This is a genomic window from Telluria sp. LT1R51-2 (assembly GCF_059685775.1).
The window spans coordinates 3,725,475-3,780,867 of sequence record NZ_JCASIM010000001.1; the positions used below are offsets into that span (position 1 = coordinate 3,725,475).

At 65.4% G+C, this 55,393-nt stretch carries 55 protein-coding genes (1 of these 55 running past the window's edge); 21 read left to right on the forward strand and 34 right to left on the reverse strand.

All coding sequences use genetic code 11. From position 1 onward, the window contains the following. Positions 1 to 112, forward strand: partial view of a YbdK family carboxylate-amine ligase gene (locus tag AC56LH_RS16385; RefSeq protein ID WP_499647746.1) — the 3' end only. 1,016 nt of this gene lie to the left of the window's left edge; only the last 112 of its 1,128 coding nucleotides appear in the window; its start codon lies beyond the left edge, outside the window; its stop codon occupies positions 110 to 112. 10 nt (positions 113 to 122) lie between these two features. Here AC56LH_RS16385 and AC56LH_RS16390 read toward each other — a convergent pair whose 3' ends face one another. Together AC56LH_RS16390 and AC56LH_RS16395 are read right to left on the reverse strand one after the other, a co-directional pair. Then, positions 123 to 467, reverse strand: coding sequence for an antibiotic biosynthesis monooxygenase family protein (locus AC56LH_RS16390; protein WP_499647748.1), 345 nt, complete (start codon positions 465 to 467; stop codon positions 123 to 125). Beyond that, positions 464 to 790 (reverse strand): NIPSNAP family protein, encoded by a 327-nt coding sequence (locus tag AC56LH_RS16395; RefSeq protein ID WP_499647750.1) that lies wholly within the window; start codon positions 788 to 790, stop codon positions 464 to 466. Before AC56LH_RS16395 ends, AC56LH_RS16390 begins: the two co-directional genes overlap by 4 nt. A 72-nt stretch (positions 791 to 862) precedes the next feature. On the opposite strand from AC56LH_RS16395, the gene AC56LH_RS16400 reads away from it, so the two are divergent. Next, positions 863 to 1,594, forward strand: a complete 732-nt coding sequence (locus tag AC56LH_RS16400; RefSeq protein WP_499647752.1) for an ArsR/SmtB family transcription factor — start codon at positions 863 to 865, stop codon at positions 1,592 to 1,594. Here the strand turns inward: AC56LH_RS16400 and AC56LH_RS16405 are convergent. From AC56LH_RS16405 to AC56LH_RS16415, 3 genes are all read right to left on the reverse strand, one after another. Further along, the gene (locus tag AC56LH_RS16405) at positions 1,548 to 1,895 is read right to left on the reverse strand and encodes a hypothetical protein (RefSeq protein WP_499647754.1); all 348 of its coding nucleotides are present in this window, start codon (positions 1,893 to 1,895) and stop codon (positions 1,548 to 1,550) included. The two genes, AC56LH_RS16400 and AC56LH_RS16405, sit on opposite strands and share 47 nt — an antisense overlap. Positions 1,896 to 1,989: 94 nt before the next feature. Beyond that, positions 1,990 to 3,000: a gamma-glutamyl-gamma-aminobutyrate hydrolase family protein gene (locus tag AC56LH_RS16410; protein ID WP_499647756.1), complete on the reverse strand. Its 1,011-nt coding sequence runs from the start codon at positions 2,998 to 3,000 to the stop codon at positions 1,990 to 1,992. Positions 3,001 to 3,065: 65 nt separating this feature from the next. Then, complete coding sequence (locus tag AC56LH_RS16415; RefSeq protein ID WP_499647758.1) at positions 3,066 to 3,890, reverse strand: response regulator; 825 nt, start codon at positions 3,888 to 3,890, stop codon at positions 3,066 to 3,068. Positions 3,891 to 4,063: 173 nt separating this feature from the next. Between AC56LH_RS16415 and AC56LH_RS16420 the strand changes: the two genes are divergently transcribed. Beyond that, positions 4,064 to 6,058: a DNA topoisomerase IV subunit B gene (locus AC56LH_RS16420; RefSeq protein WP_499647760.1), complete on the forward strand. Its 1,995-nt coding sequence runs from the start codon at positions 4,064 to 4,066 to the stop codon at positions 6,056 to 6,058. A 45-nt stretch (positions 6,059 to 6,103) separates the two neighbouring features. After that, the gene (gene parC / locus AC56LH_RS16425; protein WP_499647762.1) at positions 6,104 to 8,461 is read left to right on the forward strand and encodes a DNA topoisomerase IV subunit A; all 2,358 of its coding nucleotides are present in this window, start codon (positions 6,104 to 6,106) and stop codon (positions 8,459 to 8,461) included. Positions 8,462 to 8,778: 317 nt separating this feature from the next. Here parC and AC56LH_RS16430 read toward each other — a convergent pair whose 3' ends face one another. Further along, entirely contained in the window at positions 8,779 to 9,273 is a 495-nt protein-coding gene (locus AC56LH_RS16430; RefSeq protein ID WP_258835694.1) for a hypothetical protein, read from the reverse strand. Between the two features lie 144 nt (positions 9,274 to 9,417). Beyond that, positions 9,418 to 10,830: an IgA Peptidase M64 gene (locus AC56LH_RS16435; RefSeq protein ID WP_499647764.1), complete on the reverse strand. Its 1,413-nt coding sequence runs from the start codon at positions 10,828 to 10,830 to the stop codon at positions 9,418 to 9,420. Between the two features lie 153 nt (positions 10,831 to 10,983). Here AC56LH_RS16435 and AC56LH_RS16440 point away from each other — a divergent pair, with 153 nt between their 5' ends. Next, entirely contained in the window at positions 10,984 to 12,015 is a 1,032-nt protein-coding gene (locus tag AC56LH_RS16440; RefSeq protein WP_499647766.1) for an alpha/beta fold hydrolase, read from the forward strand. Between the two features lie 4 nt (positions 12,016 to 12,019). On the opposite strand, the gene AC56LH_RS16445 is transcribed toward AC56LH_RS16440, so the two are convergent. Continuing rightward, the gene (locus AC56LH_RS16445; protein WP_499647768.1) at positions 12,020 to 13,270 is read right to left on the reverse strand and encodes a cyanophycinase; all 1,251 of its coding nucleotides are present in this window, start codon (positions 13,268 to 13,270) and stop codon (positions 12,020 to 12,022) included. Positions 13,271 to 13,337: 67 nt separating this feature from the next. Beyond that, on the reverse strand, positions 13,338 to 13,775 hold the full coding sequence (locus tag AC56LH_RS16450) for a GNAT family N-acetyltransferase (RefSeq protein ID WP_499648499.1): 438 nt from the start codon (positions 13,773 to 13,775) through the stop codon (positions 13,338 to 13,340). Positions 13,776 to 13,974: 199 nt separating this feature from the next. On the opposite strand from AC56LH_RS16450, the gene argH reads away from it, so the two are divergent. Next, the gene (argH, locus tag AC56LH_RS16455; RefSeq protein WP_499647770.1) at positions 13,975 to 15,372 is read left to right on the forward strand and encodes an argininosuccinate lyase; all 1,398 of its coding nucleotides are present in this window, start codon (positions 13,975 to 13,977) and stop codon (positions 15,370 to 15,372) included. Between the two features lie 76 nt (positions 15,373 to 15,448). Next, the gene (locus AC56LH_RS16460; RefSeq protein ID WP_499647772.1) at positions 15,449 to 16,114 is read left to right on the forward strand and encodes an HAD-IA family hydrolase; all 666 of its coding nucleotides are present in this window, start codon (positions 15,449 to 15,451) and stop codon (positions 16,112 to 16,114) included. Between the two features lie 7 nt (positions 16,115 to 16,121). On the opposite strand, the gene paaZ is transcribed toward AC56LH_RS16460, so the two are convergent. From paaZ to paaA, 12 genes are all read right to left on the reverse strand, one after another. Next, positions 16,122 to 18,173: a phenylacetic acid degradation bifunctional protein PaaZ gene (paaZ, locus tag AC56LH_RS16465; protein WP_499647774.1), complete on the reverse strand. Its 2,052-nt coding sequence runs from the start codon at positions 18,171 to 18,173 to the stop codon at positions 16,122 to 16,124. Positions 18,174 to 18,189: 16 nt separating this feature from the next. Beyond that, positions 18,190 to 18,789: a phenylacetic acid degradation protein PaaY gene (locus AC56LH_RS16470; RefSeq protein ID WP_183556256.1), complete on the reverse strand. Its 600-nt coding sequence runs from the start codon at positions 18,787 to 18,789 to the stop codon at positions 18,190 to 18,192. 4 nt (positions 18,790 to 18,793) lie between these two features. Then, on the reverse strand, positions 18,794 to 19,996 hold the full coding sequence (gene pcaF, locus AC56LH_RS16475; RefSeq protein ID WP_499647776.1) for a 3-oxoadipyl-CoA thiolase: 1,203 nt from the start codon (positions 19,994 to 19,996) through the stop codon (positions 18,794 to 18,796). Positions 19,997 to 20,010: 14 nt separating this feature from the next. Continuing rightward, positions 20,011 to 21,324, reverse strand: a complete 1,314-nt coding sequence (gene paaK / locus AC56LH_RS16480; protein ID WP_499647778.1) for a phenylacetate--CoA ligase PaaK — start codon at positions 21,322 to 21,324, stop codon at positions 20,011 to 20,013. 18 nt (positions 21,325 to 21,342) lie between these two features. Beyond that, positions 21,343 to 21,792 carry a hydroxyphenylacetyl-CoA thioesterase PaaI gene (gene paaI, locus AC56LH_RS16485; protein WP_499647780.1) on the reverse strand — a complete coding sequence of 150 codons (450 nt, stop codon included), beginning with the start codon at positions 21,790 to 21,792 and terminating at the stop codon, positions 21,343 to 21,345. After that, the gene (gene paaH / locus AC56LH_RS16490; RefSeq protein WP_499647782.1) at positions 21,785 to 23,311 is read right to left on the reverse strand and encodes a 3-hydroxyacyl-CoA dehydrogenase PaaH; all 1,527 of its coding nucleotides are present in this window, start codon (positions 23,309 to 23,311) and stop codon (positions 21,785 to 21,787) included. The genes paaI and paaH overlap by 8 nt, the downstream gene beginning before the upstream one ends. 2 nt (positions 23,312 to 23,313) lie before the next feature. Next, entirely contained in the window at positions 23,314 to 24,105 is a 792-nt protein-coding gene (gene paaG, locus AC56LH_RS16495) for a 2-(1,2-epoxy-1,2-dihydrophenyl)acetyl-CoA isomerase PaaG (protein WP_499647784.1), read from the reverse strand. A 33-nt stretch (positions 24,106 to 24,138) separates the two neighbouring features. Beyond that, complete coding sequence (gene paaE, locus AC56LH_RS16500) at positions 24,139 to 25,215, reverse strand: 1,2-phenylacetyl-CoA epoxidase subunit PaaE (protein WP_499647786.1); 1,077 nt, start codon at positions 25,213 to 25,215, stop codon at positions 24,139 to 24,141. 8 nt (positions 25,216 to 25,223) lie between these two features. Further along, positions 25,224 to 25,736, reverse strand: a complete 513-nt coding sequence (gene paaD, locus AC56LH_RS16505) for a 1,2-phenylacetyl-CoA epoxidase subunit PaaD (protein WP_499648501.1) — start codon at positions 25,734 to 25,736, stop codon at positions 25,224 to 25,226. After that, entirely contained in the window at positions 25,736 to 26,488 is a 753-nt protein-coding gene (paaC, locus tag AC56LH_RS16510; protein WP_499647788.1) for a 1,2-phenylacetyl-CoA epoxidase subunit PaaC, read from the reverse strand. The genes paaD and paaC overlap by 1 nt, the downstream gene beginning before the upstream one ends. Positions 26,489 to 26,508: 20 nt before the next feature. Next, entirely contained in the window at positions 26,509 to 26,793 is a 285-nt protein-coding gene (paaB, locus tag AC56LH_RS16515) for a 1,2-phenylacetyl-CoA epoxidase subunit PaaB (protein ID WP_332532214.1), read from the reverse strand. Between the two features lie 61 nt (positions 26,794 to 26,854). Next, positions 26,855 to 27,844, reverse strand: a complete 990-nt coding sequence (paaA, locus tag AC56LH_RS16520) for a 1,2-phenylacetyl-CoA epoxidase subunit PaaA (protein ID WP_499647790.1) — start codon at positions 27,842 to 27,844, stop codon at positions 26,855 to 26,857. 100 nt (positions 27,845 to 27,944) lie between these two features. Here paaA and paaX point away from each other — a divergent pair, with 100 nt between their 5' ends. After that, positions 27,945 to 28,880 carry a phenylacetic acid degradation operon negative regulatory protein PaaX gene (gene paaX, locus AC56LH_RS16525; RefSeq protein WP_499647792.1) on the forward strand — a complete coding sequence of 312 codons (936 nt, stop codon included), beginning with the start codon at positions 27,945 to 27,947 and terminating at the stop codon, positions 28,878 to 28,880. On the opposite strand, the gene AC56LH_RS16530 is transcribed toward paaX, so the two are convergent. Continuing rightward, positions 28,861 to 29,517, reverse strand: a complete 657-nt coding sequence (locus AC56LH_RS16530; RefSeq protein WP_499647794.1) for an NAD(P)-dependent oxidoreductase — start codon at positions 29,515 to 29,517, stop codon at positions 28,861 to 28,863. The two genes, paaX and AC56LH_RS16530, sit on opposite strands and share 20 nt — an antisense overlap. 100 nt (positions 29,518 to 29,617) lie before the next feature. On the opposite strand from AC56LH_RS16530, the gene AC56LH_RS16535 reads away from it, so the two are divergent. Both AC56LH_RS16535 and AC56LH_RS16540 read left to right on the forward strand, forming a co-directional pair. Then, positions 29,618 to 30,565: a LysR family transcriptional regulator gene (locus tag AC56LH_RS16535; protein ID WP_499647796.1), complete on the forward strand. Its 948-nt coding sequence runs from the start codon at positions 29,618 to 29,620 to the stop codon at positions 30,563 to 30,565. 64 nt (positions 30,566 to 30,629) lie between these two features. Next, the gene (locus AC56LH_RS16540; protein ID WP_332532210.1) at positions 30,630 to 31,763 is read left to right on the forward strand and encodes a M14 family metallopeptidase; all 1,134 of its coding nucleotides are present in this window, start codon (positions 30,630 to 30,632) and stop codon (positions 31,761 to 31,763) included. 312 nt (positions 31,764 to 32,075) lie between these two features. Here the strand turns inward: AC56LH_RS16540 and AC56LH_RS16545 are convergent, their stop codons facing one another. After that, positions 32,076 to 32,315: a hypothetical protein gene (locus tag AC56LH_RS16545; RefSeq protein ID WP_499581415.1), complete on the reverse strand. Its 240-nt coding sequence runs from the start codon at positions 32,313 to 32,315 to the stop codon at positions 32,076 to 32,078. A gap of 9 nt (positions 32,316 to 32,324) precedes the next feature. Then, a complete protein-coding gene (gene pmbA, locus AC56LH_RS16550; RefSeq protein ID WP_499647798.1) occupies positions 32,325 to 33,677 on the reverse strand; it encodes a metalloprotease PmbA in 1,353 nt (450 codons plus the stop codon). A gap of 93 nt (positions 33,678 to 33,770) precedes the next feature. Between pmbA and yjgA the strand changes: the two genes are divergently transcribed. From yjgA to AC56LH_RS16565, 3 genes are read left to right on the forward strand one after another with little or no spacing between them, the layout of a single operon-like run. Next, positions 33,771 to 34,376, forward strand: a complete 606-nt coding sequence (yjgA, locus tag AC56LH_RS16555) for a ribosome biogenesis factor YjgA (RefSeq protein ID WP_482896287.1) — start codon at positions 33,771 to 33,773, stop codon at positions 34,374 to 34,376. Beyond that, positions 34,354 to 34,974 (forward strand): molybdopterin adenylyltransferase, encoded by a 621-nt coding sequence (gene mog, locus AC56LH_RS16560; RefSeq protein ID WP_499647800.1) that lies wholly within the window; start codon positions 34,354 to 34,356, stop codon positions 34,972 to 34,974. The genes yjgA and mog overlap by 23 nt, the downstream gene beginning before the upstream one ends. Further along, positions 34,971 to 35,639, forward strand: coding sequence for an alpha/beta hydrolase (locus AC56LH_RS16565; protein ID WP_332532206.1), 669 nt, complete (start codon positions 34,971 to 34,973; stop codon positions 35,637 to 35,639). The genes mog and AC56LH_RS16565 overlap by 4 nt, the downstream gene beginning before the upstream one ends. An 18-nt stretch (positions 35,640 to 35,657) precedes the next feature. On the opposite strand, the gene AC56LH_RS16570 is transcribed toward AC56LH_RS16565, so the two are convergent. After that, positions 35,658 to 36,995, reverse strand: a complete 1,338-nt coding sequence (locus AC56LH_RS16570) for an aspartate aminotransferase family protein (protein WP_499647802.1) — start codon at positions 36,993 to 36,995, stop codon at positions 35,658 to 35,660. 131 nt (positions 36,996 to 37,126) lie between these two features. Between AC56LH_RS16570 and AC56LH_RS16575 the strand changes: the two genes are divergently transcribed. Beyond that, positions 37,127 to 37,696 (forward strand): carboxymuconolactone decarboxylase family protein, encoded by a 570-nt coding sequence (locus AC56LH_RS16575; protein ID WP_499647803.1) that lies wholly within the window; start codon positions 37,127 to 37,129, stop codon positions 37,694 to 37,696. Between the two features lie 7 nt (positions 37,697 to 37,703). Here AC56LH_RS16575 and AC56LH_RS16580 read toward each other — a convergent pair whose 3' ends face one another. From AC56LH_RS16580 to AC56LH_RS16590, 3 genes are read right to left on the reverse strand one after another with little or no spacing between them, the layout of a single operon-like run. After that, the gene (locus tag AC56LH_RS16580; protein WP_499647805.1) at positions 37,704 to 38,552 is read right to left on the reverse strand and encodes a fumarylacetoacetate hydrolase family protein; all 849 of its coding nucleotides are present in this window, start codon (positions 38,550 to 38,552) and stop codon (positions 37,704 to 37,706) included. A 57-nt stretch (positions 38,553 to 38,609) separates the two neighbouring features. After that, positions 38,610 to 38,966 (reverse strand): c-type cytochrome, encoded by a 357-nt coding sequence (locus AC56LH_RS16585; protein WP_499647807.1) that lies wholly within the window; start codon positions 38,964 to 38,966, stop codon positions 38,610 to 38,612. Continuing rightward, on the reverse strand, positions 38,963 to 39,565 hold the full coding sequence (locus AC56LH_RS16590) for a c-type cytochrome (RefSeq protein WP_499647809.1): 603 nt from the start codon (positions 39,563 to 39,565) through the stop codon (positions 38,963 to 38,965). Before AC56LH_RS16590 ends, AC56LH_RS16585 begins: the two co-directional genes overlap by 4 nt. Positions 39,566 to 39,685: 120 nt before the next feature. Here AC56LH_RS16590 and AC56LH_RS16595 point away from each other — a divergent pair, with 120 nt between their 5' ends. Genes AC56LH_RS16595 through AC56LH_RS16610 form a run of 4 tightly spaced genes read left to right on the forward strand, consistent with a single transcriptional unit; the run spans position 39,686 to position 43,886 of the window. Then, positions 39,686 to 40,084 carry a c-type cytochrome gene (locus AC56LH_RS16595; protein ID WP_499647811.1) on the forward strand — a complete coding sequence of 133 codons (399 nt, stop codon included), beginning with the start codon at positions 39,686 to 39,688 and terminating at the stop codon, positions 40,082 to 40,084. Between the two features lie 10 nt (positions 40,085 to 40,094). Continuing rightward, positions 40,095 to 41,054 carry a cytochrome c oxidase subunit II gene (coxB, locus tag AC56LH_RS16600; protein WP_499647813.1) on the forward strand — a complete coding sequence of 320 codons (960 nt, stop codon included), beginning with the start codon at positions 40,095 to 40,097 and terminating at the stop codon, positions 41,052 to 41,054. Next, on the forward strand, positions 41,051 to 43,555 hold the full coding sequence (gene ctaD, locus AC56LH_RS16605) for a cytochrome c oxidase subunit I (protein ID WP_499647815.1): 2,505 nt from the start codon (positions 41,051 to 41,053) through the stop codon (positions 43,553 to 43,555). The genes coxB and ctaD overlap by 4 nt, the downstream gene beginning before the upstream one ends. Before the next feature lie 4 nt (positions 43,556 to 43,559). After that, entirely contained in the window at positions 43,560 to 43,886 is a 327-nt protein-coding gene (locus AC56LH_RS16610) for a hypothetical protein (protein WP_499581439.1), read from the forward strand. A 65-nt stretch (positions 43,887 to 43,951) separates the two neighbouring features. Here AC56LH_RS16610 and AC56LH_RS16615 read toward each other — a convergent pair whose 3' ends face one another. The 3 genes from AC56LH_RS16615 to AC56LH_RS16625 all read right to left on the reverse strand — a co-directional run bounded on the left by AC56LH_RS16615 (position 43,952) and on the right by AC56LH_RS16625 (position 48,040). Continuing rightward, positions 43,952 to 45,265, reverse strand: coding sequence for a PQQ-dependent sugar dehydrogenase (locus tag AC56LH_RS16615; RefSeq protein ID WP_499647817.1), 1,314 nt, complete (start codon positions 45,263 to 45,265; stop codon positions 43,952 to 43,954). A gap of 76 nt (positions 45,266 to 45,341) precedes the next feature. Then, positions 45,342 to 46,616, reverse strand: coding sequence for an MFS transporter (locus AC56LH_RS16620; protein WP_499647819.1), 1,275 nt, complete (start codon positions 46,614 to 46,616; stop codon positions 45,342 to 45,344). Positions 46,617 to 46,645: 29 nt separating this feature from the next. Beyond that, positions 46,646 to 48,040, reverse strand: coding sequence for a KamA family radical SAM protein (locus AC56LH_RS16625; protein ID WP_499647821.1), 1,395 nt, complete (start codon positions 48,038 to 48,040; stop codon positions 46,646 to 46,648). A 285-nt stretch (positions 48,041 to 48,325) separates the two neighbouring features. Here AC56LH_RS16625 and AC56LH_RS16630 point away from each other — a divergent pair, with 285 nt between their 5' ends. After that, the gene (locus tag AC56LH_RS16630) at positions 48,326 to 48,781 is read left to right on the forward strand and encodes a cache domain-containing protein (protein ID WP_499647823.1); all 456 of its coding nucleotides are present in this window, start codon (positions 48,326 to 48,328) and stop codon (positions 48,779 to 48,781) included. Positions 48,782 to 48,861: 80 nt separating this feature from the next. Next, the gene (locus AC56LH_RS16635) at positions 48,862 to 50,577 is read left to right on the forward strand and encodes a methyl-accepting chemotaxis protein (RefSeq protein ID WP_499647825.1); all 1,716 of its coding nucleotides are present in this window, start codon (positions 48,862 to 48,864) and stop codon (positions 50,575 to 50,577) included. Here AC56LH_RS16635 and AC56LH_RS16640 read toward each other — a convergent pair. Then, positions 50,574 to 51,158, reverse strand: a complete 585-nt coding sequence (locus AC56LH_RS16640; RefSeq protein WP_499647827.1) for a DNA-3-methyladenine glycosylase — start codon at positions 51,156 to 51,158, stop codon at positions 50,574 to 50,576. The two genes, AC56LH_RS16635 and AC56LH_RS16640, sit on opposite strands and share 4 nt — an antisense overlap. A gap of 161 nt (positions 51,159 to 51,319) precedes the next feature. Here AC56LH_RS16640 and AC56LH_RS16645 point away from each other — a divergent pair, with 161 nt between their 5' ends. After that, positions 51,320 to 52,177 carry an HDOD domain-containing protein gene (locus AC56LH_RS16645; protein ID WP_499647829.1) on the forward strand — a complete coding sequence of 286 codons (858 nt, stop codon included), beginning with the start codon at positions 51,320 to 51,322 and terminating at the stop codon, positions 52,175 to 52,177. Positions 52,178 to 52,245: 68 nt separating this feature from the next. Here AC56LH_RS16645 and AC56LH_RS16650 read toward each other — a convergent pair whose 3' ends face one another. Next, positions 52,246 to 54,765, reverse strand: coding sequence for an IPT/TIG domain-containing protein (locus AC56LH_RS16650; RefSeq protein WP_499647830.1), 2,520 nt, complete (start codon positions 54,763 to 54,765; stop codon positions 52,246 to 52,248). Positions 54,766 to 54,900: 135 nt separating this feature from the next. Next, on the reverse strand, positions 54,901 to 55,386 hold the full coding sequence (locus tag AC56LH_RS16655) for a DNA-deoxyinosine glycosylase (protein WP_499648503.1): 486 nt from the start codon (positions 55,384 to 55,386) through the stop codon (positions 54,901 to 54,903). Between the last annotated feature and the right edge of the window lie 7 nt (positions 55,387 to 55,393).

A 55,393-nucleotide genomic window follows, 5' to 3' on the forward strand; every position in this document is an offset into this window, starting at 1 on the left:
GCGCAGCGGCAGCGATGCAGCGATCCTGCGCCGGCACGCCGAGCGCGAAGGCTCGGTCGAAGGCATGGTCAATGCGGCGATCGGGCACTTCCGGGGTGACCACGTGGCGTGAGCTGCGCGAGTCAGCCGTGCGCTTCCCGGCTGTCCGCCGGCGCCTGCTCGCGCTGCTGCATCCCGTAGTCGCGCACCACGTGCGCCACGCGCAAACGGTAGTCGCGAAACACCCCGTCACGACCGGCAGCCTGCGCCGCCTGGTGCGCTTCCAGCGTGCGCCAGCGCTGCACGGCAGCTTCATCGCGCCAGAATGACAGCGACAGCAGGCGGCCTGGCTGCGTGAGCGATTCGAAGCGTTCCACCGACAGGAAACCGTCGATCGCCTCGAGCGACGCGCGCAGCGCCTGCGCCGTGGCGAGGTACTCGCGCTGGCGCAGTGGGTCGGGTTCGACTTCGAAGATGACCGCGATCACGCGCGGCTCCCGAGCGTGCCCTCCACCGCTTCGGTGAACGTGCGTGTTTCACGCACGATGAAACGCCCCTCGCGCGCCAGCGCGAAATTGGCGCATGCCTCGTCATCCGTCTTCAAGCGCGTGCGGTACGCTTCGTAGTCGGCCAGACTGGCAAAGCCCACCAGCCCCCAGGCCTCGTCGTTGGTCCCCTCGTGCGGCAGGAAGTAACCGATCAAAAAGCCACCGAGCCGGGGAATGATGCGGCCCCAGTTGGCGGCGTATTCACGAAACTGCTCGCGCTGAAAGGGATCGATGCGGTAGCGGATGAAACAGGTAACGGTCATGGTGACTCCTCGGGTTTGGAGCGGTCACCTTAGCCTGATGCCGTGGCCAGATGCTTCGGTTAAGATCGAAGCATGAGAGACGGTCCCAACATCACCACCATCGCCGCACTGATCGGCGACCAGGCGCGCGCGCAGGCCCTCACATTGTTGATGGCCGGGCGGGCGCTCACCGCCACCGAGCTGGCCGATGCGGCAGGCGTCACGCGCCAGACGATTAGCACCCATCTGGCCAAGCTGGTCGATGCCGGGCTGCTGGCCGTGCAGGCGCAGGGGCGACACCGGTATTTCAGAATCGCCGATGCCGACGTGGCGGCGCTGCTCGAGACGCTGATGGGCATGGCCTTCGGCGCCGGCACGCTGCCGCTGCACCTGAAGCTGGGCCCGTCCGCGCCGGCCCTGCGCAAGGCGCGTGTCTGCTACGACCACCTGGCCGGCGAGCTTGGCGTGGTGCTGCATGACCGGCTGGCTGCGCGAGGCGCGTTCGGCTTCGGCGCGGACGGCATGGTGCTCACGACCGCAGGCGCGTCACTGATCGGCCAGCTGGGCATCGACATCCCTGCGCTGGCCCGCTCGCGGCGCCCCGTGTGCCGCACCTGCCTGGACTGGAGCGAGCGGCGTCACCATCTGGCCGGTGCACTGGGCAGCGCCCTGCTTGACCGGTTCGAACAACTCGGCTGGGCGCGCCGCGTGGCGGGTTCACGCGTCATGGCCTTCGATGCGCAGGGCGAGATCGCCCTGCGTGGCTGGCTGGATCAAGTCAGCCCGCCACCGGCACGCCCTTGCCGACCCAGCCCGTCTTCATGAAGCGCGCCAGCAGCGGTTGTTTGGCAGGCGCCGGTGCCGGCAGCCGGGCATCAACCACGTTGGCCCACTGGTCGGCCAACTGTTCGCAGGTGGCGCGCAGCACCGGATCGATCGTCGGCAGGCGCGCCAGCGCGCACAGGTGGCGCTCGATCACGGACGCCAGCTTGACGCACGGCGGCTCGCCGTCGCCCCTGGCGCTGTAATGCGACATCAGGTGCAGCAGCGAGGCGACCAGCAGCGTGTCCTGGTTGCGCGGCTCGGCTGCTGTGGATGGGGTGGCAGGTGTAGGGGAAATCGTCATGCGAAACGCTCCATGGACCAGAACAAAACAATGAGATGAGAATGATTCTCATTCATTATTCCCGTCTCACACGGCGAAAGCAAGCGATTTTGTACTAGAGCCGCGTCTCGCGCGCCGCACGCAAAAATTCATCGAGCACCGGTGTGCAGTCGAGCAGATCCACACCACCCGCGCGGTGGAACTCGGGGTGCCACTGCAAGCCCATGACGAAGTTGGCGCGCTGGTAGCGGATCGCCTCGATGATGCCGTCCGGCTCGGACATGGCTTCGATACGAACATCGCGCCCCAGATCCTTGACGGCCTGGTGGTGAATCGAGTTCACCATCGCCTGCTGAATATTGGGGAACATGCGGCCCAGGGACGAGCCCTTGGGGAACACGATCGCGTGGCGATGGGCGTCGTACAGGTCGTGCACGTGCGCCAGCGCATCGGGGCGGTCGGTGGCGACGTCCTGGTGCAGCGTGCCGCCAAAGGCCACGTTGATCAGCTGGCAGCCACGGCACACGCCCAGTACCGGTTTGCCAGCGTCGACGAATTCGTGCAGCAGTTCGAGCTCGTACACGTCGCGTGCGCGGTCGCCGCTCCATTCGGGACGCGTGGGCGTTTCGGAATAGGTTTGCGGGGCGACGTCCGCCCCGCCCTGCAGCACCAGGCCATCCAGATGACGCGCGTAGTGGCGCAGCGTGATGTTGCTGGGGTGGAGCAAACCGTTGGTATTGACCGTCGGAATCATGAACACCAGCACGTCGCGCGACATCACCCACTGGGCAATGGATTCCTCGAGATACTGCAGGTTCTTGCTCAGCAGCCCCTTGGCGCCCGCTTCGGGATGGAAGATGCGGGCCGAGACGCCGATGTGCAGCGTGCGCTGCATGATGTCGCGACTGAAGCGTTCACGCAGCGAGCGAAAGCGCGACGTGATGACCCGGCCGGCCAGGGCCACCGGGTTGTCGCCATCGCGCAGATAGCGGGCCGGCCCGCGTGCGTGCTGGCCGCCGCTGGCGCGCCGGTCGGGCACGCGCACGCGCGTCTCGCGACGTTCATCGATATCCGCCTCTGGGGAGGGGTCGTCTGGCTTGCGCTTGATGGGATCGTCTTCGGTCATGTCAATAATATAACTTCGGCAATGCTGCGCACGATTCAAAGTTGTTACAAAAGGTCGCCACCCGCTCAGACCGGCACATCAAGCAGCTTCTGGAAGGTCAGCATCAGGTGGCGCCCGGCTACCGGCGTCTCGAGCAGGCCGCGGGCGCCCGCGAGCCGGGCGCGGGCGCTGTCGTACTGAAACGATGACGCGACCATGAACACCACGGGCGTGCGCCCGGCGCCGGCCTGCGCCTTGATCGACGAACACAACGCATACGGTTCGATATCCGGGGCCGCTGTATTGATCATGACCAGCGCAATCGGCGTCTCGTCGCACAGGCGCACGGCGGCGGCCCGGCTGTCGGTCCACTCGACGCCGATCCGGCGCGGCCCGAGCACGTGCGCCACCCGGTTGCGCAGTGCGCACGCCTGATCGACGATCAACACGGTGCCTTCCACAGGACCACGGCGCAGTCGCGTGTAGAATGCGGGCGTTTCGCGATCCGGCGCCAGGCGCGGATGGCGGCGCCGCTCGGCCAGCACGCGGCGGGTTCGGACGCCCTGCTGGACCAGCGCATGCACGCGCGTGTCGAGCAGTTCGGCCAGCCGCGCATGCAGCGCCTGTTGTTCGAGCGGACGGGTGACGGTCGGCCAAACGGTGGTGTCCCTGCCGCCAACGACGAGCGCCGGCTGCAGCGCATCGGGTGGCCGGCACGCCAGTTGCGCCAGCGCAAGCGGGTTGTCGCCGTTGGCAACCAGCAGATCCGGCTCTTGCAAACTATCGGCATGCAGGCAAGAATACAACGGCCCTGCGTCCGGCGCGCATTCGAGCAGCGCCGCCAGCCGGACGGTTTCAACCGGATCGAAGCCGACCGGGCGCACGGTGAACAGACAATGAGATCGCTGCATGGAGGCCCATCCTTCTTGCATCGATGATGTATTTACAGCTCAATCTAGCACAATGGTGCAAAGCGAAAAGCACGACATAAGCGCAAAATACTGTATATTTATACAGTTAAAAAGCATTTCCTTTTCCGCTCGACAAGATAGAATGCCAACGCATTCTACAAATACTCTTCAAGATGGCCTCCAAGAAACCCGCTCCAGACTACAGCGAATCATCCATCCGTGTCCTCAAGGGACTCGAACCTGTGAAACAGCGTCCGGGCATGTACACCCGCACGGAAAATCCGCTCCACATCATCCAGGAAGTGATCGACAACGCCTCCGATGAGGCGCTGGGTGGCTATTGCAAGAACATCAGCGTCACGATGAACCCGGACGGCTCGATCACGGTCGAAGATGACGGCCGCGGCATCCCGGTCGGCATCCACCCCGAAGAAGGCGTGTCCACGGTCGAGATCGTGTTCACGCGCCTGCACGCCGGCGGCAAGTTCGACAAGGGCTCGGGCGGCGCGTATGCGTTCTCGGGCGGCCTGCACGGCGTTGGCGTGTCGGTTACCAATGCGCTGTCCAAGCGCCTCGAGATCGAAGTCTGGCGCAAGGACGATCAAGGCAACGGCCAGCACAAGCTGGTGTTTGCCGCGGGCGACGTGATCGAACCCCTCACCTCCGCGCCATTCGAGCGCGGCGGCAAGAAGAACGGCACGCGCGTCACGGCCTGGCCGGATGGCAAGTACTTCGATTCGCCGACCATCCCGATGAACGACCTGCAACGCCTGCTGCGCTCGAAAGCCGTGCTGCTGCCGGGCGTGACGGTCACGCTCACGAACGCCAAGGGCGAAGTGCAGACCTGGCGCTACGACGAGGGCCTGCGCGGCTACCTGACCGAAGCGCTGGCACAAAGCTCCAGCGGCGAAACCCTGATCCCACTGTTCGAAGGCGCGCAGTACGCGGCCGCCGGCGACGACAGTTTCGCTGAAGGCGAAGGCGCGGCCTGGGTCGTGGCCTGGACCGAAGAAGGCGGCGTGGTGCGCGAATCCTACGTCAACCTGATCCCCACCGTCAGCGGCGGCACGCACGAAGCGGGCCTGCGCGACGGCCTGTATGGGGCGGTGAAGAACTTCGTCGAGCTGCATGGCCTGCTGCCCAAAGGCGTCAAGCTGCTGCCCGAAGACGTGTTCGCGCGCGTCTCATTCGTGCTGTCGGCCAAGGTGCTGGACCCGCAGTTCCAGGGCCAGACCAAGGAGCGCCTGAATTCACGCGATGCGCTCAAGCTGGTCTCGACCTTCACCAAGCCGCCGCTCGAACTGTGGCTGAACCAGCACGTCGACTACGGCAAGAAGCTGGCCGAACTCGTGATCCGCCAGGCGCAATCGCGCCTGCGCTCGCTGCAGAAAGTCGAAAAGAAAAAATCGTCGGGCGTGGCCGTGTTGCCGGGCAAACTGACCGATTGCGAATCGAACGACATCACGCGCAACGAGCTGTTCCTGGTCGAGGGCGACTCGGCCGGCGGCTCGGCCAAGATGGGTCGCGACAAGGAATTCCAGGCCATCCTGCCGCTGCGCGGCAAGGTGCTCAACTCGTGGGAAACCGACCGCGACCGGCTGTTTGCGAACAATGAAATCCACGACATTTCGGTGGCGATCGGCGTCGATCCGCACAGCGTGGGCGACTCGCCCGACCTGACCGGTCTGCGCTACGGCAAGATCTGCATCCTGTCCGATGCCGACGTCGACGGCTCGCACATCCAGGTGCTGCTGCTCACTTTGTTCTTCAAACATTTTCCGGCGCTGTTCGCAAACGGGAACATCTGCATCGCGCGCCCGCCACTGTTCCGCGTGGACGTGCCGGCACGCGGCAAGAAGCCGATCCAGAAGCTGTATGCGCTGGATTCCGGCGAGCTGCTGGCGATCGAGGACAAGCTGAAAAAAGAAGGCCTGAAAGAAGGCGTGTGGAGCATCTCGCGCTTCAAGGGCCTGGGCGAGATGAACGCCGAGCAGCTGTGGGAAACGACGATGAACCCGGACACGCGCCGCCTGCTGCCCGTATTCCTGGGCGAATACGACCACGCAGAATCGTCGGCACGTTTCAATATGCTGATGGGCAAAGGCGAAGCCGCCGCGCGCCGCGCCTGGATCGAAGAACACGGAAACGAGACCGAGGCCGATATCTAATATGCCGCACCGGCCATCCGCCCCGCGCGCAACAGAACAGACACCATGACGAACCAACCAAGTCTCTTTGAACAGCAACACGAGCCGACCGATGTCGAGACGCTCACCCTCTCCACCTTCGCCGAGCGCGCCTACCTGGACTACGCCGTGTCGGTGGTCAAGGGCCGTGCGCTGCCGGACGTGTCGGACGGCCAGAAGCCGGTCCAGCGCCGCATCCTGTACGCGATGAATGAACTGGGCCTGGGCCCGACCGCCAAGCCGCGCAAGTCGGCGGCCGTGGTCGGCGACGTGCTCGGCAAACTGCACCCGCACGGCGACCAGTCGGTGTACGACGCGCTGGTGCGCATGGCGCAGGATTTTTCGCTGCGCTATCCGCTGATCGACGGCCAGGGCAACTTCGGCTCGCGCGACGGCGACGGCGCGGCCGCGATGCGCTACACCGAAGCGCGCCTGACGCCGATTGCCCGCATCCTGATGGATGAAATCGACATGGGCACGGTCGACTCGCAGCCGAACTACGACGGCTCGACGACCGAGCCGCGCACGCTGCCGGCGCGTCTGCCGATGGTACTGCTCAACGGCGCCTCGGGCATCGCGGTCGGCCTGGCCACCGAGATCCCGTCGCACAATCTGCGCGAAGTGGCTGCCGCCGCTGTCGCCATGATCCGCAATCCGAAGATGTCGCACGCCGAGCTGATGACCATCGTGCCCGGCCCCGACTTCCCGGGCGGCGGCCAGATCATCACGCCAGCGTCCAGCATCGCCGACATGTACGCGGTGGGCCGCGGCTCGATGAAAGTGCGCGCGCGCTGGAAGATCGAAGAACTGGCGCGCGGCCAGTGGCAGGCGATCGTCTACGAACTGCCGCCGGGCTGCTCGTCGCAGCGCGTGCTCGAAGAAATCGAAGAACTCACCAACCCGAAGGTCAAGGCCGGCAAGAAGGCGCTGCTGCCCGAGCAGCTCGCGCTGAAGAACACCGTGCTGGGCGCGCTCGACACGGTGCGCGACGAATCGGGCCGCGAAGCCGCGGTGCGCCTGGTGTTCGAGCCAAAGTCGAAGAACCAGGACCAGAACGAATTCATGCTGATGCTGCTCGCGCATACGTCGCTCGAGTCGTCCAGCCCGATCAATATGGTGATGATCGGCGGCGACGGCCGTCCGCGGCAAAAAGGCCTGGGCACGATCATCCAGGAGTGGATCGATTATCGCTTTACGACCATCCGCCGCCGCACTGATTTCAAGCTGGCCAAGGTCAACGACCGCATCCACATCCTGGAAGGCCGCGAGACCGTCCTGCTGAACATCGACAAGGTCATCGCCATCATCCGCAATGCGGATGAACCGAAGGCTGCGCTGATCGAGGAATTCCGCCTGAGCGAGCGCCAGGCCGAAGACATCCTCGAGATCCGCCTGCGCCAGCTGGCGCGCCTGGAAGCGATCAAGATCCAGCAAGAGCTGGCCGAGCTGCGCAGCGAGAAGGAAAAGCTGCAGGACATCCTCGAGAACCCGTCGTCGATGAAGCGCCTGATCATCCGCGAAATCGAAGCCGACGCCAAGCAGTTCGGCGACGAGCGCCGCACCGTGATCGAAGAAGCACAGCGCGCGGTGGCCGAGCAGAAGGTCGTCGACGAACCGGTCACCGTGATCGTGTCCGAAAAAGGCTGGGTGCGTGCACGTACCGGCATCGGCCACGATCCGGCGCAGTTCGCGTTCAAGGCTGGCGACTCGCTGTACAAGGCGTTCGAATGCCGCACGACCGACCATCTGCTGGGCATTGGCGACAACGGCAAGGTGTACTCGGTGCCGGTCGCCGCGCTGCCCGGTTCGCGCGGCGACGGCGTGCCGATCACGACGCTGGTCGAGCTGTCGGGCGGCGCCCAGGGCAAGCCCGTGCGCCTGCTGCACTATTTCGCTGGGAATCCGGACACGCGCCTGCTGCTGTCGACATCGGACGCCTTCGGCTTCATCACCAAGGCGGGCGACATGGTCAGCCGTCTGAAAGGCGGCAAGTCGTTCATCACCCTGAACGACGGCGCAATGCCGCTGCCGCCACGGATCGTGACCGATACCTGCGGCGCGATCGCCTGCCTGTCCGAAAAGGGCCGCGTGCTGGTATTCGGCATCGACGAGATGAAGGTGCTGACCAATGGCGGCCGCGGCGTGACGCTGATGGAACTCGAGCCGAAAGAAGCGATGCTGGCAGCCCAGCCAATCAACCAGAAAGGCCTGAACGTGATCGGCACCTGGGCCGGCGACAAGGCCCGCACGGTAGAACTGTTCGCGTCGGGCCTGGAGCCGCACTTCGGCAAGCGCTCGCGCAAGGGCAAGGCCCTGTCAGCGCGCCTGAAGGCGCACGATCTGGCGATGCGGGCATCTGAAACGGATGCCGCGAAGGCGTCCTGATGATAATGGGGTCGGCAACGAATCTGCCGACCCGTGGTATCTGGACGAAAAAACACAGCTGGGGTCAGGTCTGACATTCGGACACGGCCTCAGCTTAGCCTTTTCCACAGCCGGGGTCAGGTCTGACATTTGGACACGACCTCAGCTTAGCTATTCTCAATGGTGTCCTGCCCAGTATTAGCATAGTCCGGCTCCAGCGAGTTCCCGGTAGCCGACTGTTGAGATCGTGTCCGAATGTCAGACCTGACCCCGGCTTTTCTGGTATCCAGACAAAAAAAATGCCGGCTGAGCCGGCATTTTTCATTGGTGCTGGTTGCTTAGTGCTTGGCAGCAGCCTTGTGCACGTCAGCCTGGGCTTCAGCGCGGACCTGTTCGGTCTTGGCAGCAGCGGTTGCTTTGTCGGCAGCAGCATCGACCTGTGCTTTCAGCACTTTCTCGTCAGCCTTGATCATTTTCTTCTCGGCCTTCAGGTTGGCATCAGCGACTTTGCCTTCGGCCTTGGCCATTGCTTTGGCGCGGTCTTCAGGATCGGCCTTGGCGACGTTGGCAGCAGCGTCGGTGTGGGTCTTGACCAGCTTGGCGTGTGCGTCGCCCTTGGTTTCCGTCGCCTTGGCCACGGTCTTGTTCAGCTTCTGGTCAGCCTTGACTGCGGCCTTGATTTCTTTTTGTTCGGCCTTGATGACGTCTTTCTCGGCGCTGGCTTCAGCCTTCACGATGCGGTTGTCCGCAGCGGTGGTGGTTGGTGCGGTGGTCTGGGCGTGAGCAGCGGTAACCATCAGGCCGGCGATAAGGGTTGCGATCAGTTTGTTCATGATAAGTTTCCTTTTGGTGGTCGCTGTACAGAGCGGGTTGCCCGTGCAGTCGTTGTTGTTGTTCAGTGATTCCAGAATACGACGTCAAGACAGTTCGGTCTGTTAGACAGCACACGCAGAAATTGTCAGAGTTGTAAGCAAAGATTACTGACGAACAGAGCCTGCATATAAATCGATGATGTCGGTGACCCCATCCCGACACACCGGGCAGAACGCATCGCTGCGGTCGAACATCAGGCACTGCATCGCGGGCCGGTAGTAACCGCTGGCCTCGTAGTTGGCGCCTTCGAAGGCGCCGATCGCATGTCGGTGCGGCTGCCGGTCGAACAGCGCATTGGTTTGTTTGAGGTCTTCACGGAACAAGGCACTCATCTCCGACTCCGGCCGGTTGGCCTCGCGCAGCGCGGCGCGCTTCTTCTGATAGGCGCGCGACGCGGCTTCGTACTCGGCCTTCGGCCATGGCGTCGGCAACGGCGTACCGGCCGTCACATGACGCTGCCATTTGAGCTTGGCCGGGTCACGCAGCGCGGTCACATTTGGCTCCCATGGCTCCATGCGTCCGCTCGCTGCGGCGTAGGCCACCGGCGATGTGTAGTACTCGTCAGCCAGGCCCGCGAAGTGGTGCCCGAATTCGTGCACGAATAGGTAGTCGGCCCAGTCGTTGCCGGCCGCCGCCGTGCTGAACTGACCGAAGATTCCGCCGCCGCCGTAGGTTTCGTTGTTGACCAGGATCTCGATGAATTCATACGGCGCATGCTGGGCGATGTCGCGCAGCGCGCGGTTGTCGAGCGTGAGCACATAGCGCTCGCTGCCGAAGATGTCGTAGCGCGTGCCCAGCGCCGATGGGTGGTGAACGCCGGTCGATGGCCGGCTGATGCCTGATTGCCCGGTCGGCACGGCCATCGCCCAGACATTGAAGTCTTTGGCCCGCTCCTTGAACGGCGAGACCGAAAACAGATGCGCCGACAGGCGCCGCGCATCTTGCTCAAATTTTTTCATCTCTGCCTGCGTGTAGCCATCGCCCAGGATCAGCAGATCGACCTTGTCGGGCGACGGGCCGCTGACCCGGATCGGGATCGGCTTTGCCGCCGCCGGCGGCTGGCGCTTGACCACGTCGGGTGCGTTCGGATCGACGTCGATGCTCCAGGCGACCGAAAACTGGTTGCGCTCGTCGCGCTTGAGGATGCGCACGCGCACCGGCTGCGCGAACTGGGGAAAGCGTACCGACTCGCTGAAGCTGCGGCTGATGCGCCCTGCTTCCTCGGTCGTGCGCCACTCGCCGAACACGGTGGAGAAACCGCGCGAGTACAGCACGTCACCCGTTTTAGGATCCACCACTTCGACCCGATTCTGGCCGCGGTTGGTGTCGTCCAGATTGCGCGCCGCGCTGCCCGGCCAAGGCAATGGCTCGATGACGACACGTTCGATCGCGTAGCTGTCCGCCAGCGCATTGCCGCTGTGCGCGTAGTCCAGGCGGACCGTGGCCGGCTGCGTGGCGTGGGCAAGTGAAGCAAACGCGCCAAGCAGCAGCGCAGCGAAGGAGTGAAACAGGCGCATCGTAAATCCCCGACAAGTAGATCGCGCTATTCTAAGCCCGCGGTGGACTGTGGCGACGCCGCCACCTGTCAGATGTGCCAGGCCAGGGCGATTGACCCGGCCGGACAGCCACGCCACAATCGGCCTGGTCACCCTGGTCGATCCGGAGTCCCGATGTTCCGCCTGCGCGCCTGTCTTGCCGTTCCGCTGTTCAGTGCCTGCCTGGCCCATGCCGCTCCAATCTGCAAGCCCGGCCAGCCGGTCGACGAAAGCGGTTTTGTGGAGATCGGTGGCATCGCGCAGTGGGTCACCGTCAGCGGCGACGACTGTGCCAATCCGGTGCTGTTGTACGTGCATGGCGGCCCAGGCAATCCGACTTCGGTGTTTGGCGCCGGCCCGTATGCGTCGTGGCGCAAGCACATCACGCTGGCGCAGTGGGATCAGCGCGGCAGCGGCATGACCTGGGGCCGTCACCGCCCCGGCGAAGACGTCCCCTTGCGCATCGAACAGCTGCGCGACGATGGCCTCGACGTGGCGCGCTATCTGACGCAGCGTTTCGGCAGGGACAAGGTGATCCTGCTGGGCAGCTCGTGGGGCTCGATGATCGGCGCCCACATGGCCAAAGAAAAGCCGGGACTGTTCTGCGCCTATGTCGGCGTGGCCCAGCTGGTGGGTTACCGGGACAATGCCACGTCATGGAGCACGGTCATTGCCCGCGCCAGAGCGGCAAACGACACTGCCACCGTCACGCAACTGGCGGCGCTTGGGCCGCCGCCCTGGACCAATCCGCGCAACTTCGGCATCGTGCGGCGCGCCGTGCGCAAGTACGAGGCGCCCAATATCGACCCGACGCCGCCATCCTGGTTCGAAGTGCTGCCTTTATATGCCTCGCCGCAGGCAAAGGCCGACTACACCGAAGGCGAGGATTATTCGTTCCTGAAGTTCGTCGGCTGGAAAGGCGATGGTATGGCATCCACGATGGACCTGTACCGCCTGGGCACACGCTACGAGCTGCCGGTCTATCTGGTGCAGGGGAAGGAAGACCTGCTGACCGAGCCGAAGGTCACGCGCCGCTTTTTCGAGGCCATCACGGCGCCCGACAAGGCGCTGGTCGAGGTGCCGCGCGCCGGCCACGATCCGAACGGCCCGCTGATCGATGCACAGCGCCAGGTGCTGGCCGAGCGCCTGCAGTGGCGCTGCGACTGAGCGATCACCGGTACTGATACAGCGGCCGTTGCACCACGATCGGCCGGATATCGAGCCGCACGTTGTAGACCGAATAGGCTTCGCTGTACGCTGACTGGTAGCCGACGGTCTCGTTCACGCGACCGAGCTTGAACTCGAAGCCCAGGTCGGGCCGGTCGGCATTCGGGCTGTCGAGCGACAGGCCGATGGCATCCGGCTGGTCACTGTCGACCAGCTTGGACATCAGGTCGACCACCGTGCCGTTGCCGAGGATATCGGCCGAGAACAGCGGCCCGCGCCAGTACGGCTTATTGGCATCGAGCTTGCCGCGTACTTTCTCGGGCGCCGGCGTGAACACCTTGCTGTCCAGGTTGAAGCGGTCGCCGTTATCGAGATAGCTCAGCCGGCCGTTACTGAGGTTGAAGGTGCCGTCGCGCGTGGCGGCATTGCTCAGGTCAACCAGCAGCGCACCGCGATAGCCGAGCACTTCGACGTCGCGCTTCGGCCCAACGACCATCGCCGTGTTCTCGTCGATGCCCAGGCCGATGTTGTAGCCCTTTGCGAGCATCGCCGGCAGCATGCGCGCAAAGCGCCCGCGCACCAGGAGGTGCTGGTCGATGAAGACGTCGTCGCCGATGAAGCCCAGGCCGCGCGTGATCTGGCGGCCGTCGGCCACGCCATGCTGCAGCGTGCCCAGCACCGAGCGCGGATGGCCGAACATCGTGGCGCTCATGATGGCGGCGCCGGCGCTCGAGCCGGCGATGACGCCGCCGCGCCGGTACATGTCCCACAGCGCATCGAGCAGTTGCGTGTTGCTGCCATCGGGCCGGCGCAGGGCGTTCGTGATGCGCGCCTGGTCGCCGCCTGAGAAGTAGGCGCCGCCGGCCGAACGCACCGCCTCGACCAGCGCCGGATCTTCGGCGGCGGCGCGCACGTCGGAACCATCGAGACGTTCGGCGACGGGAACAAAGAACGCCTTGGCGCCGTGCTGGTCCAGCCGTTCGATGAGATAGCTGCCAGCGCGCTCCGGGCTGGCCGAGGCTGAGGCGAACACCGCGATGCGGGCGTTCTTGCCGCCGGCAAGCTGCACGATGCGTGTCCAGACGGCATCGTTGTCGTCACGCAGCGCGCCGCCGATGATGACGAGCGAGCCCTTGGGCTGCATTGACGATGGCGATGGCGTGGACGGCGATTCGGCCGCGTGGCTGGTGACGCCAGCGGCGACGGCCAGCGCGAGCGTGGTATGGACAACAACACGGACGACAGATTGGAACATGCGACTTCCCCCGATGAGTCATCAGCGTAAGCCTGATTCCAGTTTCACGTCGCCATGTTGAGTGCGCTCAGGATAAATAGATGTTGGGAAAGTATCGCTCCATCAATGTCTCTGGACGCAACGGCGGCGTGAACCCGAAGCGTTCGTAAAGGCCATGACAATCCGATGTGGCCAGCGTGAAGCGGCGCAGTTGCTGCAGGCTGGGATGGCGCATTACCACGCCGATCAATTGTTTGCCGTAGCCAAGGCCACGGTATTCCGGCACGACGAACACATCCACCAGATTGGCAAACGTGGAAAAATCGGTGATCACGCGCGCAAAGGCGATCTGGCGCCCATCGAGGTAGCCGCCAAAGCACAGCGAGTTTTCAATGGCGCGCTCGACAACGGGCCGCGAAATCCCCACCGCCCAGGTGGACTGCTCGCTGAGGAAGCGGTAGATCATCGGGATGTCGAGCCGGGTCTGATCAGTGCTGACATCAAAGCTGGAATCGTTCGTCATCATGGCCTGGACAAGGTGACAAAAAGTCATTCTAGCGCCGATTGGTACCAACGCAAGCGGCGATATGGCATGCCGCACCGGATTTTGCCAGGCTCCGCATGGAAGTCTGTCCGCGAGCCTGCCTGCGAGCCCGGCCAGCCATGCCGCATGGCGCACAGGCAGCGCAGTTTATAATCAAGGGATCCCCAACCGGAATCCCACCATGACCGAACAATTCTCCAAAAAAGCCGAAGCCTGGTCTGCCCGCTTCTCCGAACCCGTGTCGGATCTCGTCAAGCGCTACACCGCCTCGGTCTTCTTCGACAAACGCCTGGCCCCGCACGACATCGAGGGCTCGCTGGCGCATGCCGAGATGCTGGCCGCGCAAGGCATCATCAGCGACCACGACCGTGCTGAAATCGAACGCGGCATGACGCAGATCCGGGCCGAGATCGACGCCGGCACCTTCGAATGGCTGCTCGACCTCGAAGACGTGCACCTGAACATCGAAAAACGCCTGACCGAGCTGGTGGGCGACGCCGGCAAACGCCTGCATACGGGCCGCTCGCGCAACGACCAGGTGGCAACCGACATCCGCCTGTACGTGCGCGCCGCGATCGACGACATTGTCACGCTGCTCGCCAGCCTGCGCGGCGCCCTGACGGACCTGGCCGAACGCCACGCCGATACGATCATGCCGGGCTTCACGCACCTGCAGGTGGCCCAACCGATCACCTTTGGCCACCACATGCTGGCCTATGTTGAAATGTTCGGCCGCGACGCCGAGCGCATGCTCGACGCGCGCCGCCGCGTGAACCGCCTGCCGCTGGGCGCTGCCGCCCTGGCCGGCACCACCTTCCCGATCGACCGCCTGCGCGTAGCCAAAACGCTGGGCTTTGACGACGTGTGCCACAACTCCCTCGATGCAGTGTCAGACCGCGACTTCGCCATCGAGTTCACGGCCGCCGCATCGATCCTGATGATGCACATCTCGCGCATGTCCGAAGAACTGGTCATGTGGATCAGCCCGCGCATCGGCTTCATCGACATCGCCGACCGCTTCTGCACCGGCTCGTCGATCATGCCGCAAAAGAAAAACCCGGACGTGCCGGAACTCGCCCGTGGCAAGACCGGCCGCGTGTATGGCCACCTGATCGGCCTCCTGACCCTGATGAAGGGCCAGCCGCTGGCCTACAACAAGGACAACCAGGAAGACAAGGAACCGCTGTTCGACACGATCGATACCGTGATGGACACGCTGCGCATCTTCACCGACATGGCCTCGGGCATCACGGTCAAGGCCGACAACATGCGCTCGGCAGCGCTGCAGGGCTATGCCACGGCCACCGACCTGGCCGACTATCTGGTCAAGCGCGGCCTGCCGTTCCGCGACGCCCACGAAGCGGTGGCGCATGCCGTGCGCGCCTGCGACGTGGCCGGTTGCGACCTGTCCGAGATGTCGCTCGAAACGCTGCAGACGTTCTCGCCGCTGATCGAAGAGGACGTGTTTGCGGTGCTCACGCTCGAAGGTTCGGTGGCCGCGCGCGACCACGTGGGCGGCACCGCGCCGAACCAGGTGCGTATCGCCATCGAGCGCGTGCGCAAGCAGCTGGCCGAGTAATTTCACACCCCGGGAGCGGGCCGGCGCTGCTGCAGCGCCGGCCCGCTTTTCCATGCCTTTTTAGATTGATGACGCCATGACCACATTGCCCGCACGCGACTACGCCGCCTTCCTGTTCGACATGGACGGCACCATCCTGACATCCATCATCGCCGCCGAGCGCGTCTGGGCCGACTGGGCCCGTAGTCACGGGCTGGACGTCGACGTGTTCCTGCCGACGATCCACGGCAAGCGCAGCGTCGACACCGTGCGCGGCCTGGGCCTGCCCGATATTGACGCGGAAGCAGAAGCGCACCGCATCACGCTGGCCGAGATCGAGGACGTCGATGGCATCGAAGCGATTGCCGGTGTGGCCGCCTTCCTGGCCACGCTGCCAGCGGAGCGCTGGGCGATCGTGACGTCGGCGCCGCGCGCACTGGCCCAGGCACGCATCGCCGCAGCTGGCCTGCCGCTGCCGCCGGTGCTGGTCGCAGCCGAAGACGTCAAGCACGGCAAACCGGCGCCGGACCCGTTCCTGCTCGGCGCCGAGAAGCTGGGCATGCGCCCGGAAGAATGCCTCGTGTTCGAAGACACGCTGGCCGGCCTGCAATCGGCTGCTGCTGCCGGCATGGACAGTGTGATGGTCACTGCCACGCACAAGCATCCGGTCGAAACCGACGTAACGGGCGTGCCGGATTACGATGATTTGCGGGCGATTCGCACGGGTGAAGGCTTGCTGCGTCTGCAGCGTACGCGCTCGTAAAACACCATCACGTGCGCTTCTGCACCAGCGTCAAAATGTCATAACTGGCCACCAGCTCATCGCGCTGGTTGGTCACCTGCACATCCCACGCCACCACGCCCTGCCCCCGACCCTGATCGTCCGTCCGGTTGCGATCGACCTTGCGCTTGCAGGTCAGGCGCGCGCGGATCGTGTCGCCGATCGCCACCGGCGCCACGAAGCGCAGGTTGTCCAGGCCATAATTGGCCAGTACTGGCCCGGGCGCGGGCGAGACAAACAGGCCCGCGGCCGCCGACAGCACGAAGTAACCGTGCGCGATGCGCTGCCCGAACTGCGTGTCCTTGGCCGCGATGGCATCGAAGTGCATGTAGAAGTAGTCGCCCGACACGCCGCCGAAGTTGACGATGTCCGCTTCGCTCACCGTGCGTCGGTGCGTCAGCAGCGAGTGCCCGACTTCCAGGTCCTCGAAATGCCGGCGGAACGGATGCAGGTCGCTCTCCTTGACCGCGCCGCCGCGCACGTATTCGCCCGTGACGGCGCCGAGCATCGTGGGCGAACCCTGCACCGCCGCGCGCTGCAGGAAATGCTTCACCGCGCGGATGCCGCCCAGCTCTTCGCCGCCACCGGCGCGCCCTGGCCCACCGTGCTTGAGTTGCGGCAGCGGCGAACCATGGCCGGTGCTGTCCACAGCCGCCTCGCGGTCCAGGATCAGCACGCGGCCGTGCGACGCGGCCACGATAGGCACCGCGTACGCGGCCAGCGCCGGGTTCTTGGTCGCGAACGTGGTGACCAGGCTGCCCTTGCCGCGCGCCGCCAGTTCGAGCGCTTCGTCGATGTCGGTGTAGGTCATCAGGGTGCTGACCGGACCGAACGCTTCCACGTCGTGCACGGCGTCGTTGTCCATCGCATTGCGGCATAACAGCAGCGTCGGCGAGAAGAAGGCGCCGCTGGCGACGTTTTCGCCCACCGGCTTGAACCCGTCGCGTGCACCGAACAGCACCTCGTTGCCGCGCGCGAGCAGCTCGACCCGCGCGCTCACGTCGCGGTGCTGGTCCATCGACGCCAGTGCGCCCATGCGCACACCCTCGACTTTCGGATCGCCCACCGTGATCTTCGCCAGCCGCTCGCGCAGCCGTTCGCCGACCGCGTCGACCAGCGCTTCCGGCACGATCACGCGCCGGATCGCCGTGCACTTCTGGCCTGCCTTGCCGGTCATCTCACGCGCGACTTCCTTGACGAACAGGTCGAACTCGGGATCGGACGGTGTCACGTCGGGCGCCAGCACCGCGCAATTGAGCGAGTCGGCTTCGGCGGTGAACGGCACCGAGGCGCGGATCAGATTCCCGTTCGCGCGCAGCATGGCAGCCGTGTCGGCGGACCCGGTGAACGTGACGGCGTCAAAGCCGCCGAGGCGATCGAGCAGATCGCCCGTGCTGCCGATCACGAGCTGCAGCGCGCCATCGGGCAGCAGGTTCGAGTCCACCATCATCTTGACCACTGCGTGGGTCAGATAGCTGGTGGCGGTGGCCGGTTTGGCGATGCATGGCATCGCGGCCAAAAAACTTGGCGCGAACTTCTCGAGCAGGCCCCAGATCGGGAAGTTGAAGGCGTTGATGTGCACCGCCACGCCGCCGCGCGGCACCAGGATGTGGGTGCCGGCAAAGCCGCCCCGCTTGCCCAGCGCGATGGCCGGGCCTTCGTGCAGCACATTCGACGACGGCAGCTCGCGCGAGCCCATGCTGGCATACGCAAACAGCGTGCCGATGCCGCCTTCGACGTCGACCCAGCTGTCCTGGCGCGTCGCGCCAGTCAGATGCGAGATCGCATACAGTTCTTCCTTGCGCTCCATCAGGTATAGCGCGAGCGCCTTCAGCACGGCGGCGCGTTCCTGGAACGTCTGGCGCATCAGCGCCTTGACGCCCGTCTTGCGCGCGAAGGTCAGCGCTTCGTCGAAGTCGATCTTTTCGGCGTGCGTGTGATAGATCAGGGTGCTGTCGAGCGCGCTGTGCAGCGGCGTGTGCGATGCGGCGCCGTGCCAGCGGCCGGCGATCAGGCTTTGCAGTGTCGGGATGTGGCCCATAAGGTCTCCAGTAGGTTCAGGACTTCGGCGTGTGCAGCGCGCTCGTGTCGAATGCAATGCGGCCACGGTCCGGCGCCACGGCGGTGTCGGCATCGACTTCGCGCATCGTCTGCAGCGAGCGCACGGCCAGCTCGTGGTACTGGCGCGTGCCGAAACTCTTCCACGCGACGTCGTCGTCGCTCAAGGCGCGCACCACCTTGGCGGGCGTGCCCATGACCATCGAGCGCGGCGGAATCACCATCCCGGCTTTCACGAAACTCATCGCGGCGACGATCGATTCCGCCCCGACGACCGCCTTGTCCATCACCACCGCGTTCATGCCGACCATCGCATTGCGCCCCACGCGGCAGCCATGCAGCACGGCGCCGTGGCCGATATGGCCATCGACTTCGACCACGGTGTCTTCGAGCGGAAAACCGTGCATCACGCACGAATCCTGCAAGTTGGCGCCTTCCTCCAGGATCAGGCGCCCGAAGTCGCCGCGCAGGCTTGCGCATGGGCCGATATAGCAGCGCGGACCGACGATCACGTCGCCGATCAACACGGCGGAAGGATGCACGTAGGCGCTCGGATGCACGACAGGCCGCACACCGTCGATTTCATAGACTTTGACCATGTTGCTAGACGCGTTCGACGATCAGGGCGATGCCCTGGCCGACGCCAATGCACATCGTGCACAGCGCGTAGCGCCCGCCCGTGCGGTGCAACTGGTTCACCGCGGTCATGACGAGACGCGCACCGGACGCGCCCAGCGGGTGGCCCAGCGCGATCGCACCGCCGTTCGGGTTCACGTGCGCCGCATCGTCCGGCAGGCCCAGGTCGCGCAGCACGGCCAGGCCCTGCGCGGCAAACGCTTCGTTCAATTCGATCACGTCCATCTGGTCCAGGCTCAAGCCCGTTTGCGCCAACAGCTTCCTGACAGCGGGCGCCGGGCCGAAGCCCATGATGCGCGGCGCCAGGCCGACGGTGGCCATCCCGATCACGCGGGCGCGCGGGGTCAAGCCGTGGCGCGCCGCAGCCTCGCCAGAGGCCAGCAGCAGCGCGCAGGCGCCGTCGTTCAGGCTCGATGCGTTGCCGGCGGTGACCGAGCCTTCCGGGCTCACGACGCCTTTCAACTTCGCCAGCGCCTCGAGGCTGGAATCGGCGCGCGGCTGTTCGTCAGTGTCGACGATGCGCGTTTCCTTCTTGCCCTGAAGCGTGACCGGCACGATCTCGTCCTTGAAGACGCCAGCGGCATGCGCCTGCGCCCAGCGCTGCTGGCTGCGCAGCGCGAACGCGTCCTGGTCGGCGCGGCTGACATTGAATTCGCGCGCCACGTTTTCGGCCGTTTCGGGCATCGAGTCGATGCCGTACTGCGCCTTCATGCGCGGGTTGACGAAGCGCCAGCCTAGCGTCGTATCCTCGATTTTCGCGGCGCGCGAAAACGCGCTGTCGGCCTTGCCCATGACGAACGGCGCGCGCGTCATGCTCTCGACGCCGCCCGCGGTCACCAGCTGCGCTTCGCCGGCCTTGATCGCGCGCGCAGCGGTGCCGATGGCGTCCATGCCCGAGCCGCACAGGCGGTTGATCGTGTTGGCCGGCACGTCCTGCGGCAGCCCGGCCAGCAGCGCAGCCATGCGGCCGACGTTGCGATTGTCTTCGCCCGCCTGGTTTGCGCAGCCGTAGAACAGATCGTCGACCTGGGCCCAGTCCACGCCGGGGTTACGGGCCATCAGCGCGGCGATGGGCAGCGCGGCCAGATCGTCGGCGCGCACAGTCGAGAGCAACCCGCCGTAGCGGCCGAAGGGTGTGCGGATGGCGTCGCAGATGAAAGCGTCAAGCATGCTGGTTTCCTTGTTCATTGTTTGGGACGGCCGTCGACCACGCGCCGGGCCTTGCCGGTCAGCGTGCGCTCGATGCCTTGCGGCGGCAACAGGCGCACGCGCGTGGTCACGCCGACATAGGTCTTGATGCAGTGCTGCAGTTCGCGCGACTGCGCCTCCACGGCGTCAGGCGGGAGCAGCGTATCGCGCAGCTCGCACAGCACCTCGAGCGTGTCGAGGTGGCCGTCGCGCGCCACGACCAGCTGGTAGTGCGGCGCCAGTGCGGGCATGCGCAGCACCAGCTCCTCGATCTGGCTGGGGAACACGTTCACGCCACGGATGATCAGCATGTCGTCCGAGCGCCCCGTGATGCGGCCCATGCGGCGCATCGCGCGCGAGGTCGGCGGCAGCAGGCGTGTCAGGTCGCGCGTGCGGTAGCGGATGATCGGCAGCGCTTCCTTGGTCAGCGACGTGAATACCAGCTCGCCCTCTTGCCCATCGGGCAGCACCTCGCCCGTGTCGGGGTCGATGATCTCGGGGTAGAAATGGTCTTCCCAGATCACGGGGCCATCCTTGCTCTCGATGCATTCGCTGGCCACGCCGGGCCCCATCACTTCGGACAGGCCGTAGATGTCCACTGCATCGATGCCGGCGCGCGTCTCGATCTCGCGCCGCATCGCATCGGTCCACGGCTCGGCGCCGAAGATGCCGACCTGCAGCGACGACGCTGCCGGGTCAAGCCCCTGGCGCGTGAATTCCTCGACGATGTTGAGCATGTACGACGGCGTGACCATGATGATCGACGGCTTGAAGTCGCAGATCAGCTGCACCTGCTTCTCGGTCTGCCCGCCCGACATCGGCACCACCGTGCAACCGAGGCGCTCGGCGCCGTAGTGCGCACCCAGCCCCCCGGTGAACAGGCCGTAGCCGTAGGCGATGTGCACCAGGTCGCCCCGGCGCCCGCCGGCGGCGCGGATCGAACGCGCCACGATGTTCGCCCAGGTGTCGATATCGCTCTGCGTGTAGCCGACGACGGTGGGCTTGCCGGTGGTGCCGGACGACGCGTGCACGCGCACCACCTGCTCGCGCGGCACGGCGAACATGCCGAACGGGTAGTTGTCGCGCAGGGCCTTCTTTTCGGTGAACGGAAATTTCGCCAGGTCGGCCAGCGTCTTGAGATCGGCCGGATGCACGCCGGCGGCGTCGAACGCGGCGCGGTAGTGCGGCACGTTGTCATACGCGTGCTGCAGCGTCCATTGCAGGCGTTGCAGTTGCAGCGCCTGCAATTCGTCGCGGCTGGCGCGCTCGATCGGTTCCAGGTCGCCCGGTGCGGGAAGGTGTTGGACCATCTGTCGACTCCTTGTGGTTCAGGCGTCCACGGGCGCCACGGTGCCGCTGATGCGATGCGATTTGCCGCGAAACAGCGCGATGGTACGCCCGTCCGCGGCCTTCACCGTGACGTCGTAGACGCCGGTTTTGCCCTGCAGCGCCTGCTCGGTGGCTTCGGCCACCAGCACGTCGTCCGCGCGCCCCGGCGCAAGATAATCGATCGTGCAGCCGGCGCCCACGGTGCTGAGGTTGTGCGAGTTGCAGGCGAACGCAAAGGCGCTGTCGGCCAGCATGAAGATGTAGCCGCCGTGGCAGGTCGCGTGCCCGTTGAGCATGTCGGCGCGCACCGTCATCGTCATGCGCGCGTAGCCGGGCCGGATCTCGGCCAGCAGCATGCCCAGCGCCTGGCTGGCCGGATCGCGTTCGAACATCGTGCGCCCGGCCAGCTCGGCCAGCGCCTGCGCATTCTGATCGTGACCATCATGCATGAAAGCGCGCCCCCTGCGGATCGGCGGCCAGCTTGCGGCGCAACAGCGGCGAGACGCGGTAGCGGTCTTCGCCATACGTCGCGGCCAGATTCGCCAGCACGGTCACGACCTGCCCCATGCCGATCGTATCGAGCCAGGCCAGCGGTCCACACGGATAATTCACGCCCTTCTGCATCGCGGTGTCCACGGCGCGCGCGCTGCACACGCCCTGGTGGACGGCGTCGGCCGCTTCGTTGGCCAGCATTGCCACCGTGCGCATCACGGCCAGGCCCGGGACGTCGTCCAGGCGCGTGACGACGAAACCGGCGGCCTGGAACAGGCCGACTGCCGCGCGCCATGCGTCATCGTTGCAACCGTCAGCCCGTGCGAGCGCGATGCGCGGCGCCGTGGCCGCATCGAACAGCAGATCGAACACGATGGTGTCGCGCTGATTGTCCGCCTGCGCGCGCTCGGTGGCGCTGCGCCCGTCAGTGAGATGGATCGCCGCGCCGCCGCAGTACAGGCCCGGTGCCGCTTCGATCTCGGTCAGCTCGATGCCGGAAGCCTGCAGCCGCGCGACGAGCGCATCGACGCTGCCGGGTGCACCGGCGTACTTCACCGCCGCCGGCCGGTCGCAGGCAGCTTCGGACTGCACGATGGGCATTTCCACGCCGTCGCCGTAGCGATAGAACCCGCGCCCCGTCTTGCGGCCCAGATAACCCGCGTTGACCAGCTCCTGCTGCAGCACCGATGGCGTGAAACGCGGGTCGCCAAAGTACGCTGCGAACACCGACTGCGTGACCGAGAAATTGACGTCATGCCCGATCAGGTCCATCAACTCGAAGGGCCCCATGCGAAACCCGCCGCACTCGCGCATGACGGCGTCGAGCGTGGCAACGTCGCCCGCCTGTTCGAGCAGCAGGCGCAGGGCTTCCCCATAGAACGGGCGCGCCACGCGGTTGACGATGAAGCCGGGGGTGGACTTGGCATGCACGGGGCTCTTGCCCCATTTTTCGGCGGTCGCATACACGACCTGCGCGACTTCGCGCCCGGTCGCCAGGCCGCTCACCACTTCCACCAGCGCCATCAGCGGCGCCGGATTGAAGAAGTGCATGCCGACCAGGCGTTCGGGATGCGTCAGTTGCGCGCCGATGGCCGTGACCGAGATCGATGACGTGTTGGTCGCCAGGATGCAGTCGCTGGTGACGACCGCTTCGAGTGCGGCAAACAGCGCGCGCTTGACTTGCAGGTCTTCGACGATGGCCTCGATGACGAGCACCGCACCGGACGCTTCGTGCAAGGCATCGATGCGGCGCAGGCGTTCACGCGCCAGATCGGATTCGACGGCGCCCATGCGCCCCTTGGCGACCAGGCGCGCATAGGTCGCGCCGATCTGCGCGATGGCGTTGTCGGCGGCGCCGGTCCGGATATCGAACAGCAGCACCTGATGGCCGGCCGTGGCCGCGACCTGGGCGATGCCGGCGCCCATTGCGCCGCTGCCGATGACGGCAATCGTCGAATGCGGTGGCAGTGACTGCATCTTCACTCCCCCTTGAACTGCGGCGCGCGCTTGGCCATGAATGCGGCGACGCCTTCGCGGTAGTCGTGGCTGTTACCGAGTTCGCGCATCATGTCGGCTTCGAGCTGCAGCTGCTGCTCCAGCGTATTGGCGTAACTGGCCTGGAAGGCGCGCTTGGTAAATGCCAGGCCCTTGGTCGGCGCGGCGGCGAAGTGTTTCGCCATGGCCAGCGCTTCGTCCATCAGCACGTCGTCCGGCACGCAGCGCCAGATCAGGCCCCAGGCTTCGGCTTTTTCGGCGCTGAGTTTTTCGCCGAGCATGGCCAGGCCCATCGCGCGCGCGGGGCCGATCAGGCGCGGCAGATGCCAGGTGCCGCCGGTGTCCGGGATCAGCCCCAGTTTGCTGAACGCTTCGATGAAGCTGGCCGATTGCGCGGCCAGCACGATGTCGCAGGCCAGCGCTAAATTAGCCCCGGCACCGGCGGCCACCCCGTTGACGGCGCAGATGACGGGCATCGGCAGGTTCTTGAGCGTCAGAACGAGCGGTGCGTAAAACTCTTCGACCGAGGCGCCCAGGTCGACACCCGGCGCGCCCGGATCGACGGCGCGGTCGGCCAGATCCTGGCCGGCACAAAAACCGCGGCCGGCCCCGGTCAGCACCAGCACGCGCACGGACTGGTCGGCCTGCACACGCGTGAGCGCATCGCGCACTTCGAGGTGCATGGCGCGGGTGAAGCTGTTGAGGCGATCGGGGCGGTTCAGGGTCAGGATGGCGACGCCGCCTTCTACCTTGAACTGGATGCTGTCGTAGTTCATCGTGGTCTCCGTTTTTGTTCTGGTTGCGCGCGGTTATTCAGCGATATCGAAATCCACCACCACCTTGTCGGTCACCGGGAAACTCTGGCAACTGAGCACGAACCCGCGCGCGACTTCATAGTCTTCCAGCGCGTAGTTCACGTCCATCTCCACTTCGCCGTCGAGCACCTTGCAGCGGCAGGTCGAGCACACGCCGCCCTTGCACGAGTAGCGCATGTCGATGCCCGCGCGCAGGCCCGCGTCCAGCAGCGATTCGGTGTCCCGGTCCATCGTGAAGCTGGCGGCACTGCCGTCCATGATCACGGTCACTTCGGTGTGTTGGCGCGCGCTGGCAGCAACCGCGCGCGGCGTGCGCTCGCGGGTTGGCGCACTCGCGGCAAACAGCTCGATGCGGATCTGCTCTTTTGCCAGCCCGGCAGCCTGCAGCGCGCGCGAGACACCATGCATCATGTCTTCGGGCCCGCAGATGAAGGCGACGTCGATCGCCTTGATGTCGATCCACTGGCGCAGGAACTGCGTGCACTTGTCTTCGGTGATGCGCCCGTTGAAGAGTTCAATGTCCTGCTGCTCGCGGCTCATCACGTACACCAGACGCAGGCGGTCCATGTACCCGTCCTTGAGGTCGGTGAGTTCATCGCGAAACAGCACGCTCGACGAGGCGCGGTTGCCGTAGACGATCGTGAAGCGGCTGCCCGGTTCGGCCAGCAGCGTGGTCTTGACGATCGACAGGATCGGCGTAATCCCGCTGCCGGCGGCAAACGCCAGGTAGTGGCGAGCGCTGGCTGCGTCGAGCGGCACGTTGAAGTTGCCGCTCGGGGGCATGACGTCCAGCTGTGCACCCGGTTGCAGGCTGTCGTTGGCCCAGCTCGAGAACTGGCCGCCGGGCGTGCGCTTGATCGCCACGCGCAGCTGGTCGTCCTGCACTGCCGAACAGATCGAGTATGAGCGGCGTACTTCGTCGCCATCGATCATGGTGCGCAGCGTCAGGTACTGGCCCTGGCGGTAGGCGAAGGTCTCTTTCAATGCCGGCGGCACGTCGAACGTCACGCACACGGCGTCGCGCGTTTCGTGTTTCACCTTGCTGACGGTGAGAGGATGGAATTGGCTCATGCTGGGCTTTAATGACACTTGAAATAATCGAACGGCTCGCGGCACTCGAGGCACTTGTAGAGCGCCTTGCACGGGGTCGAGCCGAATTCGCTGGTCAGCTGGGTGTGCGCCGAACCGCAGTGCGGGCAACTCACGGCCGGCGCAGCGCGGCGGCGGATGCCGGCATGCAGGCCGCTGATGTCGATCGCCTGCTGCACGGGCGGCGCGATGCCGTAGCCGGTGAGCGCAGCCTTGCCGGCAGCGCTCATCCAGTCGGTGGTCCAGGCAGGCGCCAGGCGCGTCGCGATGCGCACGCGTTCGAGGCCATGCGCGCGCAATGCGTCGCCAACGCTGTCGGCGATCACGGTCATGGCCGGACAGCCCGAATACGTGGGCGTGATCGTGACCACCCACGTGTCGTCTTCCAGCACTACGTCGCGCACGATGCCCAGGTCGACGATCGAGATGACGGGGATTTCCGGATCGGCAACTTCGCCCAGCCAGGCCCAGACCTGCTCGACCGACACGGCCAGCGCAGTCATCACCAGGCCGCGCCCGGATAGGCGCGCTGCAGGAACTGCATCTCGGCCAGGATGAAGCCAAGGCGCTCGCTGTGCCGGCCCTGCTTGCCGCCGCGCTGCATCCAGGCGTCAGGCGATGGCATGGTCAACGTGGCTTCGGCGAATATCTCGGCCAGGTGGCTCAGATAGGCTTCGCGCAGCGGTCCGACGGCCGGCGCGACGCCTTGCGCCACCATCGCCTCGTCCACCGCGTCGTACAGGAACATCTCGCCGCTGTACATCCACAGATCGTCCAGCGCGGTTTGCATCATCGCGTGGCTGGTGGCCGTGCCGTCGCCCAGGCGCACCACCAGATCGCCGCTGCGGCGCAGGTGGTACGTGACTTCCTTGAGCGACTTGGCCGCGATCTCGACGATGCGCGGGTCGCTCGAGCGGGTCAGGCCATCCATCAAAAAGTAATGCCACGCATCGAACAGGAACTGGCGCACGACGACGTCGGCATAACTGCCATTGGGCTGCTCGAGCAGGATGCAGTTGCGGTACTCGCCGCTGTCGCGCAGGAAGGCGAGGCGGTCTTCGTCGCGGCCCTGGCCTTCGAGTTCGGCGGCGTACGAGAGCCACATGCGGGTCTGGCCCAGCAGGTCAAGCGCCACGTTCGACAGCGCCATGTCTTCTTCGAGCGCCGGGCCCTTGCCGCACAACTGGCACAGTTGCTGCGACAGGATCAGGGCGTTGTCGCCCTGGCGCAGCAGGTAGTCGATTTTTGCATCCATGGGATTGGTCTCCGGCGCGCTCACAGATTCTTGACTTCTTCCGGCATCGGGAAGAACGTCGGGTGGCGATACACCTTGCTGTTGGCCGGCTCGAACAGCGAGGCCTTGTCGTGCGGGCTGCTGGCGACGATGTCGGCGGCGCGCACGACCCAGATCGAGACGCCTTCGTTGCGGCGCGTGTAGACGTCGCGCGCGTTGTTGACGGCCATTTCGGCGTCAGGGGCGTGCAGGCTGCCGACGTGCTTGTGGGCGAGGCCATGCTGGCTGCGGATGAAGACTTCCCACAGGGGCCATTCTTTGCTCATTGTTGTCTCCGTATTGCCATCGCATCGTGTGAGTGTGCGAATGTGCGAATGTGCGTTGGAATCAGGCGGCCACTTTTTTTGCGGCCTGCTTGTCGGCGTGCGCCACCAGCGCGTCGCGGAACCATTCGCCGTCGTCCCAGGCTTTGACGCGCGTGCGCAGGCGCTCGCGGTTGCACGGGCCGTTGCCCTTCAAAACGTCGTAGAACTCGCTCCAGTCGATCGCGCCGAAGTCGTACGAGCCGCGTTCGGCATTCCATTTGAGGTCGGGATCCGGTACCTTCAGGCCCAGGTACTCGGCTTGCGGCACGGTCTGGTCGACCATGCGCTGGCGCAGCTCGTCGTTGGAGAACAGCTTGATGCGCCAGGCGCTCGACTGCGCACTGTTGACCGACTCGGCATCGGACGGCCCGAACATCATCAGCGACGGCCACCACCAGCGATTGAGCGCATCCTGCGCCATCGCCTTCTGCTCGGGCGTGCCCTTCGCCAGCGCCATCATGATGTCGTAGCCCTGGCGCGCATGGAACGATTCTTCCTTGCAGACGCGGACCATGGCGCGCGCATACGGCCCGTACGAGCAGCGGCACAGCGGGATCTGGTTGATGATCGCCGAGCCGTCGACCAGCCAACCGATCGCGCCCATGTCGGCCCAGCTCAGGGTCGGGTAATTGAAGATGCTCGAATACTTGGCTTTGCCGGCATGCAGGGCCGCCAGCAGCTCATCGCGCGAGACGCCCAGGGTCTCGGCCGCGCTGTACAGGTACAGGCCGTGGCCGGCCTCGTCCTGGATCTTGGCCAGCAGGACCGACTTGCGCTGCAGGGTCGGTGCACGCGTGACCCAGTTGCCTTCCGGGAGCTGGCCAACGATCTCGGAATGGGCATGCTGCGAGATCTGCCGGATCAGCGTCTTGCGGTATGCTTCCGGCATCCAGTCCTTCGGTTCGATCTTGATCCCGGCGTCGATGCGCGCCTGGAATGCCTGCTCGTCAGCGCTCATGTCCTGTTCTGTGCGGACTTTATTGAGGCCTGTCTCCACCATTTGTGCGTACATGGATCTCTCCCGTTGCAAAATCTGTGCGAATCATAATACGATACAAAAAATCGGAAGTACACAATAATTTTGAATCATATCGAGCCAGACCGTGAATGACATGACCAGTACCCAGTGGATCGCCCACAGCCTGGCCACCGATCCGCCACGCCACAAGTCGCTGGTGGTGACGATCTGCGGCGACGCGATCGCGCCCCATGGCGGCGCCTTCTGGCTCGGCAGCATGATCGAGCTGCTCGCCCCCTTTGGCGTGAACGACCGGCTGGTGCGCACCAGCGTGTTCCGGCTGGTGCAGGAAGGCTGGCTGACGGCCAGCCGCGAAGGCCGGCGCAGCCGCTATGCGCTGGCGCCGACGGCACTGCCGCGCTTCGAACGCGCCAACCGCCGCATCTACGCAGCGCCCGGACAGGACTGGGATGGCCGCTGGACGTTCGTGCTGGCCACGAACGGCAGCATCGACAGTGACCTGCGCGCGCTGGTACGCAAGGAACTCGAATGGGAAGGCTTTGCGATGCTGGCCAGTGGCGTGATGGCGCATCCGGCGCCCGACCGCGACACACTGCGCGACATCCTCGCGCGCGCGGGGGCCGAGGGCCGCGTGTTCGTGTGCCAGGCCGATGAGGTGCCGGATGCCGGTTCGCGCCCGCTGCCCGAACTGGTCGGCGACTGCTGGAACCTCGATGCGGTGGTACTCGGGTACCGCGGCTTCATCGAAACGTTTGCCCCGCTACCGGCGTTGCTGGCGCGCGGCGACGTCAGTCCGGCGCACGCGTTCGCGATCCGCACCCTGCTGATCCACGCTTACCGCCGCGTACAGCTGCACGACCCGATGCTGCCGCTGCCCCTGCTGCCCGACCCGTGGCCGGGCGCGGACGCGTATGCGCTGGCACGCACCATTTACCAACTGAGCCACGAACGCGCCGAGGAACACGTGCTGGCCATGCTGCGTGTCGAGGACCCGGCCACGCCCGGGGCGGATGCGGCGTTTCGGGGCCGCTTCGGCGGGTTGGCGCCTGCTACCTTGTCGCAACCGTAAAACGCGCGCGCACGTGGCGCGGCTGCTCGATCTCGTCAACGATGGCGAGCGCCAGGTCGGCCACGGCGATGCCGGCCGGCTGCGCGCCATCCATCAGCAGGTCGTCGCCGCCAAGGCGATATGCACCGGTCGGCTCGCCCTGCCCCAGCATCGCCGGCGGGCTCAGATAGGTCCAGTCGAGCACCGTGTTGGCGCGCAGTGCTGTCAAGGCGTCGCGCGCGGCGCGCGCGCCGGGCACCACGTTGGGCGGCACGTGATCCAGAAACTGCGGCGTGTCGATCAGCTGCACGCCAGGCGCGACGAACAGGCTGCCGGCACCGCCCACCACCAGCAGGCGTCGCACGCCGCTGGCCTCGACGCCGCGCACGATCGCATCGAAGCCGCGCGTGAAGTTGTCGTACAGGACGGGATCGTTCCAGCCGGGATTGAAGGCCGAGACGACGGCGTCCGCGCCTTCCACGGCGCTGGCAACGGCGGCCGCATCGTAAGCGTCTGCGACGGCCACGGTCAGTCCGGGCTGCGCAGGCAGGCGCGCGGCGTCGCGCACCATGGCAGTGACCTGGTGGCCCCGTTGCAGCAGGGTGGCAAGGACGGCGGCGCCAACAAAACCGGTGGCGCCAATGAGGGCGATGTGCATGGTGACTCCTGAGTGCGTGAATGAGCTACTAACGATACCGGCTTCACGACGGGGCGATAAGATAGGCAGATTCACTATCACCTTGAAGCTGGGCTACCAGATGAACGATCTCAGACCGTACGCCGTGTTTGCCGAAACCGTCGCCGCCGGCTCGATGAGCGGTGCTGCACGCCGCCTCGGCATGAGCCCGTCGGCCGTCAGCCAGACCATCCGCGCGCTCGAGGCGCAGGCCGGTGTGACGCTGCTGCATCGCTCGACCCGCAAGCTCACGCTGACCGAGGCGGGTGCGCGCTGCTATCCGCATTGCCTGCGCCTGCTGGAAGCGGCAAGTGCGGCCAGCGATTCGCTGCTGCAGGCGCGCGATGCGCCCAGCGGCGAATTGCGGGTGGCCGCACCGGTGGGCTTCGGTGCCCATATCGCGCCGGCGCTGGCGCCCGTGCTGGCAGCCTGGCCGCAACTGCGTCTGCGTCTGCTGGTGGACGACGCCATGATCGACCTGATCGGCGAGCGCATCGACCTGGCGATCCGCGCCGGCCGCCTGCCCGATTCGCGCTGGATCGCGCGACCCCTGTGCCAGTTCGAGATGATCGTGTGCGCGGCGCCGGCCTACCTTGCGCGACACGGCGTGCCCGCCACGCCGCAGGCGCTGGCAGATCACGCCTGGCTCACTTCCACGCGCGACGGCGTCGACACCGTTGACGGTCCCGCCACGATGGCGCTCGATCTGCACCGGGCCGACGCCGATGCCGATGCCGACGCGGATGCCGACGTGCAGCTGCAGGTGCAGGCGCGCATCGTCAGCAACAACCAGCTGTCGCTGCACCAGATGTGCGAACAGGGCATGGGCCTGGCGCGCCTTGGCCACGCCGATGCGCATGCCGCGATCGAGCGCGGCGCGCTGATTCGCGTGCTGCCGCAGTGGCAGTCGGCGCCGCTGCTGGTATCGGCGATGACGCCGCGGCGCGACGGCGATCCGGCCAAGGTGCGCGTGGCGCTGGACGCGCTGCGTCGCCATTTCACGGCCCTGCCGGGAACCCGGCCGGCCTAGCGAACGCCTGCTGAAAACGGGTATCATCATCGTTCTACGCACCTTCCCAACACAGGACAACACCATGTCTATCAAGATCAGCAGCCAATTCGACGCTGGCGCCATCGAGGTCGTGAACGCCACGAGCGCGAACGCCATCGACCTGAACATCCGCAAGGATTCGCACGCCGACATCATCCAGTGGTTCTACTTCCGCCTGCAGGGCGCGCAAGGGCAAGCCTGCACCATCCGCCTGCTCAATGCCGGCAAGGCCGCCTATCCGGCCGGCTGGGAAAACTACCAGGCGATGGCCAGCTACGACCGCGTGAACTGGTTCCGCGTGCCGACCTCGTTCGACGGCAGCGTGCTGGCGATCGAGCACACACCCGGCATGGACAGCGTGTATTACGCCTACTTCGAGCCGTATTCGTTCGAACGCCACCTTGAGCTGCTCGACCGCGCCCAGATGGCCGAAAACGTGCGCATGCTCGACCTGGGTTCGACCGTCGATGGCCGCGACCTGAACATGCTGGTGATCGGCGAGCCGGCCGAAGGCAAGAAGAAAGTCTGGGTCATCGCGCGCCAGCATCCTGGTGAGACGATGGCCGAATGGTTCGTCGAAGGCATGCTCGATGCGCTGCTCGATCCGGCGAACCCGTTCGGCCGCCAGCTCCTGAAAGAATCGGTGTTCTACGTGGTGCCGAACATGAACCCTGACGGCTCGGTGCGCGGCAACCTGCGCACGAATGCCGCCGGCGCCAACCTGAACCGCGAGTGGCTCAATCCGAGCATGGAGCGCAGCCCTGAAGTCTTCCTGGTGCGCCAGAAGATGCACGAAACGGGCGTGGACGTGTGCCTGGACGTGCACGGCGACGAAGGCTTGCCGTATGTGTTCGTGGCCGGCAGCGAGTCGCTCCCGAACTTCACCGCCGAGCAGGGCGCGGCGCAGGCCAGCTTCATCGCCGACTTCAAGGTCGCCAGCCCCGACTTCCAGGACGTGCACGGCTACGGCAAGACGCCGTACACCGACCAGACCCTGACCATGGGCTCGCCGCACATCACGCACACCTTCGGCGCCCTGTCGCTGACGCTCGAACTGCCGTTCAAGGACAACGCGAACGACCCGGATCCGCTGGTCGGCTGGGACGGCGCACGCAGCGCGCGCCTGGGCGCAGCGGTGCTGCAGCCGGTGCTCAAGGCAATCCGCTCGCGTAAATAAGCTAGCCTCACTCATCCCGACACAGCTGGGGTCAGGTCTGACATTCGGACACGACCTCAGCCTTAAACCTGACACCAGCTGGGGTCAGGTCTGACATTCGGACACGACCTCAGCCATAGCCACGCCCAGTAGTGTCTTGCCCAGCATTAGCGTGGCCTGGTACCAGCGAGTTCCGACTGCCCGACTGTCGAGATCGTGTCCGAATGTCAGACCTGACCCCAGCTTTTCGGAACGAGGCCGTGTAATGCAAAGCGCCGTCGGATCGACGGCGCTTTTTTATGTCCACTGCACGCAGAACATCGACCGTACGGCTTACAGATCGACGCCCAGATGCGTCTTTACCCAAGCATTGGCGTCGCTGCTGCTGTCGAAATGCAGGGTGGCGATCGCGGTTTTATCCGGTGCCAGGAAGGTGGCGTACACCTTGCGGCTGTCCCCGCTCGAACTGAGCAGATCGGATTGGGGAGCGAGCTCGACGGTGGCTACCAGGTCGAGGTTGAGCAGCACGGTCTTCGGGCTGCTTTCCTTGTCGATGCGAACGAAACGGGTCATGCGTTTTCCTTAGTTGCCGGCAATGACCATGTTCTCGATCAGAATCGAGCCCGTGGTCTTGTTGCCGCGAACCAGCGTGTCGGTGCCGACGGCAACGATCTGCTGGAACATATCGCGCATATTGCCGGCGATCGTGATTTCTTCGACCGGATACTGGATCACGCCCTGCTCGACCCAGTAACCGGAGGCACCGCGCGAATAGTCGCCGGTGACGTAGTTGACGCCCTGCCCCATCAGTTCGGTAACCAGGAGACCCGTGCCGAGTTTGCGCAGCATACCTTCGAAGTCATCGGTACGGCGCGTGGCCGTCGAGACGATCTCGAGGTTGTGCGCGCCACCGGCGTTGCCGGTCGTTGGCATGCCCATCTTGCGCGCCGTGTACGACGACAAGAAATAGCCTTGCAGCACGCCATCGCTGATCACCTTGCGGCGCACGGTCTTGACGCCTTCGTCATCGAACGGGGCCGAGCCGACGCCGCCGATCAGATGCGGGTCTTCGACCACCTGAATATGCGATGGGAACACCTGCTTGCCGAGCATGTCGAGCAGGAACGTGGACTTGCGGTACAGCGCGCCACCGGAGACGGCTTGCACGAATGCACCCAGGAGGCCCGCAGCCAGCGGCGCTTCGAACAGCACCGGGCAGGTGCGCGTGGTCAGCTTGCGCGCGTTCAGGCGCGCCAGTGCGCGCTCGGCGGCGTAGCGGCCGACTTTTTCAGGCGCGGCCAGTTGCTTGGGGTCGCGCGACGACGTGTACCAGTCGTCGCGCTGCATCGCATTGCCCTTGCCGGCAATGGGTGCGACCGAGATCGTGTGACGCGAAAACGGATAGCCACCGATGAAACCACGCGAGTTGGCAGCGACGAAGTGCGACTGCTGCACATAGACGCTGGCGCCTTCGCTGTTGGTGATGCGCTTGTCGACGGCAAACGCGGCGGCCTCGCAGCGCTGGCCCAGTTCGACGGCTTGTTCGGTGGAGATCGGCCACGGGTAGAACAGGCGCAGGTCGCGCGGCGCGGTTTCGATCAGTTCGGCGTCGGGCAGGCCGGCGCAGTCGTCTTCGGCTGTAAAGCGCGCGATGTTCGATGCGGCTTCGACCGTGGCCTTGAGCGAATCGGCGGAAAAATCGGACGTGCTGGCGTTGCCGCGGCGCTGGCCGAAATACACGGTGATGCCCAGGCCCTTGTCCTTGTTCTGCTCGATCGTCTCGATGTTGCCTTTACGCACAGAAACCGACAGCCCGCTCCCTTCACTGATTTCGACCGCCGCGTCGGACGCGCCCTGCTCGCGCGCGAGGGCCAGCATGTCGCGCGCCAGCTGTTTCAGCTGATCCTGAGTGTGGGTAAAAGGGGTGTCGTTCATCGGTGTTTTTCGTGGCCAGCCCTAAAACAGTTATCATAGCAGCCGTTTACTGTTTTCACTGATCGGCCCAGCGCCAATCAAATCATTCAAATCATGCCTAATCCAAATCGCGGCTCGGTGGGCTTCCAGTCCAACGAGTTCGAACCAGAGTACGACCGTCCCTCCAAGTCTGAGCTCAAGCGCCAGTCGAACGAGCTGCAAAAGCTCGGCGAGCAGCTCGTCGAAGCAGCGCGTGACCGCGTCAAGCGCGTCGAGATGCCGGAGGACGTGCGCGATGCCATCCTCACGTGCCAGACCATCACCAACCACGAAGGCCGGCGCCGCGCGCTGCAATTCGTGGGCAAGAAAATGCGCACGCTGAACGAAGAAGAAGTCGCCGTCATCCAGCGCACGATCGACAGCTGGAAAGGCGCGTCGAAGGCCGAAACCGCATCGCTGCACGCGCTCGAACGCCGCCGCGACAAGCTGCTGTCGGACGACACGGCGCTGACCGTACTGCTCGAAGAAAATCCCGAGCTCGACGTCCAGCACCTGCGTACCCTGATTCGCAACGCGCGCAAGGAAGTGGCCGAGTCCAAGCCGCCAAAAGCCTTCCGCGAAATCTTCCAGATCCTCAAGGACCTGCAAAAGAAGAAGAAAGCCGACGCCGCAGCCGCTGCCGACGAAGAAGCGAACGATGACGAGTCCGATGACGAGTAACAACGATGTGCTGGTGATCGGCCTGGTCTCCGTCTCCGACCGCGCCAGCGGCGGCGTCTACGAAGACCAGGGCATCCCGGCGCTGAACGACTGGCTGGCCAGCGCGCTCACGACCCCGTACCGGATCGAGACGCGCCTGATCCCGGACGAGCGCGCGGCCATCGAAGCCACGCTGACCGAACTGGTCGATACGGCGCGCTGCCACCTGGTGCTCACCACCGGCGGCACCGGCCCGTCGCGACGCGACGTCACGCCCGAGGCCACGCTGGCGGTTGCCACCAAAGAGATGCCGGGCTTCGGCGAACAGATGCGCCAGATCAGTCTGCGCTTCGTGCCGACCGCGATCCTGTCGCGCCAGACCGCCGTGATCCGTGAAACCGCCGACCACGCGGCCCTGATCATGAACCTGCCGGGCCAGCCCAAGTCGATCAAGGAAACACTCGAAGGCCTCAAGGACGACACCGGCGCCACGATCGTGGGCGGCATCTTTGCGGCTGTTCCCTATTGCGTCGACCTGATCGGTGGCCCGTACATGGAAACCCATCCTGCGGTGAGCAAGACCTTCCGCCCCAAATCGGCATTGCGAAAGACACCATGACCCAGCTGCTGGACAATATCGAAATCGAGACCGCCCCGAATCCGACCATCGCCGTCGTCTGGCTGCACGGCCTGGGCGCCGACGGCAACGACTTCGTGCCGCTCGTGCGCGAACTGGACCTGACCGGCCTGCCGGGCATCCGCTTCGTGTTCCCGCATGCGAACACGATGCCGGTGACGATCAACGGCGGCTACGTGATGCGCTCATGGTACGACATCGTCGCCACTGACCTCACACGCCGCGAAGACGAAGGCGGCCTGCGCGCATCGCAGCTGCAGGTCGAGGCGCTGATCGCCCGCGAAAAAGCGCGCGGCATTCCGGCCTCGCGCATCATCCTGGCTGGCTTCTCGCAGGGTTGCGCGATGACGCTGCAAACCGGTTTGCGCCATCCGGAGAAACTGGCGGGCATGCTGTGCCTGTCCGGTTACCTGCCGCTGTCCAGCGTCGCCGGCGCCGAGCGCAGCGAAGCGAGCCTGGGTACGCCGATCTTCATGGCGCACGGCGTACAGGATCCGGTGGTGCCGTTTGCCCGCGCCGAAGAGTCGCGCAAGGTCGTCGAGGCGCTCGGCTATCAGGTCGAGTGGCATGCGTATCCGATGCAGCACACGCTGTGCCTCGAAGAGGTGCAGGACATTTCAAAGTGGATTCGCAAGGTCGTCGCGTAACACCGCCAACGGCGGCCCTCACCCCCGGAGGGCCGTCGTCAACGCGGCCTCCACGGCATCGGCAAGCCGCGACACGATCTCCGACAACTCCCCCGGCGTCACGATAAACGGCGGCGCCAGCAACACGTGGTCACCCAGCTGACCATCGATCGTCCCACCCATCGGATACACCAGCAAGCCGCGCGCCATTGCCTCGGCCTTGATCGCCGCGTGCAGTTTGACTTCCGGCGCGAAGGGCGCCTTCGTCTCGCGGTCGCGCACGAATTCCAGCGCCAGGAACAGCCCGCGCCCGCGGATGTCGCCCACGTGTTCGTGCGCGCCAAACACCTCGTCCAGCATCCGTCGCAGCAGCCCGCCGCGACGCCCTACCTGCGCCAGCAGGTCATCACGCTCGATCACCTGCTGCACCGCCAGCGCCGCCGCTGCCGCCACCGGGTGGCCGATATACGTGTGCCCGTGCTGGAACATGCCGCTGCGCTGGCGCAGCGTGTCGACGATCGCCTCGTGCGCCAGCACCGCGCCGATCGGCTGGTAGCCGGCGCCCAGGCCCTTGGCCACGGCTACGATGTCCGGCGCCACGCCCTCCTGCCCGATCGCGTACATGCTGCCGGTGCGGCCCATCCCGCACATGACCTCATCGGCGATGAACAGGATGCGATGGCGGTCGCAGATATCGCGCACGCCCTGGAAGTAGCCCGGCGTGGGCGGGATCGCGCCGCCGGTGGCGCCCACCACCGGCTCGGCGACGAAAGCGATGATGGTGTCCGGCCCGGCCTTGATGACCGCTGTTTCGAGTTCGTCGAGCAGGCCGGCCGTGTAGTCGTCGAGCGACAAGCCGTCGCCGCAACCCCGGTAGGCGTAGCAGGGCGCGACGCGCAGCGCCTCTTTCAGCAGCGGGGCAAAGGCGCGCTTGCGCCACTCGTTGCCGCCCACGCCCAGCGCGCCGAGCGTGTTGCCATGGTAGCTCTGGCGGCGCGCGATGAATTGCGTGCGCTGCGGCTCGCCCGCTTCAACCCAGTACTGGCGCGCCAGCTTGAGCGCGGTCTCCATCGCTTCCGAACCGCCCGAGACGAAATACACGCCGCCCATGTCCTGTGGCCCGCCGGCGATCAGGCGCTCGGCCAGTTGCTCGGCCACGTCGGTGGTGAAAAACGCGGTGTGGGCATACGCGCAGCGGTCGATCTGGCGGTGCATGGCGGCGATGACGTCCGGGTGGCCATGGCCCAGCGACGACACGGCCGCGCCGCTGCTGGCATCGAGGTAGGTCTTGCCGCTGCTGTCGCGCAGCACGATGCCTTCGCCGCCGACTGCCATGGGCGGCACCTGGCGCAGGTTGCGGTGGATGATGTGGCTCATGGACGGCTCCCTCGGCGGTGACTGCAACGCTTGACGATAAGCGTGCTCCGAGGCACTTCTTTTGATTTTTAGCGCGGGCCGTGCGAATATTTTCCTGCCTTCAATTTCGATACAACAGGCGGGTATGCTCGATGAATGAACGTCTCGGCCCCATCCCCGATCACGCTTTGACCACGGCCCAGCGCGCTGCCGCGCAGGAGATCATCGACGGCCCGCGCGGCGCCGTGTATGGCCCGTTCGTGCCGCTGCTGCGCAGTCCGGAACTGATGCTGCATGCGCAGCGCATGGGCGAGTACCTGCGCTATCGCAGCGCGCTCGGCGTGCGCTTGTCGGAGCTGGCAATCCTGCTCACGGCGCGCCAGTGGGACCAGGCCGTCGAATGGGCGATCCATGCGCCGATCGCGGCGCAGGCGGGGATTCCGGCGGCCGTCATTGCAGCCATCGCGGCGCGCGAGCGGCCTGCGGACATGCTGGTCGACGAGGCAGTGGTGCACGACTTCTGCATTGCGCTGCACGAGACCAAGGCAGTACCGGACCGCGTGTATGCGGATGCGCTGGCGCTGTTCGGTGAACAGGGCGCGGTCGACTTGATGGGGATCTGCGGCTACTACACGCTGCTGGCGATGGTGATGAATACGGCGCGCACCGCCGTATCGGATACAGGCGAGCCGCTTGGCGGCCCGCCCGCTGGTCTACCTTGATTACGGCTTACTTCGGATACGCCACGACGTCGGCCTGCTGCTCGCCGAGACCGGCGATGCCCAGGCGCAGCTGATCGCCCTTTTTCAGGAAGCGCTGCGGCGTGCGGCCCATGCCTACGCCCGGCGGCGTGCCGGTGGTGATGACATCGCCCGGTTCGAGCGTCATGAAGCGCGACACGTAGCTCACGAGCTGCGCGACGCTGAAGATCATGCTGGCCGTGTTCCCGGTCTGCATGCGCTTGCCGTTCAGTTCCAGGTACAGGTCGAGGTCCTGCACATCAAGGATCTCGTCGCGCGTGACGAGGAACGGGCCGACCGGAGCGAACGTATCGCAGCCCTTGCCCTTGTCCCACTGCGAGCCCATCTCGAACTGATAGGCGCGCTCAGTCACATCATTCACGACGCAATAGCCGGCGACGAACTTGAGCGCGTCTTCTTCGCTCACGTACTGCGCGCGCGTGCCGATGATCACGCCGAGTTCGACTTCCCAGTCGGTTTTCTTCGAGCCCTTCGGCAGCTGGATCGGATCGTCCGGGCCGTTCAGGGCGCTGATCGCCTTGGTGAAGAAGATCGGTTCGGCCGGCACCTCGGCGCCCGTTTCGCGCACGTGGTCCAGGTAGTTCATGCCGATGCCGATGAATTTGCCGATACCCCTGACCGGTACGCCCAGGCGCGGATTGCCACGCACGAGGGGCAGCGTTTTCTGGTCGAGTTTGGCGAGTTTGCGCAGCGCCTTGTCGGACAGCTGCGACGGATCGATATCGTCGATGATCCCGGACAGGTCGCGCAGGCGGCCCTCTTCATCGAACAGGCCCGGCTTTTCCTTGCCCGGGCGGCCATAGCGGACCAGTCTCATGATGTCATTCCTGTAGAAAAACGCGAATGATACCAATGAATGGGATCAATGAATGCGCTAGTGGCTCAGCAGATAGGCGCTGATGTCGATCGCATCGCGCTCGCTCACGCCCATGTTCGGCATCGCATTGCCCGGATCGATCGCCTGCGGATCACGGATCCAGCGCACCAGATTGGCCTGGGTATTGGGCAGCTTGCCGGCGATGTAGCGCTGCTGCGCGAGTTCGTCGAGCGGCCGGCCCACGCGCACGTCGGAACCGGGCACGCCCGGCACCACGTGGCAGGAATGGCAGGCGTACTGCGCGGCGGCGATCTTGCCGCGCATCGGGTCGCCCACCAGACCGGGGGCGAGCTTCGGTGCGCAGCCGGCCAGCAGCGCGGACACGCCAAGGAGGATGGTGATCGTGGATTTCATGGCTGGCCCTCCTGACCCTGCTGCGCGCGGCCCGTTGCTGTCTGCTCGACATGCGGCGGAGCCGCACCGCCCGCCGTCATGCGTTTGAAGTCCTGGCTCGTCATGCCCGGCATGGCGCCCACGAACGCCACCACGGCCCACATGTCCGGCTCGCTCAGGTGGTATTCCCAGGCCGGCATGCCGCTCATCTTGATGCCGTTGCGGGTGATCCAGTACAGCTCGCGCGTCTTCCAGTTGACATCGGCATCGACCAGCGGGCCCGGGGCCGGCTGCATGCTCATCCCGATCGTGCTGGGCGCGACGCCCGGGCCGCCGTGGCATTGCACGCAGTTGGCCTGGTAGACCAGCGCGCCGCGCTGCAGGCGTTCGGGCGTGTTCAGGTTGGGTGGCACCACGACCTCGCGCGCGTGGTTCTGCACCGAGTACTGCATGCCCTCGCCCAGCACCGTGTAGACCAGCGCGTAATGCTGCGTGATCGCGCTCAGGTCATAGAAGCCCCCGCGCAGCACGATCAGGCCACCGACGGCGCCGATCGTTCCCGCGCCCAGCAGGGTCAACACCATGGTCTTGACGATAAGTCGTGCGCGATTCGATAGCATAGCCTAGGGCGTCCAGTTGAAAGAATGACATCTACTTTCCTTGTATTATAAAAGCCATCGCTTTTTCACGAAAAATCAACCGTGCGCAACCCATTTCGTCAACACCAACGCTTGTTTCCTGTGCTGCGGACTTGCCTGACTACGCACCTGAGCACGTGCCTGCGTACGGGCGCCCTGCTCGTCTGCGCAGCCCTGGCGAGTGGCTGCGCGAAGGAAGAACCCGCATCGCGCGTGGCCGGCGGCGACCCCGAACGCGGCCGCTTGCTGGTGCAGCAATACCAGTGCGCCGCCTGCCACTTCATCCCCGAAGTCCAGGGTCCGAATGGCGATGCCGGTCCGTCGCTCCAGGCCATGGGCCGCATGAGCTACATCGCCGGCAGCATCCCGAACCAGCCGGAGAACATGATCCGCTTCCTGCAGAATCCCCCCGCCGTGAAACCCGGCACCCTGATGCCGGCGCTCGGCATCAGCGACGACGAAGCGCGCCACATGGCCGCTTTCATGTATTCGCTCAAATAAGATGACTCCCATGAGCGACATCCAGTCCGTCATGCACCCGGCCGGCGCGGACGCGGCCATCATCTACCAGTTCACGTGGGTCCTGTTCGTGGGCGGCACGGTGATCTTTGCCATCGTCATGGGCCTGCTCGCGCTGGCCATGCGGCGCCAGGCGCGCCCGATCACGCCCGGTGTCTGGATCCTGGGCGCCGGCATCGCGTTTCCGGTGATCGTGCTGACCGCGCTGCTCACCTGGAGCACCTGGCGTACCGGGCAACTGGTGCCGCAAACCTCGCACAAGGCATTGAGCATCTCCGTGACCGGCAAGATGTGGTGGTGGGAAGTGCGCTACCGCGACCCGGCCAGCAACCGCGAAATCATCAGCGCCAACGAGATCTATATACCGGTCGGCGAATCGGTGTACCTGGGCCTGACCGCATCGGACGTGATCCACAGCCTGTGGGTGCCGTCGCTGGCGGGCAAGCGCGACATGATCCCGGGCCGCGTGACGGGCCTGAACCTGCGCGCCGACAAGCCGGGCACCTACCGCGGCCAGTGCGCCGAATATTGCGGCGAGCAACACGCGCGAATGGCGTTTCACGTGATCGCCCTGCCGCGCCCTGAATTTGACGCATGGCTCGCGCGCCAGGGCCAGCCGGCCGTGCTGGCCGACACCACGGTGTTGCAGCGCGGCCGCGACGCCTTCCTCGCGCAGCAGTGCCAGACCTGCCACACGATCCGCGGCGTGACCGATGTCGCGCCGCAGCTGGATGAACGGATTGCCGATGCGCCGCGCCTCGGCCCTGACCTCACGCATATCGGCAGCCGCCGGCATATCGCCGCTGGCACGCTGCGCAATCACCGCGGTACGCTGGCCGGCTGGATCGCCGACCCGCAAGCCATCAAAACGGGCGTCTTCATGCCGCCCTCCCCGGACCTGGACGGCGAGACCCTGCGCGCACTGGCCACCTACCTTGAGCACCTGAAATGACGCGCGACGCAACCTTGCCCAACTCCGCCCCACGCCCGCCAGAGGAGCTCGAAAAACTGGAAGCCGTGTGGAAAACCCCACCCGGCCTGGGCATCTTCAAGTCGGTCAACAACACCAATATCGGCCTGCTGTACATCGGCACGGCGATCCTGTTCTTCATCCTGGCCGGCATCCTGGCGCTGATCATGCGCGTGCAGCTGTCAGTGCCCGATAACGACCTGGTCTCGGCCAGCACCTACAACCAGATCTTCACGATGCACGGCACCGTGATGATGTTCCTGTTCGCGATTCCGATCGTCGAGGCGATCGCCGTCTACCTGCTGCCCAATATGCTGGGCGCGCGCGATTTACCTTTTCCCCGATTGTCCGCGTATGCGTTCTGGTGCTACGCCTTTGGTGGCCTGGCGTTCTTCTGCACGCTGTTCTGGGGCCTGGCGCCGGACGGCGGCTGGTTCATGTACCCGCCGCTGACAGGCATGAAGTATTCGCCCGGCCTGAATGCCGATTTCTGGCTGCTGGGGATCGGCTTCATCGAGATTTCCGCCATTGCCGGCGCCATCGAACTGATCGTCGGCATCCTGTTTACCCGCGCGCCGGGCATGACGCTGCGCCGCATGCCGATCTATGCGTGGGCCATGCTGGTCGTGGGCGTGATGATCGTCATCGCCTTCCCGGCCGTGATTGCCGGCACGGCGCTGCTCGAACTCGAGCGCGCGCTGAACCTGCCGATCTTCGACCCTGAACGCGGTGGCGATCCGATCATCTGGCAGCACCTGTTCTGGTTCTTCGGCCATCCCGAGGTGTACATCATCTTCCTGCCGGCCGCCGGCATGATCTCCACGATGATCCCGACGATTGCCGGCAACCGCCTGGTGGGCCGCCGCGCCATTGTCGTCGCGCTGGTCGGCGTGGGCATCTTCAGCTTCGGCCTGTGGGCGCACCATATGTTCACGGCCGGCCTGGGCGTCATTGAAATGAGCCTGATCTCGGCGGCCAGCATGGCCGTGGCGATCCCCACCGGCATCCAGGTGTTCGGCTGGATCGCCACGCTCTGGAGTGGCCGCATCAGGATGAATGCGCCGACGCTGTTCATGCTCGGCTTCATGTTCATCTTCGTGCTGGGCGGCCTGACCGGCGTGATGGTGGCCGTGATCCCGTTCGACTGGCAGGTGCATGACACCTACTTCATCGTGGCGCACCTGCACTATGTGCTCATCGGCGGCATGGTGTTCCCGGTGTTTGCCGCGATCTACTACTGGATCCCGCTCATCAACGGCAACACGATGTCCGAGCGCCTGTCGAAATGGACCTTCTGGCTGCTGTTCGGGGGCTTCAACATCAGCTTCTTCCCGATGCACATCACGGGCCTGTTCGGCATGCCGCGCCGCGTCTACACGTATTCGAGCGAGATGGGCTGGGATGCGCTGAACATGATCTCGACCCTGGGCTCGTTCCTGTTCGCGCTCGGCATCCTCTTGATGATCATCGACGCCACGCGCACGCTGCGCCGTCCGACCAAGGACGTGGGCAATCCATGGAATGCGGCCACGCTCGAGTGGCTGCCGTCGGAAGACTACGGCAACCGCAGCATCCCGATCATTACGTCGGACGACCCGCTGTGGGACCAGCCGACGCTGTCGCAGGAAGTCGCCGAAGGCCGCCACTACCTGCCCAACACCGTCACCGGCCGCCGCGAAACCATCGCCACCAGCCCGGTCAGCGCCAAACCGGCGTACCTGATGATCCTGCCGGGCGACAGCTGGCTGACCATGCTGGGCGCCTTCGGCACCGCCGGCTTCTTCCTGCTGCTGACCGTCAAGGCCAATGTGCTGGCGATCCTGTGCGGCCTGATCGCCATCGGCTCGATCATCGCCTGGCTGTGGCAGTCGGACCAGAAGGTGCCGATGCGCGAGGCCGACATCGGCGGCGGCGTCATCCTGCCGATCGGCGCGCGCGGCACGGCGTCGCACTCGTGGTGGGGCACGTTCATCATGCTGATCGTGCTGTTCCTGATCTACTGCTCGTTCGCCTACGTCTACATCCACACATCGATGCGGCTGCAGATCTGCCCACCACCGGGCGCATCGCTGCCAGCGTGGTCGTGGACGCTGCTGTCGGGCGGCCTGCTGCTGGGTGGCTCCGCGCTGGTGTGGCTGAGCGACCGGGTCTCGAACAAGCTCACGCCGTGGGTGCTGATCGTGGCACTGGCGTGCACCGCTACTGCCTTCGGCGTCGACGTCCACAGCTGGCGCCTGGTCAACCTGGACGGCACCCGTGACACGTGGAGCGCGTCGATCTCGATCCTGCTCGGCTTCCAGGGCATCATGCTGTTCGTGCTGCTGCTGGCCGCGCCGTACCTGTGCGTGCGCGCCTGGCGCGGCATGATCAGCGCCCAGAACCGCGCCACGCGCGACAATATCGCGCTGATCTGGCACTACGTGACGCTGCAGGGCCTTACCGGATTCCTGGTGATCCGCGGCCTGCTGCTGGTGATGGAGTGATGCGATGAGTGACCATTTCTTTTCGCGCGCCACGCGCGCCTCGCTGCCCCTGCTGATCTGGGGCGTGCACTTCGCGTTTGCCTACATCGTCGCGGCGAGCCAGTGCACGCCGGGCGCGCTGCGTGTTGGGGGCCCCAATCCGTGGCTGCTGGGCGGCGCGACGCTGCTGTCGATGGCGGCGTGCGTGTGGGTGGGCGCGCTGGCCGGCAAGCGCCTGCGCCAGGGGTCCGACGAGTTCGTGGATTATGTGGGTGCGGCCAGCGCGGTGCTGGCCGTGGTGGCGGTGGCGTGGACCGGGATTCCGGTGCTGCTGGTGACGGGGTGTGCCTGAATATCTGGCATCGGTAGGGTGGAAGGCGGAGCCGTCCACCCTACGAACTGGCGATCAGCTAATGATCAACCGGCGTCCGGCACCACCCGCCAGATCACATTGCCGACATCGTCCGCCACCAGCACTGCGCCCTTCTTGTCCACGGCAACGCCCACCGGCCGGCCCTGCGCTTCGCCATCCTTGTTGACGAAGTCACTGAGGATATCGACCGGCTTCCCGTTTGGCATGCCATCCCTGAACGGAATGAACACGACGTTGTAGCCCGAGCGCGGCTTGCGGTTCCAGGAACCGTGGTTGCCGATGATTGCGCCGTTGCGGTACTGCGCCGGCAGCAGCGTGCCTTCATAGAACGTCAGGCCCAGTGCGGCCACGTGTGCGCCCAGCGCGTAATCGGGCACGATCGCCTTGTCCACCAGGTCCGGTCGCTGCGGCTTGACGCGCGCGTCGACATTCTTGCCGTAGTAGCTGTACGGCCAGCCGTAGAAGCCGCCCTCCTTCACCGACGTCAGGTAGTCGGGCACCAGGTCGCTGCCGATTTCATCGCGCTCGTTTACGACCGTCCACAGCGCGCCCGTATCCGGATTCCACGCCATGCCGTTCGGATTGCGCAGGCCCGACGCGAACACACGCGTGGCCCCGCTGGCCAGGTCCACTTCAAGGATCGCAGCGCGGTTCTTTTCGACGTCCATGCCGTTTTCGGCGGCATTGCTGTTCGAGCCGACCGTGGCGTAGAGCTTCTTGCCATCCTGGCTGGCGATGATGTTCTTGGTCCAGTGGTGATTCAGCCCGGCCGGCAGCGGCGCGACCGGCTGCGCGGCTTGCGTGATTTCGGTGGCGCCTTCCTTGTAGTTGAAGCGCACGATGGCATCGGCATTGGCCACGTAGAGCATGTCGCCCACCAGCGCCATGCCGAATGGCGAATGCAGGTTTTTCAGGAAGACCGTTTTGAGTTCGGCCACACCGTCGCCGTCGGCATCGCGCAGCAGCGTGATGCGGTTCGCACTCGGCACGCCGGCGCCGGCGCGGGCCATCACCTTGCTCTGTATCCAGTTGCGAATCCCACCCGCGTCCGGCTTGGCCGGGGCATTCGACTCGGCCACCAGCACGTCGCCATTGGGCAGCACGTACACCCAGCGCGGATGGTCCAGCGCCGTGGCAAAAGCGTTCACTTCCAGGCCGGCCGCCGCCGTGGGCATCACGCCAGCCGGCCAGCCGGTGGCCTTGGCGATGTTGACCGTCGGGATCAGGGTCTTGTTGGGCGCCTTGAGCTCGGGCTGCGGCCCGATGTCGGCGCCTTGCGGCAGCGTCGACTTGTCGCCGCATGCCGCCAGCAACAGGATGGTGGCGCCGGCGCACAGGCGCGGAAGATGATGTCGCATGGTGTTCCCCCAGAATATAGTGGGGAAATCTTATATTGACAAAACATTACACCACGTACGTTACGCCGGAGCAATCTCAGACGGCCGGCAGGGGCGCCCCTCTGCGGCGCCGCGCGTACTGCCACAACCCCGGCACCTGGATCAGAACCAGCAGCGCGAACGCACAGCGGTAGGCGGCGGCAGGCGCGTGGCCCAGCAGGTCGGGCTGCCACAGCCCGATCACCACGCCAAAGCCCGCCTGCACCAGAAAGGCGCCGATGAAGATCAAGAGGTTCAGGAAGGTGGCAGCGCGCCCGGTCAGGGCCCGTGGCATCGACTGGGCCACGATCGCGTAGTCGATGCCGGTGACCGTGCCCGCCAGCGTGAACATCACCGACAGCCACTGGAAACTGGGCCGGTAACCGACCACGAACGCGGCCTGGATCAGCACGAACATCGTGATGCCGGCCGCCGCCACATCGAGCGGCGGCATGCCGCGTCGCCCGGCCCACTCGGTGATCATCCCCACCGCAATGGCCCCGAACACCACCCCCGCCATGCCCAGATACAGCAGGTAAGCGACGGCGTCTTCCGGATACAGCGCCACGTCGGCCAGCCAGCGCCCGATCCACAGGCCCTGCACGCCGAAGAACACCGCGTGCGGCACCAGTACCAGCGCCACCACGGCGCGAAAGCCGGGCGCGCGCCAGACCTCGCGCAGCGCCGGCAAGAGCGGTGATAACGGACTCCGGCCGGGCGCCGCATCCTCAGTCTTGGGATACAGCAGCGCAATCAACAGCCCCGTGCAGGCAACCAGGCCGGCCAGCAGCATGAACAGGCCGCGCCAGTCGGTGTACGCGAGCATCGCGCGTACCGGCATCGTCGCGCTGGCCGCGCCCATGCCGCCCACGGCGATCAGGTAGCCGTGCACCGATGGCAGCCGGCTGGGTGCGATCCAGATCGACACGGCCTTGACCGCCGCCATGAAGCACCCACCCAGGCCGCACCCCATCACGGCGCGCGCCACCAGCAGGCTCCAGAAGCCACCGCCACGCGCAAACAGCACTGCGCCGCAGGATGCCACCAGCAGCATCGCCACCTGCACGCGACGCGGCCCGTAACGGTCCAGCGCCATCCCCACCGGCAGCTGGACCAGCGCGAACGCAAAGAAGAACGCGCTGGTGAGCAGCCCCAGTTGGCCCGGCGTCAGCGCGAGCGCGCTCGCCAGTTGCGACGCCAGCACCGCGTTCACGTTGCGCAGCAGCGAGGACAGATAATGCCCCAGCGCGAACGGCACGAACACGTACACGAACACCGCCAACCCGGACAGGCGTGGGGTGGCGGGCGCAGTCAATGTGGCGGCGGGCTGCATGGCGCAGGCTCTCGCTGAACGTCGTACCGTTACGCCGCGTCGGGCTGGGCGTGGCCGCGCTGGCCGGCCGGCACCAGCGGGATCACGCGACCGCCCGCGCCCCGCAGCGGACCGCCGCTTTCCGTTTCGAAGAAGAAGCGGTCGCGCCCGAACGCGGGTTTCAGGTGATCGAGCCAGGTCGCCGTGGCGTCGTATCTGGCAAAGAACGGCCGCCGCACCCATTCGGGATTGCGGGCCTGCAGAAACTGCAGCGCGAACAGCTTTTCGCCATTGATCGTGACAACGCCGTCGATCACGACCTTGCCGGGGAACGCGCTCATCGACGGCCCGCGCACGGTGCGCGACAGGCCCGAGACCATCGAATAGGCTTCCTGGAAAATCTCGTGGGCGCGCGCCAGCGGCAGTGCGAAGTAGTCGCGCGGACCGGTGTCGCGCTCGACGAACATATAGTAGGGAATCGCGCCCAGGCGCACACCCGTGGTCCACAGCTCGGCCCAGCTTTTCGGGTCTTCGTTGATGTGGCGGATCAGCGGCCCCTGCATGCGCAGCGTGGCGCCGGTGCCGACGATGCGCTTGACCGCCTGCTGCGCGATCGGTGCACGCAGTTCGACCGCGTGGTTGTAGTGGCCCATGATGGCCAGGTTCTTGCCGCTGGCGACCACCTTCTCGAACAGGCGCATCAGGTCGTCGCTGTCCTTGTCGGACACGAAGCGCTGCGGCCAGTACGCGACCGACTTGGTGCCGATGCGGATGTTCTGGATGTGGTCCAGTTCGGGGATCAACAGCGGCTCGAGGAATTCGGCCAGCGAGCGCGTGTTCATGATCATCGGGTCGCCCCCGGTGATCAGGACGTCGGTGACCTCGGTGTGCACCTTCAGGTAGTCCACCAGTTCGCCGCACTCGCGCGCATCGAACTTCAGCTCGTCCATGCCGACGAACTGCGGCCAGCGAAAGCAAAAGGTGCAATAGGCGTGACAGGTCTGGCCGGCGCTCGGGAAAAACAGCACCGTTTCCTTGTACTTGTGCTGCAAGCCCTTGAGCGGCGCATCGTTCACGCGCGGCACGTTGTGCGTCATCTGGCCGGCCGGGTGGGGATTCATGCGCATGCGGATCGCGTGCACCAGGCGCGCGATGGCGGCGTCATCTTTTTTGACCAGCACCAGCTCGCGCAGCTGCTCGTATTCGGCGACAGGGAGCATGTCGCGGTGCGGGAACGTCAGCCGGTAGATCGGATCGTCCGGCACGCGCGACCAGTCGATCAGCGTATCCATCACGTACGCATTGGTGCGAAACGGCAGCACGTGCGAGATCACCTGCACGGCTTCCTGCAGCTCGGGCGTGAGCCATTCCCATTGGCGCGCGGTCACGATCGACTGGCGCGTGAAGGGCTTGAACTTGGTGGGCGTCGTTGCAGTCGTGTTCACGGAGAACTCCAGAAGAAGACGGTGGGAAAGCCGGCGAATTGCCGGAAAGAACCCATCTTAGGCAGGCCGAATGAACACCAATTGCCATCAATCAATGAGATGGTGTCTGACAGCGTGGATAGGACAATCACGGGCTGCAGTAGGAAATAGTGCGGCATCGGCGCAACGGCAGACAGTGCGATTTCCAGGCGCTTGTGCGTGCGCAATCCGCCAGAGGCACGCGCCGCTAGAGTAGTGAATGCACTTAAGCAATATTTCTGATGCATTCAACGCGAAAGGACCGCCATGAAACTGATCGCCACTGCCGCCGCCCTGTGCCTGGGGCTGGCATCGACCGCCGCCCTGGCCAACGAACCCACCGAGAAGGACGCCATCGCCATGGCCGAGCGCGGCGCCGCCCTGATCAAGGCCAAGGGCAAGGGTGAAATGATGAAGCGCATCAATGCCAAGGATCCGGAATTCGTCCAGGGCCCGCTGTACATCGACCTGCGCGACGTCAAGACCGGCATCGTGCTGGCCCACCCCTACAACCCGTCGATCGTCGGCAAGGACCTGACCGACGTGCCCGATGCGAACGGCAAGAAGTACCGGCGCGAGATCATCGACCTGGCCGCGTCCAAGGGCAAGGGCTGGGTCGATTACCAGTACAAGAATCCCGCCACCGGCAAGATCGAGCCCAAGACCACCTACATCCTGCTGGTCGACGGCGTGGTGCTCGAAGCGGGCATCTACAAGAAATAAGCCTGCGCCGGCCTCGCGCATCCCCTGCTGTCGCTGCCGTCGCCCTGCCCGCGATGGCAGCTTTTTTTGTGGAGTGACCCATGCTGAACAAACTGCGGATCGGCCAGAAACTGCTGCTGGCCCCGGGCCTCGTGCTCGTGCTGCTGACCATGCTGTCGGGCGCCGCCTACTACGGCATGGTGCGCCAGAACGCTTCGCTCGAACACATGGTGCAGGTGCGCGCCGCGCGCCTGCAGGCGGTGGCCGATGTCGCCGGCGAGGCGCGCTTTGCGCACGCCAACGCCTACCAGTTGCTGGCCTGGACCAACGGCAGCTTCGCGCAGAACCGCTTGCGCGCGCTGACCGCCGACATCGGCCACCGGCACGCCGCCATCGGCGACAAACTGGGCAAGTTCGCGCACGCCGCCGAGCAGGAAGAGCGCGCGCCGGTCACAGCGTCGCAGGCAGCGCTGGCGCGCTATCGCAAGGCGATCGGCGAGACGATCGAGATGGCGGCCGTGGACCAGTCGATCGCCACCAATGCGATGCAGAAGGCCGAGCAGCAGTTTGGCGCGCTCGACGCCGCGCTGACGCAGCTGGCGCAGATCGAAAAGACCATGAACCAGGAGGCGTACGCCGCCGCCAGGGCCGAGTTCCGTACGCTGGGCTGGACCATGGCCGGCCTGGTGCTGCTGTCGATCACGCTGTCGCTGGCGGTGACGATGCTGGTGCGGCGCGCAATGCTGGCCGGGATCCATTCGATCGCGCACACGGTCGGCGAACTGGCCGAAGGCCGGCTCGATGCGCCGCCGGTGGACGCGCAGGGCCGCGACGAAATCGCCGACACGGGCCGCGCGCTGGATCACACGATCGCACGCCTGAATGCCGCGCTGCGCAGCGTGATGACGTCGGTGCGCTCGATCGATACGGCATCGCGCGAAATCGCCACCGGCAATATGGATCTGTCGAGCCGCACCGAGATGCAGGCCAGTTCGCTCGAGCAGACGGCCAGCACGATGGAGACCCTGACCACGGCGGTCAAGGACAACGCCAGCAATGCGCGCCAGGCGTCCGAGCTCGCGGCCGAAGCGGCGCAGCTGGCTGCGCGCGGCGGCCAGGCGGTGCAAGGGGCGGTGACGACGATGGAATCGATCCAGGCCAGCTCGCGCAAGATCGTCGAGATCATCGGCGTCATTGACGGCATTTCGTTCCAGACCAATATCCTGGCCCTGAATGCAGCGGTGGAAGCGGCGCGCGCCGGCGAACAGGGGCGCGGCTTTGCCGTGGTGGCGTCCGAAGTGCGCACGCTGGCGCAGCGCTCGGCGGCAGCGGCCAAAGAGATCAAGGGCCTGATCGCGGACTCGGTCAGCATCATCGAACGGGGCAACGCGTCGGTCAGCGAAGCCGGCGCCAGCATGGGTGACATCGTCTCGTCGGTGCGCCAGGTAAACGACATCATCGGGCGCATCAGCATCGCCAGCACCGAGCAGGCCGACGGCATCGCCGACGTCAATCGCGCGGTCGGGCAGATGGACAGCATGACGCAGCAGAATGCAGCGCTGGTCGAACAGGCCGCAGCGGCGGCTGAAAGCCTGCACGAGCAGACCGTCAACCTGGCCAGGGCCGTGGCGATCTTCCGCATCGCGCCGGGTGACGACGACGTCGAAGAAGTGGAAGGAATGGAAAAAGCGCACGACGACGCGCCGGCGATGGGCTTCCAGGGCGTGGCCGATCGCCGCAGCCGCGCCAGCACGATGCGCGCGAAGCCGGTGCCGGCCCTGCCGCCGGCGACGGCGCGCCGGCGCGGGTCGGTTTAGTTGCTGGCCTGGCCGCGGATTGGCCGGCTCAGAAAGCGCGAGCCAGCCAGACCGAAGCGCCATGGCACATCGACCGCCTTCGAGATACCGATGCGGATGCCTTCCACGACGACCAGGCCCGCCTCTGCCGGCAGCAAGGAAAACGATGCCCCCGCCAGCGCCATCCCGTCGTGCGCACGCGTGACGCCCAGCGCCTGGCACAACTTGCCCGGCCCCGAACACAGCGCACGCTCATCAAGTACATCGCGGCGCGCGCGCATGACATCCAGCCCGGCCACCGGTTCCAGCGCGCGGATCAGAACACCGGCGCCGTGCCCCGCTTCGCGGCACACGAAGTTCAGGCACCAGTGGATCCCGTACGAGCGGTACACGTAGGCATGCGCGGGCGGCCCGAACATCGAGGCATTGCGCTCGGTCTCGCCGGCAAACGCGTGCGACGCCGGATCTTCGCGGTCATAGGCCTCGGTCTCGACGATGCGCCCGCCAATGCCGTCAAGCAGCACCGTCACCCCGATCAGCTGACGCGCCACGGTAGCGGCGTCGGCTGAAAAATCAATCCCTGCAATTGTTGAATGAACCATGTCGGGATTCTAGCGCGCACGCCAGTGCTTTGGCGCTATGGTTGAATTGCTACATTAGCCAGTCGATTTGCACATTGCCTTGCTGCAATATTTTGGTGGCTGGAGTATAGTGACACGTTCCCCCGCAACGTCCGAGATGCCCTCTCGCGCCCCGCCATTTCATGAATACCGTCGTCGAATCCGCCCCCCAAACCGACCAGGTCGATGCCCTGATCAAGTCGATCCGCATTCCACCGCGGCCGAGCCTGCTCGCCGATCTGCAGCGCGAGCTGGGGGCCGAGGATCCATCGCCCGACGCCATCGGCCGGATTGTGGCCAGCGACGTGGGCATGTCCGGCGCCCTGCTCAAGCTGGCCAATTCGGCCGTCTACGGCGGGCGCCGCAAGGCCAAGTCGATCGAGCAGGCCATCCTGTTCCTGGGGATTAACCAGGTGGCGGCCCTGATGACCGGACTGCTGGCGCGCCAGGCAATTCCCGTCAACAGCGCCGCACTGGCCAGCTTCTGGGACATCTCGACCCGCCGCGCGCACGCGATGGTGTTCCTGACGCGTCGCCTGCGCATGGGCGAAGCCGATGTGGCGCACACGTTCGGCCTGTTCTGCGACACCGGTGTGCCGCTCCTGATGGACCGTTTCAAGGACTACGAAGCAACCTACGGCGCGGCGTCGATGGAAGCCCACCGCCCGTTCACCGACCTGGAAAACGAACGCCACGCGACCAGTCACGCCGCGATGGGTTGCCTGCTGGCCCGCAACTGGGGCTTGTCCGACCACGTGGCCTGGGCCATCCTGCACCATCACGATTTCGCCGTGATCGACGATGCCGCCACGGCAGGGCCGGTGCGCTCGCTGGTTGCCCTGTCGCTGCTGGCCGAGAACGCGATCTGCCGCTACCAAGGGCACGCCGAGTCAAACGAATGGAACAAGGGCGGCGTCGCAGCGTGCGCGTATCTGGGCCTGTCGGACGAAGAAACCGCCGAGATCATGGACGAACTGCTGGAAGCGTTTCACGAAGAATGAGGCGTGACGCGCCTGCCGCCCCGGCATGGCGGCGGCCTTGGCGCGGCACAGATACCCGGCGCCGGAAACTAGCGCGCCACGTTCACCAGGCGCGCCTTGATGCTGGTCGACAGGCTTACCTCGAAGCTGCCGCCGGCCGGCAGCGTCTTGACATCGACGCTGGCGCTACCACCACGCAAGTTTTTGGCCAATAACATGCGGCTGCCGTCGGCTGCCACATACACCACCGTGGCCGCCGGTTCGGCGCCGGCATTCCAGGTCAGATTCAACTTACCATCGCTCAACTGTGCAGCGAAGCTGGGCGCACCGCCTGCGGCCGTGGTCCTGGCGGCCGGCTGGACCAGCTTCGTGCCTTTGTAGAGCACGTCGATACCGCTGACCTCGCCAGGGTTCGGCAGGCTGACGTTGAAGTGGCGCACACCGGCTTCGCCGTCACCGACCCGCATGGCGTCGAACGCATAGTCGAACGTCTGACCGGCGGTGGTGCGCACGCGCAAGGTGTAGTCGTGACTCGCACCGATCGCAGCCGCGTAGCGCCGCTGGCTCGAGGCGTCCGCCGGGTTCAGCCTCACCGTACTACCGCTGATCGAGCCCGACACCGTCAGGTAGTCACCGGTGCTGCGATCGGACGCCAGCATGCGTGGCGCGGGATAGATGGCGCTGCGTGCTTCCGCAAACGTCTGCGCTGCCGCGTAACTGAAATCGGACAGCCAGGCGCCGTCGGCGCAGTAGGTCATGACATCCTTCATTGGCGTGTTGAACGGTCCGTACACTGCCTTTTTCAATCCGCCCGGTGCCACGCCAGCGTACAAGCTGTTGTAGACAGGCATCGGACCCAGCGCCCCGCCGCTATAGGGATACGCCGGATCGGTCGCATCCGGATTGTTACAGCCGGCCACATGTTCGAGCGAATGATTATGCCCGACCTCGTGCAGCATGGTGGCCAGCCAGGCGGGCCACAGATTGCCAAACGGGTCGCTGACGCTGCCGACCGACGTATCCGCCTCAATGCCGATGGCCGAAGGGAAGCCGGCGCCAGTATTGCGGTTGTTGACATAGCCCAGGCCGACGATGCCGGCGTTTGTATCCTTGTGCACTAGTCCATAGTAGACGCCGGCAGGCTGTTCGGCCGAGCGTGCCGTTTCGAGCTGGGTCAGCGCATCGTCCCACCACGCCGAATCAGCGGTGCTTCCGGAACCAGTCACCACCAGCGGCGCACGCAGACTGACGACGACATCGTTGGGTGCATACGGATAGGTCCGCAGGAATGCGTCTTTTACCGCCTGCAAGCTGGCAGGCGGTTTAGCGGTTACACCGTTATAGCTGATCGGCACCAGGTACAGATGAATCCTGGTGTCACTGCCAATTGCCGGGACATGGGTCGGGCCTGCCACCACATGGTTGTCGGCACTGGTAGCCGAGACCGCCAGCTTGAGGCCGCGTTTGACCCAGGTATCGGGTACCACCACCGAGAAGGTATTGGCCAGATCATATTCATCGCGGCTGGTCGGCAGCCTGGCCGGGCCACTCATCGTCAGCGAGCCAAGCGCGGCGCCTGCGGCGGTAACCCCGGTCAGCTTGACGGTCGGGCTGTCAAGATTGGCGCTCAATCCCAACACCGAGGCCCGCACCAGCACAGGCCGGCCCGGCGTGATCTTGAGCGCGGTGTTGCTGATACTACGGCTGAACACCTGTGCCACATCCACCATGCCGATCGTGTAGTTCTGCGCCGCGACCGCGCCTGCGCTCAGGTCGCCGGCTGGTGACGTCAACACCACGGTGCCCGAGGTTCCCAGCGCCACCGTCAAGGTCAGCTCGGAAGCGCTGGCCTGATTGATGACAGCGGACACGTTGCCAACCCTGGCGCCGGTCACGGTATTCAGGTTGGTCCCCGATACTGTCACGCGCAGCACGCTGTCGCTGCTCGACGAAATGGACGTGACCGTCACGGGTAACAACACGGTAAAGCTGCCCGTGCTCGTTTCGCGGTAAGGGCTCACCAGCACGATGGCGCCGCTGGCGGCACCTTCCGGCACCACAAAGCTGACACTCGTGTCGTCGTGTGGCTGGGTAACGGCAGCCGTGCTGCCATTGGCGAAACGCACCTGGCTGACTGTGCCAAGGCCGGTACCGGTCACCACCACGGTGGCGCCGGCCGCGGCCGACGACGGTGCATAGCCGGTCACAGTCATGGTCGGGTACGCCGTCAGACTGAAGCCAGTGGTCATGCTGGCGCCATTGACCATCAGTGTCAGCACACCGCTCGTGGCCGTATCCGGCATGGCCAGGGTGGCGCTGCTGGCGCTGACGGCAACGATGCGCAGGCTGCTGCCATTGACGGTAAAACTGGTGACGCGGTCGAGATTGCTGCCAGTGACAGTCAAGGTCTTGCCAACCTCGACGCTGGTGCTCGACACACTGTTGACGACAGCCGTGGTTGCGGCAGTAACGACAGGCGCGGCATCGCCGCCGCCGCCGCCGCCACCGCAGCCAGCCAGGGCGACGAGCAGACACATGGGCGCAGCAGCGCGTACGGAGAGGGGACGGCGAGGATGACGCGTAGTGCGGCGGATGGGCAGGCTTTTCATGACGGTCTCTTCAGATCAATAGCGACCATTGTCTCTGAATAAGTGCAGCGTGGAAACTTTTACAGCGTCAAATTTGCGTGCCTGTAGGCAAGGATGCACTAAATTCGTGCAAAGAAACAACACGTCATTATTGTGTCAACCTGATGCCCGATTGCCGATCTTCTGCCAGATAGTCAACTTGTCATCAAACGACATCTGCGCATTGGCTGGCGATGATGACGGCAATACCAGGGTGTCGAAGCCTGCCGTGCGAAAACGCTGCTCTGATTTTCCGGAGGTTTTGCCATTGAAGCAGACGCGCACGAGGTGCGGGCAGTGCCGCTCCAGAACGCTCAATTCATTGGCCTGAGCCTGGCGAATGGCAGCGTCGAGGCTGCCCTCACGCTTGCAGGCAGCAACGGTGTCCCACAAGCCGATCTGGTGAGCAAGCAGGCGCGCCAACCGCCCGTCGTAATCGGTATCGGCAAGAGGCTCACCGATCACTGCAGACATCAGCCGCCAGAACTGATTTCTTGGATGGGCGTAGTACTGCTTTGCCGCGAGTGACGCCTCACCGGGAAAACTGCCAAGAATGACAATACGGGTCCGTTCATCGACCACGGGAGGCAAGCCAACTAGCATGGGTACG

Coding starts and splice junctions, on each gene's coding strand:
- AC56LH_RS16395 (WP_499647750.1), bottom strand. CDS start 790: ATGACCGTTACCTGTTTCATCCGCTACCGCATCGATCCCTTTCAGCGC.
- AC56LH_RS16400 (WP_499647752.1), top strand. CDS start 863: ATGAGAGACGGTCCCAACATCACCACCATCGCCGCACTGATCGGCGAC.
- AC56LH_RS16405 (WP_499647754.1), bottom strand. CDS start 1,895: ATGACGATTTCCCCTACACCTGCCACCCCATCCACAGCAGCCGAGCCG.
- AC56LH_RS16410 (WP_499647756.1), bottom strand. CDS start 3,000: ATGACCGAAGACGATCCCATCAAGCGCAAGCCAGACGACCCCTCCCCA.
- AC56LH_RS16415 (WP_499647758.1), bottom strand. CDS start 3,890: ATGCAGCGATCTCATTGTCTGTTCACCGTGCGCCCGGTCGGCTTCGAT.
- AC56LH_RS16420 (WP_499647760.1), top strand. CDS start 4,064: ATGGCCTCCAAGAAACCCGCTCCAGACTACAGCGAATCATCCATCCGT.
- parC (WP_499647762.1), top strand. CDS start 6,104: ATGACGAACCAACCAAGTCTCTTTGAACAGCAACACGAGCCGACCGAT.
- AC56LH_RS16430 (WP_258835694.1), bottom strand. CDS start 9,273: ATGAACAAACTGATCGCAACCCTTATCGCCGGCCTGATGGTTACCGCT.
- AC56LH_RS16435 (WP_499647764.1), bottom strand. CDS start 10,830: ATGCGCCTGTTTCACTCCTTCGCTGCGCTGCTGCTTGGCGCGTTTGCT.
- AC56LH_RS16440 (WP_499647766.1), top strand. CDS start 10,984: ATGTTCCGCCTGCGCGCCTGTCTTGCCGTTCCGCTGTTCAGTGCCTGC.
- AC56LH_RS16445 (WP_499647768.1), bottom strand. CDS start 13,270: ATGTTCCAATCTGTCGTCCGTGTTGTTGTCCATACCACGCTCGCGCTG.
- AC56LH_RS16450 (WP_499648499.1), bottom strand. CDS start 13,775: ATGATGACGAACGATTCCAGCTTTGATGTCAGCACTGATCAGACCCGG.
- argH (WP_499647770.1), top strand. CDS start 13,975: ATGACCGAACAATTCTCCAAAAAAGCCGAAGCCTGGTCTGCCCGCTTC.
- AC56LH_RS16460 (WP_499647772.1), top strand. CDS start 15,449: ATGACCACATTGCCCGCACGCGACTACGCCGCCTTCCTGTTCGACATG.
- paaZ (WP_499647774.1), bottom strand. CDS start 18,173: ATGGGCCACATCCCGACACTGCAAAGCCTGATCGCCGGCCGCTGGCAC.
- AC56LH_RS16470 (WP_183556256.1), bottom strand. CDS start 18,789: ATGGTCAAAGTCTATGAAATCGACGGTGTGCGGCCTGTCGTGCATCCG.
- pcaF (WP_499647776.1), bottom strand. CDS start 19,996: ATGCTTGACGCTTTCATCTGCGACGCCATCCGCACACCCTTCGGCCGC.
- paaK (WP_499647778.1), bottom strand. CDS start 21,324: ATGGTCCAACACCTTCCCGCACCGGGCGACCTGGAACCGATCGAGCGC.
- paaI (WP_499647780.1), bottom strand. CDS start 21,792: ATGCATGATGGTCACGATCAGAATGCGCAGGCGCTGGCCGAGCTGGCC.
- paaH (WP_499647782.1), bottom strand. CDS start 23,311: ATGCAGTCACTGCCACCGCATTCGACGATTGCCGTCATCGGCAGCGGC.
- paaG (WP_499647784.1), bottom strand. CDS start 24,105: ATGAACTACGACAGCATCCAGTTCAAGGTAGAAGGCGGCGTCGCCATC.
- paaE (WP_499647786.1), bottom strand. CDS start 25,215: ATGAGCCAATTCCATCCTCTCACCGTCAGCAAGGTGAAACACGAAACG.
- paaD (WP_499648501.1), bottom strand. CDS start 25,736: ATGACTGCGCTGGCCGTGTCGGTCGAGCAGGTCTGGGCCTGGCTGGGC.
- paaC (WP_499647788.1), bottom strand. CDS start 26,488: ATGGATGCAAAAATCGACTACCTGCTGCGCCAGGGCGACAACGCCCTG.
- paaB (WP_332532214.1), bottom strand. CDS start 26,793: ATGAGCAAAGAATGGCCCCTGTGGGAAGTCTTCATCCGCAGCCAGCAT.
- paaA (WP_499647790.1), bottom strand. CDS start 27,844: ATGTACGCACAAATGGTGGAGACAGGCCTCAATAAAGTCCGCACAGAA.
- paaX (WP_499647792.1), top strand. CDS start 27,945: ATGACCAGTACCCAGTGGATCGCCCACAGCCTGGCCACCGATCCGCCA.
- AC56LH_RS16530 (WP_499647794.1), bottom strand. CDS start 29,517: ATGCACATCGCCCTCATTGGCGCCACCGGTTTTGTTGGCGCCGCCGTC.
- AC56LH_RS16535 (WP_499647796.1), top strand. CDS start 29,618: ATGAACGATCTCAGACCGTACGCCGTGTTTGCCGAAACCGTCGCCGCC.
- AC56LH_RS16540 (WP_332532210.1), top strand. CDS start 30,630: ATGTCTATCAAGATCAGCAGCCAATTCGACGCTGGCGCCATCGAGGTC.
- AC56LH_RS16545 (WP_499581415.1), bottom strand. CDS start 32,315: ATGACCCGTTTCGTTCGCATCGACAAGGAAAGCAGCCCGAAGACCGTG.
- pmbA (WP_499647798.1), bottom strand. CDS start 33,677: ATGAACGACACCCCTTTTACCCACACTCAGGATCAGCTGAAACAGCTG.
- yjgA (WP_482896287.1), top strand. CDS start 33,771: ATGCCTAATCCAAATCGCGGCTCGGTGGGCTTCCAGTCCAACGAGTTC.
- mog (WP_499647800.1), top strand. CDS start 34,354: ATGACGAGTCCGATGACGAGTAACAACGATGTGCTGGTGATCGGCCTG.
- AC56LH_RS16565 (WP_332532206.1), top strand. CDS start 34,971: ATGACCCAGCTGCTGGACAATATCGAAATCGAGACCGCCCCGAATCCG.
- AC56LH_RS16570 (WP_499647802.1), bottom strand. CDS start 36,995: ATGAGCCACATCATCCACCGCAACCTGCGCCAGGTGCCGCCCATGGCA.
- AC56LH_RS16575 (WP_499647803.1), top strand. CDS start 37,127: ATGAATGAACGTCTCGGCCCCATCCCCGATCACGCTTTGACCACGGCC.
- AC56LH_RS16580 (WP_499647805.1), bottom strand. CDS start 38,552: ATGAGACTGGTCCGCTATGGCCGCCCGGGCAAGGAAAAGCCGGGCCTG.
- AC56LH_RS16585 (WP_499647807.1), bottom strand. CDS start 38,966: ATGAAATCCACGATCACCATCCTCCTTGGCGTGTCCGCGCTGCTGGCC.
- AC56LH_RS16590 (WP_499647809.1), bottom strand. CDS start 39,565: ATGCTATCGAATCGCGCACGACTTATCGTCAAGACCATGGTGTTGACC.
- coxB (WP_499647813.1), top strand. CDS start 40,095: ATGAGCGACATCCAGTCCGTCATGCACCCGGCCGGCGCGGACGCGGCC.
- ctaD (WP_499647815.1), top strand. CDS start 41,051: ATGACGCGCGACGCAACCTTGCCCAACTCCGCCCCACGCCCGCCAGAG.
- AC56LH_RS16610 (WP_499581439.1), top strand. CDS start 43,560: ATGAGTGACCATTTCTTTTCGCGCGCCACGCGCGCCTCGCTGCCCCTG.
- AC56LH_RS16615 (WP_499647817.1), bottom strand. CDS start 45,265: ATGCGACATCATCTTCCGCGCCTGTGCGCCGGCGCCACCATCCTGTTG.
- AC56LH_RS16620 (WP_499647819.1), bottom strand. CDS start 46,616: ATGCAGCCCGCCGCCACATTGACTGCGCCCGCCACCCCACGCCTGTCC.
- AC56LH_RS16630 (WP_499647823.1), top strand. CDS start 48,326: ATGAAACTGATCGCCACTGCCGCCGCCCTGTGCCTGGGGCTGGCATCG.
- AC56LH_RS16635 (WP_499647825.1), top strand. CDS start 48,862: ATGCTGAACAAACTGCGGATCGGCCAGAAACTGCTGCTGGCCCCGGGC.
- AC56LH_RS16640 (WP_499647827.1), bottom strand. CDS start 51,158: ATGGTTCATTCAACAATTGCAGGGATTGATTTTTCAGCCGACGCCGCT.
- AC56LH_RS16645 (WP_499647829.1), top strand. CDS start 51,320: ATGAATACCGTCGTCGAATCCGCCCCCCAAACCGACCAGGTCGATGCC.
- AC56LH_RS16650 (WP_499647830.1), bottom strand. CDS start 54,765: ATGAAAAGCCTGCCCATCCGCCGCACTACGCGTCATCCTCGCCGTCCC.
- AC56LH_RS16655 (WP_499648503.1), bottom strand. CDS start 55,386: ATGCTAGTTGGCTTGCCTCCCGTGGTCGATGAACGGACCCGTATTGTC.